Raw genomic sequence first — 57,671 nt, forward strand, 5'->3', positions numbered from 1 at the left:
GTAAATATGTGGGTCATTACAGGCAAATCAGATAGTCTATGCTAGCAGAAAAAGTGTAAAGTATGAAATACTATTTTAAAATAGGAAATTTAAGCAACTTTACCTCTCAGCGAACGATCCTTAGTACTAGGCCTAAATAAATGTAACTTATGCTACTTGTCTAGTTTGATAACCAATCCTGCAATTAAAATACTCACAGCTGCTAGATAAAGGGGTAGTAGTAAGTAGAATGTTGTAAATAAACCAAGAGTAAAAGCATTAATCGCCCAAGCAATACCAAAAACAGAAGTGGTGCCGCCCATGATGGCACCCTGCTCATGGCTCTCAACTTTGCTGGCAATCACTGATAATAAAGCGGTATAGAAGATGATCTCTAATAACGCGCCAATAAATGCGCTGATAACCATCGAGCTTGGACTTAAGAAAAATGTACAAAGTGCAATTAATATCGCAATAATGACACCACTTAATAGCATCGCAAGGTGATTATTAAGGCGCTTAAGCACAACGTTTTGAAAGTAAAGTGTTGAAAATGCAAAGCCTAAACTCATCACTATAAAAACAAAGCCAATACTTGCTGGTTCAAACTGGAATGCTTGTGCTAACACCAATGGCAATCCTTGGGCGTAATAGCCCCAACCGATTTGCAACATCAAAAAGGCCAATGCAAGTATCTTGACGCGCTTGTCGCTAAACATCACTTTAAAACTAAAGATAAGGCTTATCAACTTAAGTTTTTGCTCTTTGATACGATTGGTGTAGGTTTCAGGTAGCAAGAAACAAACACTTAATAGATTGATTACGGAAAGTCCTGCACCGAACCAAAATGGTAGTGTGATTGCTTGGTATTCCGTTTGCGATAATAGGCCAACAGCTGTTGTTATAAGTGGTCCAAAGACAAAGCCAATAGAGGCAGAAAGCGTGATTAAACTTAGGTTTTTAACGCGGTTTTGCTCGTTAGAAATATCTAAAATAACTGCTTGCGCAATACTAAAACTGCCACCAAAAAATCCGCAAACAAAGCGGCTTAACATGAAAATGCTTAATGAGCCTAATGCTAAGGAGGTCACGGATAATAGATAGGCAATAATCGTGCCTGCTAGTGAGGCGATAATCATCAGTTTACGCCCATATTTATCAGAGAGTCTGCCGATAATCGCGCTACCAATGAAGATCCCCAAAGGCCATACTGCCATGGATAGACCATAATAAAAATTGCGTAGCGAATCAGTTGTGCCAAGCCCAAAAAATGGGCTTTGTTTTGACATCATGATTTCAGGAATGACGGGGAAAACAAGTCCCACACCCATGACATCAATAACAATCGTCAACATCAAAATGGCGACTAATAGGCGGTTATTAACCGGTTTCATTGGTAACTCCAAATATTCAAAGATTTATTCAAGCGGCGAAGTGTATCACTTCTTATATAATTAGCGAGCCACTTTAGAGTGTTGGCAGATAAACTACAATTAAAATGATCGATTTTTTAAGCCTTCATGTGTTTTCTGGCAACCGTTAAGGCAATCAAAGAAATAATGGCGGCAAAGGAAATATAAACACCAGGAATCCATGTAATTGTCGTTGTGTTAATGAGATAGATGACAAACAATGCTGCACTACCACCAAAAATTCCAAAGCCTATATTGTAACTGATCGATAACGCGGTATAACGCGCATTGACTGTGAATAAGTGACTAAGCATACCCATTACAGGACCAATAAAAGCAGCCCCTACAATGGCAAAGATAATTTGTGCCAGAATGAAAATCGAAGTGTGTAGTGACATTAGCCAGTAGAGTAACGGTGAGAGAAAAAACAAAATAACTGCAGCTGTTGCCATGACCTTATAAAAGCCAACTTGATCAGCAACATAGCCCCAAAAAACGGTGAAAACAGATAGGATGATCATGCCAATGGCATTGATTTCAAGTGCGTGACTTAGCTCAATATTAAGGTAAGTATGCGCATAGGTTGGCATAAAGATAAATAGCTGATAGACGATTAATGGCGTTAGCCAACAAATAAAAATACCAAGTAGCATGCCAAATTTTTGTGTTTTAAATGCTTCAATAATTGGGTTCTTTGGTAGGGCATTGTGTGCTTTGAGCTTTTTAAACTGTGGGGTTTCGCTGGTATGCGTTTTAAGATAATAGCCTAAGATGGCAACAAAGATGCCTAAGATAAAAGGGATGCGCCATCCCCAGCTCGCAAGTTGTTTATCACTTAAAATAGCCGTTAATAATGCGCCAACTGCTGATGCCAGTAGCATGCCAACAAATGCGCCAGTAAAGGTAATGCCAGCACCTAGGTAACGGCGGTTACTGCCTATATGCTCATTGATAAAAACGGCAGATCCCGTGAATTGCCCGCCAACACTTAAGCCTTGGAGCATACGCACAAGAATAAGCACAATGGGTGCGATAACGCCAATGTGCTCATAGGTTGGCATGATGCCCATGATGACAGTCGGTAAGCCAATTAAAATAACAGCAATAGAGACAGTCTTTTGTCGTCCATATTTATCGCCAAAGTAACCAAAAACAAGTGCACCTAATGGCCGCATCAAAAAGCCTGCAGCAAAGGCACCATAAACAGCTAAAACGGAAACAAGCTGATTGTCAGAAGGGAAAAACAAGGGTGCTAAAAAAGGGGCGCAAAAGGCATAAACAACAAATTCATACCATTCTGAAACGCTTCCACAGAAGCTGGCAACAATATTTTTCGTGCGCGAAATTTCTTTTTCTTTGGGTGAGGCTTGAGAAAGAGGTTGTGATGACATGATGGCAATCTCCTTTGCTTGCGATGCATTTAGATACAATAAAATACACTTTTTTACGTTATTATAGAACAAAATAGCAATTGAGCTACGCTTAAACTGTGCAAAGGGAAAAACAATTCGCAGCTGAGTCAGGCTTGTGTTAGAATATCGACTACTTTAACGCCAATCAAATAAAATTTTCTGTAATGGAAGTAAATAGCTATAAAACACAATTAAAAGAGATGTCATTGCGCTTGGATACACTTCGGGGGTATCTTTGACTTTGCCCATAAGAAAGAGCGTTTAGACGAAGTATTAATGGAGTTGGAAAATCCAGAGATTTGGAATGATCCAGAGAATGCGCAAACGTTAGGTAAAGAAAAAACAGCCCTTGAGGTGGTTGTTAATAATGTCATAACCCTAGATAAGGGAATTACTGATGCGCTAGAGATGATTGAGTTTGCGCAAGAAGCTGATGATGAGAGTATCTTACAAGAGGTTATCACTGAAATTGATCATTTGGAATCTGCGTTAGCCAAGCTTGAGTTTATGCGTATGTTTAATAATCCAATGGATCCAAATGATGCGTTCTTGGATGTGCAATCCGGCTCAGGAGGCACTGAAGCGCAAGATTGGGCGCAAATGCTTATGCGTATGTATCTACGTTGGGGCGAGGCGCATGGCTTGAAAACTGAGCTTATTGAAGTGTCAGATGGTGATGTTGCGGGTATTAAGAGCTGCACGATTCGTTTTGAAGGTGAGTATGCCTATGGTTGGCTTCGGACTGAGACGGGTGTGCATCGTTTGGTGCGTAAGTCACCGTTTGACTCCGGTAACCGACGTCATACGTCATTTGCATCGGTTTTTGTATCCCCCGAGGTGAGTGATGATATTGAGATCAAGATTAACCCTGCAGATTTGCGCATTGATACGTATCGCGCATCAGGCGCTGGTGGGCAGCATGTCAACCGTACAGATTCAGCAGTAAGAATTACGCATGAACCATCAGGTATTGTCGTGCAATGTCAGAATGATCGCTCTCAACATAAAAACAAAGATCAAGCAATGAAGCAGCTAAAATCAAAGCTGTATGAACTAGAGATGCACAAACGCAATGCTGAAAAACAAGCGCTTGAGGAGTCTAAATCAGATATCGGTTGGGGCAGCCAAATTCGTTCTTATGTACTTGATCAATCAAGAATTAAGGACCTAAGAACCTCTGTAGAGAATACCAATACACAGGCAGTGCTTGACGGTGATTTGGATAAATTTATCGAAGCTAGCTTGAAAATGGGTTTGTGAGTGGTATATACCGTAGGGGTGTACTGCATATAATATAGCGCAGGGGCATATTGAAAATTATGTAGCGTAGGGGCGTATCGAATACGCCCTTAAATAAAAGATTAAAATAAAAATAAAAAATTGGAATAACAGCCATGACAGAACAAGTTCAAGATCAAGTGATGACAAAAGAAGAAGCGCAAATCGAAGAAAATAATCAGATTCAAGTGCGCAAAGAAAAGCTTAAAGAACATACCGAATCAAATAATGGTATTGCTTTTGCTAATGATTTCAAACCCAATGCCGCAGCAGCATGTTTGCAAGCACGATATGGCAAGATCGAAAAAGCAGAGTTAGAAGCGTTGGCAGATAAGCCAACGGTAAAAATTGCCGGACGCATTATGCTCAAGCGTGTTATGGGTAAAGCATCTTTTATCACGCTTCAGGATATGTCAGGTCGTATTCAAGCGTATATTCGCAAAAATGATTTAGCTGAAGGCGAGTATGATCGCTTTAACGCACATTGGGATTTGGGTGATATCGTTGGTGTTGAAGGGACATTATTTAAGACCAATACCGGTGAGTTATCGGTGCATGCAACGAGCATTAAGTTATTAACTAAGTCGATCCGCCCATTGCCTGATAAGTTTCATGGGTTGTCTGATCAAGAAACGCGTTATCGCCAACGCTATGTTGATCTGATGACTAACAGTGAGAGTCGTAAAGTTTTCCAGACGCGCTCTAAAATGATTCAATTTATTCGTCGTTATTTTGATGAACATCGTTTTATGGAAGTCGAAACGCCAATGATGCATGTGATTCCAGGAGGTGCCTCAGCAAAACCTTTTGCAACGCATCACAATGCGCTAGATATGCCGCTTTATTTGCGTATTGCGCCTGAGCTTTACTTAAAGCGTTTGGTTGTTGGTGGTTTTGATCGCGTCTATGAGATTAATCGTAACTTCAGAAATGAAGGTTTATCAACGCGTCACAATCCTGAATTTACCATGATTGAGTTTTATCAAGCTTATGCTGACTATAAAGATTTGATGGATTTAACCGAAGATTTATTGCGTAAGATGGCTGAAGATGTGCTAGGTACTACCGACATTCATTATCAAGGTCAAGACTATGATTTAGCACAACCTTTTGTGCGTATGAGTATGTTTGATTCGATTTTACATTTTAATCAAGAGATCACTAAAGAGCAGTTGGCAGACTTTGACCAAGCGATAGCAATCGCTAAAAAGCTAGGCATTAAAGTGGAATCACACTATGGCTTAGGCAAGCTACAAACAGAGATTTTTGAAGAAACTGTTGAGCATCGTTTGATTCAACCAACCTTTATTACCGAATATCCGGCCGAGGTATCACCATTGGCGCGTCGCAATGATAATAATCCTTTTATTACTGATCGTTTTGAGTTCTTTATCGGCGGGCGTGAAATTGCCAATGGTTTCTCTGAGTTAAATGATGCAGAAGATCAGGCTGAGCGCTTTAAAGCACAAGTAGCCGCGAAAGATGCAGGGGACGATGAAGCGATGTTTTATGATGCGGATTATATCCGTGCTTTAGAGTATGGCTTAGCACCAACTGCAGGGGAAGGTATTGGCATCGATAGATTGGTTATGTTTTTCACCAATAGCGCATCGATTCGTGATGTGATCTTATTCCCGCATATGCGCCCTGAATAGCACCAAGTTTAAGAGGTGATGTTATGACGGTAGCAGAAAAATGGGAAACACAAGGGATTGCAAAGGGTGTGCAACAAGGTATGCAGCAAGGAGCGCGTTTGAAAGCAGAAGAAACTGCATGCAAAATGTTGCGTAAAGGCTATGCGATTGATGATGTTTGTGAAATAACAGACCTTGATCAAAAAGATGTTATTGAACTAAAGGAGCGCATCAAAAATACACGTCATTGATCTGTTCGTGAGCCGTTTCCATTTGCTGCCAGCTTCTTATTTCCCACTTATTATCACGAGCTAATAATGCTAATTTAGGATCTGGATTCACGCAAACTGCTTTATCAACAAGCTTTAATAATGGCGCATCATTAATTGAATCAGAGTAGAAAATGCTTTGCTCAAATGTCGTGGGTTTTTTTTGCAGCCATTGTTGATAGTAGTGAACTTTGCCGATACCAAAACTTAATGGTTCGATAACGCCACCCGTGAGTTTGCCATTTTCTTTGACACTTTGTACACCGATAATATTTTCTTGATCAAATCCAAGCAAAAGACCAATGGGGTGCACTAAATCAATCAAGCTTGCGGATATTAATAAAATCTGATCGCCCTTTGCTACATGCTTCTTAATTGCTTGGTGAGCTTCAGGGTAAGTGAAGTTCTTGACAATAAAGTGGGCAAAGTCTTTTAATGTGCTTTGTAATGAGCTTTCACTGTGTCCAATCAGAGGTTGTAAGACAAAGTGACAAAACCCGAGCATATCGACTTCACCGGCATGATAGGCGCGATCATAGGCTTCTTTGGTTGCCATAAAGGTTTTAGGGTTGTTTACAAGCTTGTGATTACATAGATACTTAGCCCATTCGTTGGAGCAGTCAACAGAAATAAGTGTGTGATCAAGATCAAAAATAGCGATATTAGGCATTGTATTTGGCATAGTATTATGGTGAGTTTGTGGATATGATGATAAGCGTTGTAAGCTTTGTCAATTGAAAATCAATGAGGGGTATTATGAAGTTAATAAATAAATGTACAGTGGCTATAACCTTGCCGTTAGTTGCACTGATGAGCTTTGCAAATACTGATAATTTTAAGGCGCTTGAACAACAATATGGTGGGCAATTGGCAATTAGTGCCATTGACACATCGAATGATCAAGCTGTTGATTATCATGCGGATAAACACATGCCAATGTGCAGTACATTTAAGCTGATGCTTGTTGCGGCAATATTAAAAAAGAGTGCTAATGAGCCTAAATTGCTTGAAAAGAAGATTGAGTATACACAAAAAGATATGGTCAATGCATACTCCCCATATACCCAAAAAAATCTGGGTAAAGGCATGACCGTTAGTGCATTATGTCATGCAGCAATGTTAAGCGATAACACAGCGGCAAACCTACTATTAAAGCAATTGGGCGGTCTGGATAAATTAAACCAATTTGCGCGAAGCATTGGTGATACAACCTTCAGGTTAGATCGCCATGAGCCTTATTTAAATACTGCCATCCCAGGAGATAAAAGAGATACAACAACAGCAAAAGCCATGTCAAAAAGTCTGGATAAAATTGTATTGGGTAATATTCTTCCTGCTATGCAGCGTGATTTATTGATCAAATGGATGCAAACAAATACCACGGGGGATAAGCGCATAAAAGCAGGTGTTAATAAATCTTGGATCGTTGGTGATAAGACCGGCACGGGTGATTATGGTACAACGAATGATATTGGTGTGATATGGCCAAACAAATGCAAACCGATTGTAATTAGTGTTTTCTATACACAGGATAAGCAAGATGCCAAAGCACAAGATGTTGTGATCCAAAAAGCAACTAACCTTGCTATGGCTGAGCTTGGTAAAACTAATTCCTGCTTAGATCAGACTGTTTAATGAGAACGCAGTATCACTTTAGAGAGTCCGCTAAAGGACAGCTTTTAATTTGGGATGTTAAAAAGCTTGTTAAAGAATCACAGCACCTAAAAGCAATATCGATTAAAGTGGATCAAGTTAAAGAGCTAGCTCAGTGTTATTGGTATGAATTTGGTGAAGAAAAACCAACGTGCTTGAGTATTATTGAGCATATGAAGCTTATTCAAGATGCTGATTTGAGTTATCCTATTTTGCTGTGTGCCGATGGGCAAATTATGGATGGCATGCATCGGGTATGCAAAGCCAAGTTAGAAAATAGGAAGACCATTGATGCTATTCAATTTGAAGTGACACCTGAACCGGATTTTATCGATATAGACCCAAAGGACTTGGTTTATTAACAGGGGATAGGCCAAAAAGATATGGAAATCCTTGGCTGAATCAGTGGTTTCGCGCATAATAAGTGCCAATATTTTGCAGGAACAAAGGATCGATATGTCTCATACTATAAAATCTAAAGCAGCCGTTGCTTGGCAAGCCAATAAACCCCTCTCAATCGAAACTATTGATGTATTACCACCACAAAAAGGGGAAGTACGCATTAAGATAAATGCCTCTGGTGTTTGTCACACGGATAAATTCACATTATCTGGCGAGGATCCTGAAGCTGTGTTTCCATGTGTTTTAGGGCATGAAGGTGCGGGGGTTGTTGAATCAATCGGTGAGGGAGTAACCTCTGTTGCCGTGGGTGATCATGTGATCCCTTTATATACACCTGAATGCGGTACGTGTAAGTTTTGCCTTTCAGGCAAGACCAACCTATGTCAGAAAATTCGTATAACACAAGGCCAAGGTTTAATGCCTGATGGCACAACACGTTTTTTTAAAGACGGCCAACCCATTTATCACTATATGGGGTGTTCTACTTTTTCTGAGTATACTGTGTTGCCTGAGATATCCGTTGCTAAAATTGATAAACAAGCACCTTTGGAAAAGGTATGTTTACTTGGTTGTGGCGTAACAACGGGAATGGGGGCGGTCAAAAATACTGCCAAAGTTGAAAAAGGTGCAACTGTCGCTGTCTTTGGCTTAGGTGGTATTGGGTTAGCTGTGATTATTGGTGCAAAGATGGCTCAAGCAAAACGTATTATTGCCATCGATATTAATGAAGATAAATTTCCTTTAGCGCAAAAGCTTGGTGCAACTGAGTGTATTAATCCTAAGCATCATAAGCGCCCAATCCAAGAGGTGATTGTGGAGATGACCGAAGGTGGTGTTGACTACTCATTTGAATGCATCGGTAATGTTGATGTTATGCGAAGTGCGCTAGAATGCGCACATAAAGGATGGGGTGAGTCAATTATTATCGGTGTTGCCGGTCAAGGCAAAGAGATTACTACTCGTCCTTTTCAGTTGGTTACTGGTCGTGTGTGGAAAGGCAGCGCATTTGGTGGTGTCAAAGGGCGCTCGGAATTACCACAATATGTAAATGATTATCTAAAGGGAAAATTTGCGCTAGAAGACTTTATTACCCATACCATGCCAATTGAAGAGATTAATCAAGCCTTTGAATTAATGGCGAAAGGTGAAAGCATTCGTAGCGTGGTTGAGTTCTAGAATGGCAGGTGTTCAACATATCGAAGTAGATGCTGATCGCGAAGGTCAACGTATTGATAATTTTCTGATTGGACAGTTTAGCAAACTACCTAAATCCTTGATATATCGCTGGATTCGTAAAGGAGATTTACGTGTCAATAAGAAGCGCATTAAACAAACTTATCGTGTTAAGCCAGGTGATATCGTGCGTGTTCCACCCTTTATCCTTGAGGAAGAAGCGCCCGCTAAGGTAAGTGATGATCATTTAGTCTTTCTTGAATCACTCATTTTATTTGAGAATGCGGATTATATGATTATTAATAAGCCTTCTGGTATTGCCGTTCATGGTGGCTCAGGCGTTAACTCAGGGTTAATAGAGCGCTTGCGTCAACTGCGTCCTCAAGCTAAAAAACTTGAGTTGGCACATCGCTTAGATAAAGAGACCTCGGGGTGTATGATCATTGCCAAAAAATACAGCATCTTGACCTATTTTCATGAAGCGTTGAAAAAACGCGAAGTGCAAAAGACTTATCACGCCCTAGTGCACGGCAGTTGGTCAAATAAAGTCAAACAGATTGATTTGCCATTAAAGCGCCACTTACTGCCACATGGTGAACGCATGGTGCGTGTTGATAAAAAAGAAGGCAAAGACGCATTAACCAGTGTTAGAATCTTGCAAAAATTGGATCAATACACTTTGGTCGAAGCAATGCCACACACTGGTAGAACACATCAGATTCGCGTGCATCTTGCGGCATATAATTGCCCAATTGTATGTGATAAAAAATACGGTATTGCCGATAAAGATCAAGTATTGATAAAGAAAGGCTTTAATCGCCTATTTTTACATTCTGCCAATTTATCGTTTAAGGATCCCAAAACGGGTGAAGATATGCATTTTGAGGCGCCATATGATCGTGATTGCATAACAATGCTCACATCATTTTTAAAATAATTATAATATAAAACTAAAGCCCCCAAAGCCTTCTGATTTTGTTGTTTTTTTAAATGCTTAGGTCGACAGCTATTATAAATGATCTATTCTTACCTTGAGCGACGTAGACTTTAGTTGCACTGAGATCACATTTAACAGGAACAAACGATAAGATATAAATAAGGTCTCCGGCGATATCGCTCGTGAATTATTTTGCGCGTTATAGTAATGGCGTTTCAGCTTACAAGATTCAACCTGCTTGATGATTGTGTTACAATCTGTTCATTCTTTTTTGCGGTATGACAGCATGGATAAAATCACAATTAAAGGTGCGAAAACGCATAATCTTAAAAATATCGATTTAGAGATTCCTCGCGATAAATTAACGGTTATTACAGGTTTAAGTGGCTCAGGTAAATCATCATTGGCATTTGACACACTTTATGCTGAAGGGCAGCGGCGTTATGTGGAGTCATTATCAAGTTATGCTAGACAGTTTTTATCCTTGATGGATAAACCCGAGGTTGAACATATTGAAGGCTTGTCCCCTGCGATTTCCATTGAGCAGAAAACTACCTCGCATAACCCCCGCTCAACAGTAGGGACAGTCACTGAAATCTATGATTACTTGCGTGTGTTATTTGCACGTATTGGTGAGCCGATGTGCCCTGTGCATAAGGTTGAGCTAAAGGCGCAAACGATTAGTCAGATGGTCGATCATACGTTGAGCTTTGATGATGAGGAAAAACTTATGATTGTCGCTCCCGTGATTGTTGATAAAAAGGGTGAGCACATCCAGTTGATGGAAAAGCTCTATGCTGAAGGATATTTGCGTGCGCGTATTAATGGTGAACTATATGAGTTAAGCGATCCGCCTAAATTGGATCGTTATAAAAAGCATACGATTGAAGTGGTAGTTGATCGTTTTAAACCACAAAAGAAAAACCAGCAGCGTTTAGCAGAGTCTTTTGAAACAGCATTAGATTTATCAGCAGGTATTGCTAAGCTCGTATTTTTAGATGGTGAGCAAGATGATATTATCTTTTCATCGAAACATGCCTGTCCACATTGCAATTACTCGCTTAAGGAATTGGCACCGAGAATTTTTTCATTCAATAGCCCAATTGGTGCTTGCCCAAGCTGTGATGGTTTGGGGACCAAAGCATACTTTGATGCGGATAAGATTATTATTGATGATAACTTAAGTTTAAACCAAGGAGCGCTACATGGCTGGGATAAGCGTAATGGCTATTACTTTGCGCAATTAGAGGCGTTGGCTCGGCATTTTAATTTTTCATTGGATACCCCGTTTAATAAGCTCACCGATGCGCAAAAAGAATTAGTGCTTAATGGTTCAGGAAAAACTGAGATTAATATTTACTTTAAAAGCTCAGGTGGTAGAGAATATCGAGCACAGAAACCATTTGAGGGCGTATTGGCAAATTTTGAGCGTCGTTATAAAGAAACTGACTCAAACATGATTCGTGAAGAATTAAGTAAACTGATGAGTAATTTACCATGCCCAAGTTGCAATGAAACGCGTTTAAATGAAGGGGCACGTAATGTGTTTATTGCCGGCAAAAATATCGCGCAATTAACGGCTCTGTCGATAAAAGATAGTGTTAAATGGTTAGATAATTTGAGTCTTACAGGTCAAAAGCACGTGATTGCTGAGCGCTTGCTCAAAGAAATTCTCGCGCGTTTGGGCTTCTTAGTTAATGTTGGCTTGGATTATTTAAATCTATCGCGTCAAGCCGACACACTCTCAGGTGGTGAGGCGCAACGTATTCGCTTAGCCAGTCAAATTGGTGCAGGCTTGGTTGGCGTGATGTATATTCTCGATGAACCATCGATTGGACTACATCAACGTGATAATCAAAAGCTATTAGACACCTTGCATCATTTACGTGATTTAGGTAATACGGTGATTGTGGTCGAGCATGATGAGGACGCGATTAAACAAGCCGATCATATTATTGATATAGGGCCTGGTGCTGGCATTCATGGCGGGCAAATCGTTGCTGAAGGGCGATTGAGTGAAATCATTGATAATGAAAAATCATTAACGGCAGATTATCTCTCCAAGCGCAAACAGATTACCATTAATGGCAAGAAGTTAAAGCCAAAAAAAGGGCAATATGTTGAGATCTATGGTGCTAAAGGCAATAACCTGCAAAATGTTAATTTAAAAATTCCTTTGGGCTTATTAACTTGTGTCACCGGTGTGTCTGGCTCAGGTAAGTCAACCTTGATTAATCGCACACTTTATCCCTTAGCGGCAAAGCTTCTTAATAAAAACAATAGCATCACAGCGCAAGCCTATGATAAACACAAAGGTTTTGAGCTACTGGATAAGGTTATCGATATCGATCAAAGCCCGATTGGGCGCACACCGCGCTCAAATCCTGCAACCTATACCGGTGTTTTTACACCCATTCGTGAATTATTTGCAGCAACCGCTGAATCGCGTTCACGTGGCTATCAGGTGGGACGTTTTAGCTTTAATGTCAAAGGTGGGCGTTGTGAAGCATGCCAAGGTGATGGTGTATTAAAAGTTGAGATGCACTTCTTGCCGGATGTTTATGTGCCATGTGATGTCTGTCAGGGCAAACGTTACAATCGTGAAACGTTAGAGATTCAATACAAGGGCAAAAACATTAGCGAAGTGCTTGATATGAGTATTGAGGAAGCTTTAGAGTTTTTCTCGGCGGTACCACAAATAAAACGTCGCTTACAAACCTTAATGGATGTTGGCTTGTCGTATATTACTTTGGGGCAAAATGCGACCACCTTGTCAGGTGGTGAAGCGCAAAGGGTTAAATTAGCTAAAGAGTTATCAAAAACCGCAACCGGTAAGACCTTGTATATTCTTGATGAACCGACGACCGGACTGCATTTTCATGATATTCAGCAATTGCTCAATGTCATTATGCGTTTGCGTGAGCAAGGCAATAGCATTGTTATTATCGAGCATAACTTAGATGTAATTAAAGTGGCAGATTGGATTATTGATCTGGGTCCTGAAGGGGGTGATGGCGGTGGTCAAATTATTGCCGAAGGTGCACCAGCAAGCATTGCTAAAAATGCGCAGTCGCACACGGGTAGATTTTTAAAGATGATGCTGTAATATCCAAAGGGGGGAGGGTATGTTAAGACGTATAATCATTTTATTGGTGACATTAGTGGTTATTTTTTCAGTGTATATTCCGTGGTTTAAGGCAGGTAAACATAACAAAGTAACGCATAAAACTGTGATGTCTAGCATCTATTCAGCTAGTGATTTAAAGCAGTATTTGCATGGTTAATGACAAAAATATCAGGTGAATTTAAAACTCACTAAAATATAGACCTCTAATAGCAATTTATCAAATGACTGTTATACTATGTATAACTTAAATGGTTGGAGTCTATCATGCATACAAACGCAAAAATTCTCAAATGGGGAAATAGTCTTGGGATTAGATTATCAGGCGCGCTTAGAGATTTAACGGACTTTAAGGCTGGAATGATTGTTGATGTTGAAATAAAGGCAGATGGTTTATTCATACGCAAAGCTAAACAAAAAACGATTTTGCCATTTTCTGAGTCATCATTAATTGATGGCTTAGATGAAAGCAGTCACAAAGATTTAATAGTTAAGCCTCAAGGCAATGAATGGCATGACTAAGCAGTATATTCCAGAGCGAAATGATATTGTCTGGCTTGACTTTGAGCCAACAAAAGGCAAGGAAATTGGCAAATATCGCCCTGCTTTTGTCTTATCATCCAAAGAATATAATTCAAAAACAGCGACACTTATTTGCTGCCCAGTGAGCACATCTATTCGTGGCGGAGCTACTGAAGTCTCCATTAATAATATTGATAACCCATCTGTTGTCGCATCATCAATTGTACAAACATTATCATGGAAAGAGCGCAAATGCCGATTCATTGCTAAAGCAGAAAAAGGTGTGTTTAAAGACGTGATTCTTAGATTATTGCCTTTAATTGGTGCCGAAGAAATAATAGATGATCTTTTAAACAGTAGATGAGCCAATCAAAGCTAGCGCAGATTGGCACCAATTGAAGCTAAACGTTTTTTCAAACTTGGGTGGGTGGAAAACATATCATCCATGCCGCCTGCGGCAAACTTACTACTGGCTGGATCATAAAGATAAGAGGCGCGACGCATACGTTCATTACTATTGTGCGCATAGCTTTGTGCAGTTTGCGGTTCATTATGATTTTGACTGATTTTAATCAGCGCATTCGCCATCGGCTTGTTATCACGCATCAGCTCAACGGCACCAGCGTCTGCCATATACTCACGTGTGCGACTTAAGAATAGCACCATCATACTGGTAATAATTGGCAATATGAAACGTAATAACATAATCACCATAAAGATAATTGCCATCGCATTGCCGCCATTGTTGTTATCGCGACGATTGCGATTGCCACCAAAAAGTGTTGAATAGAATAAAAACTCAATCATAAACATCAGCATATTCGATAGCACGACGGTAAATAGATTAAGCTTAATATCTTGATTACGAATATGGGTTAACTCGTGTGCCATTACCGCTTGCAGCTCATCGCGATTTAAACGATTAGCAAGTGCGCGTGTGACCGCAACCATAGAGGATTTTTCAGAGAAGCCTGAAGCAAAGGCATTCATATAATCGGCTTCAATCAAATATACTTTTGGCATATAGGGCATATTTGCAGCAATTTTCATCTCTTCAGTAACATTATAAATGCGCTGACAAAGTGGATCAGGATCATTTGCGCTAATCTCGCGATACTGGGTTCCTGCGAGCATGATTTTGTCATAGTAACTAAAGGTTGCCATTAGCCAAATAAATGCAATTATAGTGGATATGATCGTTGCCCATGGTGTGAGTTTTAAGGTCGCCACAAGGTAAGCAATATCACCAAAACTTAAACGATATCCAGCATAAGTCATCATGCCGCCATATTGACCATAGCGCCAAACAAGATCGATTAAAAAACCAAGGGCAAAAAAGATAATTAAAAATAAGGCGATAACGGTATACGATTTACGCGTGTTTTTCTTAACGACTTCACGCCAATCAACACCGTTGATATCAATTGCTGCCATGGCTTATAACTCAACGCGACTATCTTCAAGCACTTGACGTTTTTCATCACTGACTTGCCAGTAGATAAAGTCCTCATCAAGCTTGCTTTTAAACATATTAACCACAACACCTGCGATCATTGATTTTTTATGAGCATTGTATTTTTCAATGCTATCGTTAAAAGCTTGCTTTGAAAACGCCAGTTTATTTTCGGTAGAGGTGATTTCTTCTTGCAATTGCATGACATTTTGATTGGCTTTTAAATCAGGATAATTTTCAAACTGAACATTCAAACCACCGGCGATTTTTGAGATTTCATTTTCAGCCGCCATACGCGTTTCAGAGTCCCCTTTTTCCTTGGCATGTATTGCCTGATTTCTTAAGGCGGTGACATCTTTTAATGTCGTTTGCTCATAATCCATATATTTTTTAACAACACTAATGAGTGAGTCAAAGACTTTAGCGCGACGATCCAATTGGACGTCAATTTGGCGTTCAGAGTTTTTAACGGCCTCAATTTCAGCAATAAGACTGTTGTAAGTCATCAAGACATAGCCAAAAATCAAAGCGAGAATAACAACGATAATAATGAGGGTAACCATGGTTTTAGCTCCTAAATTTATTGATTACTAAATTATCAAACAGTATTAATTTGCCACGTATGTTGCTGGCATTCAAGCGTATTGTGTTTCATAATGACAGCATTTTTAAGCTTAAGTGTAATATAGATTGGGAAAAATGCTTGATTTAGTGATTGTTGAACCAAAACAAAAAGCGACACATACGGTGATATGGTTGCATGGTTTAGGTGCCGATGGACATGATTTTGAGGCGATTGTGCCAGAATTGAATTTGCCAGTTGATGCAGGTGTGCGTTTTATTTTCCCGCATGCGCCTGTGCAGCCAGTGACGATTAATATGGGCATGGAAATGCGTGCTTGGTATGACATAAAACGCATTGATGATATAAAACGTGATGTGGACTGTAAAGGAATTGAAGATTCGTTAAATGCGCTAGATGAGATCATTAAATCACAGCTTAGTGACGGCATTGCTACTGAGAATATTATTATTGCAGGTTTTTCTCAAGGTGGAGCGATTGCTGCCTTAACAGGACTTACGATGCCTTACTCATTTGCCGGCATTGTGCTGTTATCAACTTATTTGCCAGATTGGGATCATTTTAAAACAAAGCTTAATAATGCTAATCAGCAAACACCGTTTTTTATAGGGCATGGCAGTCATGACCCAGTGGTACCATTTGTAGCTGGTCAAATGCTTAAAACTAAGCTTGAGGAATTAGGTATAAAACACGAGTTCCATGACTATCCAATGGAGCATAGCGTATGTATGCCAGAGATTCATGATATTAGCCATTTTATTCAATTATGTTATGGGCTGATCAATGATACAGCCAGATAAATTAGATAAATTAGATAAATTAGATAAATTGATTATTGCTTCGCGTGATAGCCAGCTAGCATTATGGCAGAGCCGTTACGTCAAGAAATTGTTAGAGCAAACACACCCTGGATTGATCTGTGAGATTATCACGATGAAAACACAAGGCGATAAGATCCTTGATTGTCCATTGAATCAAATTGGTGGTAAAGCGCTTTTCATGAAAGAGCTTGAAGTGGCAATGACGAAGGGACGTGCAGATATCGCCGTTCATTCGTTGAAAGATGTTCCGTATGAGTTGCCTGAGGGTTTTGCCTTGGATGCTTTCTGCCAACGTGAGAACCCACAAGATGCTTTTGTATCAAATACTTTTTCTAGTATTGATGATTTGCCACAAGGTGCGATTGTTGGCACATCAAGTTTAAGACGCAAAGCGCAGCTATTAGCCTATCGATCAGATTTAGATATTCGTGATTTGCGTGGCAATGTGCAAACACGGCTCAAAAAACTCGATGAAGGTTTGTATGGTGCCATCATTTTGGCAGCAGCTGGATTAATTCGCTTAGATCTAAGCGCTCGTATCAAAAGTTTGATTGATACTGAGATCTCATTGCCTGCGGTTGGGCAGGGGATTGTAGTCGTTGAATATCTAGCACAAAATAATAGGATCAAAGCGCTATTAAATGCTATTGATAACGAAGATGCTAGAGTATGCGCCTTGGCAGAACGTAGTTTTAATGAGGCATTACAGGGCGGGTGTCATGTGCCAATTGCCGCATTCTGTGAGAAAGGGATGGAAGGTTTGCAGTTAACGGCAATGGTTGCCAGCAGTGACGGTAAAGAGATCATGCGCGAGACTTTAAATGGCAATGATGCAGTTGATCTTGGTAAGGCATTAGCGCGAAAGATGGTTGAAAAGGGTGCAAAAGTTATATTGCAACAGTGATTTGATAAATCGCTTCTTTTGAATGATGTCAAGCATTCTCACAATTGCCTCGCACCCTGAGCTAAGTCGAAGGGCGACGTAGAGATAATAAATGGCTTCGACTGAAGCTCAGCCAACGTTATATAATGATGGCAATGATGAAAAATAAGTTGTATCAGTTATTGCCTGCCCCTTCGGGGGAGAGGTTGTGCAGCTTACGTTGTGCGGAGGTGAGGGGGATCACAACGCAAATTTTTTCTTATGCATTAGATAGCAATTTAAAGAAAAATTGACTTCTCAATAAAACGTAGTAATCCAAAAAAGCTCTCTTGAAAAGGTCGTCTTTTATAGTTGCTATAGGGGCTCATAACTAGAATTGGAAAGCTGCCAGCCAAAATGCAGGCAAGGCATCCAGTAAGTAGTCGATCATCAACAAGGGCAAGTTCATGCGCTTTGCATTGTGCGAGTTCTTGAATTTTTAATAAGCCATCGGGATAAGGCTTTTTAGCAACACCATCGATAAAGCGGATATTAGGGAAATGTGTAGCAAAATACTGGGCGCGCTCAGCAGTTGGCATATTGGAAAGAATAAAAATATTATGCTCACTATATTTGTCGGTTAGCGAGTTAAGCCAATTGAGAATTTTTTCATCTGGTAAGGGTTGGCCATGTGGCGCAAGTACGCCATCAAAATCAAGCGCAATATAACGAATACCTGATTTCTTAAGTTTTTCAGGATTCAACTGTGTGACCTTTTCTACTTGATGTTTGCGCTGGGCAATCGCTTTTATTTTTTTACGTTGATACCAGCTCATTTTAATCGTAAAACTAAATCGTCCCATTAAACCTATATTCCTGATGTGTTATTGGTGTTGTTTTGTTTATCTTCTTGTATTGCAAGCGCTTGCTTATATAGGGCATTTTTTTTGCCTTGGGTAAGCTCTACTGCGATGCTGACGGCTTTTTTAATTGGCAGTTCCTCAAGCAATAGGCTAAGCAGTTTATGTTCATCAACAATAGTATCTTCTTTTTCATCTGCCTTAATGCCTTCGATTAAGATAACAAATTCACCCTTTGTTAATGAAGAATCTTTTGCAAAATCAGCCAAAATATCACAAGCGGTCCCATGAAAGAAACGCTCAAATTGTTTGGTGAGTTCTTTAGCAACAACCAATGTGTGACTTGGTAATGTAGCTTGAATATCCGTGAGTGTGGCAATAATTCGATGTGTTGACTCATAAAAGGCTGTTGTGATCGTTGATTTTTCAATACTTTGTAAAATCTTTTTGCGAGCTGACGACTTAGCAGGTAAGAAACCTTTAAATTGAAAACCATCGGTCGCGATGCCTGCTGCGGATAAGGCGGTAATCAGAGCGCTAGCGCCAGGTAATGGTACTACGGGATAACCTTGTTCACGCAGCATTTTCACCAAATAAAAACCAGGATCACTAATCAATGGCGTGCCGGCGTCACTAACTAAAGCCACTATTTTTTGATCGTTTAAATGCTCGATTAATAAATCAATACGTGCCTGCTCGTTATGCTCATGACAGGAGATAATTACCGGTGGCTTAATCGCATATTGCTCTAACAATTTGCGCGTGACACGCGTATCTTCAGCAAAGATGACCTCAGCTTGTTTTAACGCATCTAAAGCACGCAACGTAATATCCTGTAAATTGCCAATTGGTGTTGCCACAACATATAACACGCCGCGTTCAATCTGATTTTTCATCGCAACATACTCACTAAATGGGCGATATCACCTGCCCCTTGCACAAGTACCACATCATGCGCTGTGGCAAGTTCATTAATAAGGGTTTTAGCTTCTTTATTATTATCAACATAAAAGCATTGCGGATGTTTGTTTGTTAATGCATTAAATAAATCCAATGCATGCGCACCATCAATCGGGTCTTCACTGGCGGCATAACTGCGCATTAGAATCACAATATTCGCATTGTTTAAACAATCGATAAATTCATGAAATAAATCGCGCGTCCGTGTATAGCGGTGTGGCTGATAGATGTGGATAAGGCGCTGATGTGGAAACTGTTGGGCAATGGCATCCAGTGTACTTTGAATCTCAACCGGATGATGACCATAGTCATCAATGAGTTCGATCGAATGATTGTTAATAGAGGTTTGATAATGATTAAAGCGACGATAAATACCTTTAAAGCTTAATAGTGCTTGTTTAATCGTATTCTCGGCAATGCCAAACTTAAGACAAAGTGCAATCGCAGCAAGCGCATTTTCAGCATTGTGCTTACCAGGCAGTGTGCTTATAAAGTCGTTATAGCTCTTATCTGTGATGGTAATATCAAACTTTGCGTGTCGCTTTGTTTGTTGGAAGTGCGTAATTTGAATATCCATATCATCGTTTAAACCATAATGTAGAACACTTAGCTTCTGTGTTTTTATCTTCTCTGTGAGTTGATAAGCGCTGCCACTATCACTACCAATAAGAATCTCGCCGCACACAACATCAGCTAAAGCAAAATCAGCAAAGCTTTGAATAAGTGCTGTAATCTCATGCTGATAGGTTTGCATGTGATCAAGATCAACATTACTGATAATCATATGCTTAGGGTGTATCTTAACAAATGAAGCATCACTTTCATCGGCCTCAATAATCATATAAGGTGAGTCACTAGCATGTGCGTGATGTGTGAAGTTATTAGCAAGACCACCATTAATAAAACTTGGATCAAGTCCTGCTTCATGCATGATATGTGCCAAAAGACTAGTGATCGTTGTTTTGCCATGCGTGCCAGTAATGGCAATAAGCTCAGCATAGTCCTTGCTTAAAAAGGCTAAGAATTCAGCACGATGATAAATTTGTATGTTTTGGCTTAATGCTTTTTGATATTCAGGATTATCTTCACGCATGGCTGAGGTATAAATCACTGCATCAGCATCGGTTAAGTTCTTAGCATCATGCCCAAATGTGATACGCGCACCCATTGTAGTGAGCTTTGATGTGAGCTCTGATGATTGCAAATCAGAGCCAGATACACGATAGCCTTTTTGTAAGCAAAATATCGCAAGCGCTGACATACCCATGCCGCCAATGCCGATAAAGTGATAATGTGCTGTTTTTTGTGTTGTTGTCACGATGATTATTTGTTATGGCAAATCAATACTGCTAAGTAGTTTAATATAACTGGAGATAAAAATATTGAGGAATTTGGTTTTATTGTGCATCTGGTTTTTCGGTGTAGCGTTGAGCCAACACGACGGGTAACAAAAAGCAGAAGATAAATCCAGGACCAATATCTAAAATCCACGAGTTAACCAAGCAGCCAATGGCAAAGGCAATGATAAGAATACGTGTGTTATTGCGCATCATCATTGGCATGTCTTTTGCGTAGTAAAAAGAAGCAAGTAATAAAAGGATGAACGCAGTAACTGCCCAGATACCCGACTGCATCGCAAAGTAGACATATTGGTTGTGTGGGTTATTGATCACACGATAATATTTCTTGTCATGTGATGGTATCTCACTATTAATAAAATGTGCACTGCACTGTGTTTGTGCACCTGTGCCACAACCATAGAAAATACGCTGTGGCTTATGTTCAAAAATTCCCAAAGCAGTGTGATAGAAACCTAGACGAATACCAGCGGAAGTGTTAGTGTTTGTACCATTATAATAGCTAATGGTGCTGTTGTAGGCTTCATCAATACGCATCTTGAAGTTTGGCGAGAAATGGTAAAATGCGGCAAAAACACTTGGGACAATGACAATAGCAGCAATTAAACCTTTCCAGCGGAATTTCATAAAAAAGCCAACTGCCAATACGGAAAACTCGATTAAATAACCAGTACGACTCGTGTTTAAGCCAAGCTCAGCACAAATAATAATAATGCCGAGAATCAGAAAAAGAATCCGTTGCTTTTTGCTGTGAGTTGTTAACGCCATTGAAAAGAGCATAAATGCAGAAATGGCAAAGATAAAGCCGGTCACAAAGTGTGACTGTGCTGCCGGAAAAGTCGGTCCACTAAAGACAATGGCATTTTCAGGACTTAAGAAGTAATAATTCACGAAAATAGCAATGACATTGAGTATCACACCAATAAAAAATGCCAATAAGAGCTTATTAATAATCTCAGGGTTTTTATAGCAGACATAGGCGATAATCCAAATAATTAGGAGTTTGTAAAATTTGCCAACCCAACCAATGGACTCATTAAATGGCAGCGTTGAATACAAGCAACTAATCAAAGCCAATAAAATTAATGCAATTGCTGGCCATATATAAAAGCGCTTTATTAGCGCCAGTTTGGCGCGATAGTCACCGCTGATGATAAATAATAGTAGTAAACATACAGCAAAGATGCTGGTGAGTGCTGTAGAGACTGTCATGACGAGCCCTAGTCCAAAGGCGAAAAAAAGATAAGCTTTATTCAGAAAGTCGTAGTTTTGATGTGACGGGGTTTGCATGTTAAGTTAAACTACCTCAAATAAGATTTTTGCTAGTATAAAGTCCTTAGCATTTGACATCAACTAAAGTAGAATCAATTTTATCCTAATGTGTCCAATTTGATCTTAATATGTTAAAGGCTAAATATGTTAAAGGCTAATGACAAAGTTTTACTAATTTCTCAAGGATTAAAATGTGGTGGTGCTGATGTTGTGCTTCTTAATCTTGCGCGACTTTTGTTAGAGCAAGGACTGCAAGTTTATTTGATTGTCTTTGAGAAGGTTGATATTGATATTGATGTTGATGAACGAATTATTTTATTTGCAGAGGCAGCAAAAAACGCTCGTGGCATTAAAGTCATTCAAGAAACTTTGGTGTCTAGGTTAATTACCAAGTTAGATAAGCTCCATGGTTTTAAAATGATTTTTTCCAATAAAACGACTTCAAGGCAATGGCTAAAAACTTCTGTTGAGAATAAAACATTTTATTATCGACATTTTTGTTCAAGTTTTGTTCTAGATAAAAAGTTGAAGGAAAGTGAAAAATCCTATCAAAAAATGCGTAAAAAAGAATTTAGGCATTTTAATAAAAGACGAATTATATGTGTGTCTCATGGTGTGAAAGAGACCCTTCTTAATAGGTTTGAAGTTAAACCAAAATCTATTCATGTGTTATATAATTTTTTTGATTTTGATCTGATCCGCAGCAAAGCACAGGCATTTCAGGTTGATGAGAATCCCTATATTTTACATGTTGGCAGGTATAGCTTAGATCATAAGCGTCAGGATTTGCTATTAGCAGCATTTGAACAAGTTGCAGCGCATGTGAATTTGGTTTTTATTACTGATAATGTTCCGGCATTAGAAAGTCTTATAGCACTCTCAAAAAAGAGAAAGCAAGTTAAGGTCATTAATTTTATGAGTAATCCATTTCCATATATGAAAAATGCCAAAATCATGGTGTTATGCTCTGATCATGAAGCATTTGGTAACGTGATTGTTGAAGCGATGATCTGTGGAACACCTGTGGTTAGTACGAATTGTAAGTCGGGACCAAAAGAAATATTAGTTGAAAATATGGCTAAATACTTAGTACCTTGCAATGATCCGTTGGCGTTAGCTAAAAGTATAGAGGAAGCTTTAATCTCTCCTATTACTGCAACACAGCAGCAGTTAGAAAAGTTTAGCTTTGAAAGTGCATTTAACACTGTCAACAAGATATATCAGAAGGACTTGTTATAGTTCAGAGTTTGCGGGGTGAATACGTTTTGTTTGCAATAGTTGTTGTAGGTAATCAAAGTTTTTACTCTCATTTGATCTATCTGCTTCTTTGTGCCACAAATGAAAGACTTCTGTGGCGAACTTACCAGATTTACGTCTTTTCCCATAATTAAGTATGCGAATAACTAAGTCTGAGTCTTCAAATCCCCAGCCTTCAAAACTTTCGTCAAAGCCTCTTACGGCAAGTAAATCATTTTTCCAAAAGGCGAGATTGCAAGTTTTGGCGCCTTGCCATTTATTTGGTTTTTTATAACGATTTAAAAAAGGAACATAAAGTTTTGGCAAGAGTTTATTTGAATTTTTGCGCAAGGCACTAATCAGCCACTCAAAGCCACTTTTTTTCCATAATGGCAGCTGTTGTTGTAAAACTTTTTGTGTATAGCTTTTGGATAAAATGATACGGTGACCAACGACAAAATAGTTTGTCTCAGCTATTTTGCGGTGGTTTCCGACGAAGTGTATGTTTGGCACACAATCGCCATCAAGAAAGATAATGTAATCTCCAGAGGCATGCTTAATGCCAAGGTTACGTGCTCTTGCAGCGCGAAACCCTTTATCCTCCTGCCATAAATGTTTTAAAGGAAAGCGAGCTATTGTTTTAAATTGCTCAATCATTTCTTTGGTTGCAGAAGTTGAGCCATCATCGACAACAATAACCTCAAAATTACTATCGGTTTGGTTGTTTAACGCCGTTAAAACAAGTTGAAGTGCGTGAGACCAGTTATAGGTGGAAACAATAACTGAGATCAGTCCTTGGTAGGTGCTATTGTTCATTTTGCTGTTTCTCCCATAATTTAACATATTTAAAATATGAGCCGTAAGCCGAGAGTTTAGCAATTAAATAGCCACGTTTACCATCTAGAAATCCTAAGCGCATAATAAAGCCACGTAAGAAAGTCCAATGTTTATGAAAACTTGCCTTTAGCAAGGAAGTTCTTTTGCCTTTTTGCCACAGAATCGTGGAGGTGCCATCACTATAATCGTTCATTTTCTTTAATGAGCTGGTGACACTGTCCTGAGAGTGATGAATAAGTTTGCCTTGTAATATACCAGCTTGCTTTTTTGAAACATCAAGTTTGGCATGAACTATATCTTGTGTCCATTGATGTTTTTTGCAATCAAATAAACGGACAATCCAGTCTTTACCCCAGTCGCCATGGTGAATGATTTTGCCCAAAAAAAATGATCGACGATGCATTTTATAAAAGCTGTATTGTGGGGTTTTCAAAGTTGCTTTAATCGAGTGTGCAAGTTCGATTGTGACCTCTTCATCGGCATCTAATACAAGTCCCCAGTTAGTGGTTAATTGTGAAATGCCAAAATGCTTTTGTGGACCATCCCCAGGCCAATGACGTTCAATCGTCTTGGTACCATAAGATTGAGCAATTTCAAGTGTCTTATCAGTGCTACCTGAATCAACAACAATAATCTCGTCTGCCCATTTGACAGATTCTAAGCAGCGCGCGATATTTTTTTCTTCGTTTTTAGTAATAATTACTACGCCAAGCGTGTTTTTCTTTTCAGTCATAAGTGCAAGGTTGACCGGATTTGATTGCTGCGTATCATAACATAAGTTAAGCAATGACAAGAATGCGTTGTGATAATAATTTGTTAGAATGTTTTTGTTGGATGTTGGATGTTGGATGTTGGATGTTGGATGTTGGATGTTGGATGTTGGATGTTGGATGTTGGATGTTGGATGTTGGATGTTGGATAAATAAGTTATGTTAGGAAAAATTGGGTTAACGTTATTAATCGCTCTATGTGCGGGCATACATATTATCGATAAATATCGCACTATGGGTGTTTTAAGTTATTTGTTTAAGCCATTAACAACCTTGTTGATTTTGCTATATGCATTTTGCTTTAGTGCTGAGCTTAACTCGTTTGTAGTATTGATTTTATTGGGATTAATACTGTCATTGATAGGTGATATTTTTCTGCTATCGACAAAGGAGAAATGCTTTACTGGTGGGCTTACGAGTTTCTTGTTGGCACATATTGCTTATATTGTGGCTTTCTCGTTGCAGCTGACATTATTTCAATTTCATTGGTGGGTGATTATTGTGATGTTGCTATATGCGATAGTGTTTTACTCTTTGCTATATTCAAAACTGGGCTCAGACCGCATTGCCGTTGCTGTTTATATTGTGATTATTGTGGTAATGGGTGCCGTGGCTGTTAATGTTTATATTGCCGATAAGTCATTACCAAGCTTTTATATGATGCTAGGAGCGTTGTGCTTTATGTTCTCAGATTCCGTATTGGCATGGGATAAGTTTAAATGCAGGTTAAAGCACGAACCAAGTCTAGTGATGATTAGTTATTATTTGGCACAATATTTAATCGCCAGTGCGGCGATAGCCTTTTATTGAAGGTGACTGCACACTTTAGCAAGCACACTTAGTTTGCGTTTGGCATCCGTGACGTAATCATTGGTTTCATCCCAAGCATAACCGGCAAGAATTGAACAGATCTTGGCTTTGATTTCAGGTGGTTGAGTGTGGCTAAAAATAATTTGTTGTAATTCACCGGTGTACCAAGCGCGGACATAAGCTTTAAAGGTATTAACGCCTTTTTGTAACGGAATAGCGAAGTCTTGTTGCCAGTTAACACTCTCACCTTTTAGGGATTTATCTAATGTTTCAGCAGCAAGAACGGCTGACTTTAAAGCAATCGTGACCCCTGATGAGAATATAGGGTCTAAAAACTCGCCAGCATTGCCAAGAAGTGCATAGCCGGTGCCATACAGTGTGTTCACATCTTGGGCATAGCCAACAATCTTGCGCACTGGCATATCAAAGTTAGCTTCTTTTAAAATATTAGATAGATTAGGTGTTTCATTGATAAGTTGCATTAATATTTTTTCGGGTTCATCTTCACTTTGTTGTAGTAAATGCGGCTCACCAACCACACCAAGTGAGTATTTGGTTGGGCTTAAGGGAATCAGCCAAAACCAAATGTCGCTATGCATTGGGTGTACAGTGATCAAGATTTTATTTTGGTCAAATAATCTTTTATCAAGTGTGCGATTGATATGGGTGAAGACAGACATGCGTGGTGGGAATTCACTTGGTAGATTGAGCTTTAGTAAATTAGGCAACACGCGCGCAAAGCCGCTAGCATCAAGCACAAAGCGTGCGTGATATTGATGTGTTTTGCCACTTTTATCCATTGTGCTGATCATCTGACTATTGCTACTTAGTTGAATATCAGTAACTTGTTGCTCATAGATAATTGTCGTACCAAATTGTACAGCTTGATCAGCTAACAGCTTATCAAAAACACTACGCTCGACTTGAAATGTACTATCAAATCCAGCGCTAAATTTTTGACTAAAGTCAAATTCTGTATAATGCTCTTGATGGGAAAATGCAGCGCCATCTTTAAATTGAAAGTGTGCGTATTTAATGCAGGGCAGTAAATTAGCGTGTTCTAGAAATTCCATTGCTTGCGGCAGCAGGCTCTCGCCAATAGAAAAACGCGGGAACTTGGAGGATTCAATGATAGTGACTTGATAGCCTTTTTGTACAAGGATTGACGCGGCAACAGTGCCTGAAGGACCTGCGCCAATAATTAAAACATCAGCGTTAAAATCATTAGGTTTAGTGTTCATTGGAAGTTATGGAGTGATAATATTAAAGTTAGTGCGCTCACTGTAATCAAAAATCAAGCGTTACTCTATAATAATTTCATAAAAAGCAGGTTTTTGTACTTTTCTTTTTTTTTGTCATCAGTTATCTTGTTATCGAGCATTTTTTGCTCGTAGGTAAAATTACCCGTAAAGAAAACAGGAAGGGGAAGACAAATGTTAAAAAAAATCACATTGGCGATGCTTGCCGCATCTGCTGCCACGGCAGTGTATGCGCAAGATGCTAACAATAGCAATGCAGATAATCAAACAGTACAAGCGCAGATTGCTGAGCTGAAAAAAGAGATTGCCGCATTGCAAGCAAGTCAAGAAGCAATGGCAAAATCAGCACCTGCACAAACGCAACATGGCAGTGTTGAAAGTGTTGGTACTGGTTCAGATAGTTCTGATCACGTGACAGTGCCAACGAATATGGGGCAGATTCAGAATTTCTTATTCTCAGATATTCACGAAGGTGTGGTCCCTATGGGCATGTTAAGCTCATCACAGTTTGCACTAGGCTTATTGAAGCAGCGTAATATGTATAGTGATCGTGCGCTAGTTTTCGGTGGGTATTTAGAAGCAGATCCACAGGTTTGGCATGGTAGCCCAATCAAATATGGCAAAGGTACGCCAGAAGAAACATATCAGTCAGGCAAAGGCTTGCCAATTACTACAGCTAACTTGTATATTGCTGCGAATTTAGGGCGTTATGTTACAGCGGAAACAACGCTAGCAGCAGATCCATCTGATGGCTATAAAGTTAATGCACAAGACGCTTTTGTGATGTTTGGTAATTTAGATGACTTCCCACTGTATGCAACGGTTGGTAAAAACCGTCTGGCATTAGGTTCATTCTCAGGTGGTGGTCCATGGACTGGTTCATTAACGCAGATGTTATTTAGACCAAGTCGTGTCAATAATGTCTCGCTTGCTTACTATAAAGATGGCTTAAGCAGTAACGTAACACTTTTCCAAACAGATGATCATACCAGCAACTTTATTTATGCAGCGTTTTATGGTGGCGAGTCTGGCAAGTGGGCATATGGCGTTAACGGTGGTTATGTTTATAATGTTGATGGCACTGGTAATAGCTCATTTAAGGAAGCAACTCATTCTGGTACAGCTGATAAAACGCGTATCGGTGCAGTTAACTTTGATGCAAGCTTAAATTATGATATCTATGGTGTTGGTGCCGGTTGGGCGCAAACGACGAATAAATCAGACAAAACAAATAGTGGTTATGCCGGTGCTTGGTATGTTCAAGCAGGTTTCTCACCAGAGATCTATGGTCGTTCAACTAACTTCAATATCGCCTACAATGGTGCTTATAATACCAATGACTTGCCTATTACCTTAAGTGGTAATGCGGATAAAAGTTATTCAACTTATGGAGCAGCTACTGGCGTGAATAAGATGATTGTGGCTTCAGCGCAACGTCCATTCTTTACTGAGAATGTGTTGATCGGTCTGGAATATGCTTATATGCATATGTATAATAACCAACATACGAATGCGTATACCTTAGATATCTCAGTATATTTCTAAAAATAAAAACTGTAAAAATCGTAAAAAGTAGAAGGAACTCCTCAACCTTCTATTTTTGCCATTTCAAGCCTGCAATCGCAGGCTTTTTTGTTTGATCTTTCTGAAGTGCTCGAAGATGTTTATGGTGATGCGATTTTGACAGCGCAAAAAGAAACAGGGTTAGCTGAAAGTAAATTTCCAGCCTATTTTATTTGCCTTACACATTAGTGCAACTATTAGATGATGAATTTTATCCTTAAGCTTTATAGGTGATTGATAGAGGTGCGTGATCTGAAAACCATGAATCAGTATAGACATTATCGGCAATGACTTTATCTTTTAACTCAGGTGTAACCCACTGATAATCAATCCGCCAACCAACATTTTTAGCACGGGCCTGACCGCGATTTGACCACCAAGTATATTGTTCAGATTTTTGGTTAATTACGCGAAAGGCATCAACCCAACCAATATCATCAAAGACATGATCAAGCCAGGCACGTTCCTCAGGTAAAACGCCCGATGTTTTCTGGTTTTGTTTCCAGTTTTTAATATCGATTTCTTTGTGCACGATATTGACATCACCACAGATGATAAAGCGCTTGTTATGGTTAATTTGATCTTTGAGTATATCTTTATACTTATCTAAGAAATCCATTTTATATGCCTGACGTTCGTCACCACTGGAGCCTGAGGGGATATAGATAGAGGCAATACTTAAATCATCATAATCAAATTGAATATAGCGACCTTCATCATCTGCCCAGTCTATGCCTAGGGTGTGGATGATACGCTTAGGTTTGCGTTTGGCATAGATTGCAACGCCACTGTAGCCTTTTTTTTTGGCATCAGTATAGGCGTAGTGATACCCCTCAGGAAAATAAATAGCATTGTCTTTGAGTTGCTCAAATTGTGCTTTAGTTTCTTGGATGCATAAAAAATCAGCATCTTGCTGCATAAACCAGTCAAAAAAACCCTTGCGTGTGGCAGCCCGAATGCCGTTAGCATTAAATGAAATAATCTTCATATCATCCTTCTTGTCATAAAAAAGCCCGCAACAGCGGGCTTAAGATTTTAATGTCAGAGTGAATTATTTAGCAGCTGTTGTTGCATCTGCTTTAGTATCAGTTGCAGAAGCGTCATTGGCTGCAGGTTTCTCTGCTTTTTCTGCTTTGATCAATTCTACTTTGAAGCTTAATACTTGATTAGGTCCGATTTGTGGTGGAGCCATCTCGCCATAGGCTTGCTTAGGCGCGCAGTAAAGAATAACTGTTGAACCTACTGGGATTTGACTTAAAGCATCAGTCCAGCAAGGAATCACTTGGTTTAATGGGAAAGTTGCTGGTTTGCCAGTTTTTTCAGAACTATCAAACACTTTACCAAGAAGCTCGCCTTTGGCTAGTTGTGCCGCACCCGCTTTAGCGTCTTTGTTGAAATCAGCAGCAGGTGTTGTACCCGTGTAGTTGACAGTTACTGTATCAGTTTTAGCAGGAATGTCACCTTTACCTTCTGTGATTACTTGGTAGTAGATACCATCAGCTGCTTTTTTAACATTAGGCATTTTAGCAACGTCAGCCATAAATGCATCGGCTGCTTTTTGATTTGCTTCACCTTCAGCTTTCATTTTTGTTTGAGCTTTTTGGATCATTTCCATTTGGAAGGCTTGCATGATTTCTTTGCTTTTAGCTTCAGAAATCTTAGATTCTTTGCCAGAAAGTCCAGCTTCTAAGCCTGCATTTAATTGTTTGACATCAAGCTCGATATCTTGTGATTTGAAGCCTTTGCCCATCTCTTGACCGATGATGTAGCTTACTTCTTTCATATCAACTTTAGCAGGCTTTGCCGCAGCAGGCTTGGCATCAACTGCGGTTGCAGTTGCTTGCGCATCAGCGGCATAAGCTGTGATTGAACCAGCAAGTAGCATGGCAGTGGTTAGTGCAATAATCTTTTTCATGTGTTCTCCTTAGATTGAGATTATCTGTTTAAAGTTCAAATACGCATCACATCGTAGAAATTGATTTGGCATAAGTCAATATGTGTATGCGGCAAAAAAATGCTATATTCTTTGGATTGACATTATGGTTAATGCATTTTGGATGGATTGCGTTTATGCTAAGAGCATCGGTGTTAAGGATAAATAATGCGAAAGAGGAGTGCGATGTGAGGGGATTAAAGTTTAGTGTTATTTTGCTGAGTATGAGCATGAGCTATGCCAGTGCGCAAACTCAATATACAGTGGATTATGCCTTAGGTGATTATTATTACCCATATGTTAATCAGCATGAAGATAACAAAGGTTGTTTGACTGAATTTGTGACAAAAGTTTTTAACAGTCAAGGCGTGAAGCTTGGTGAGATTAAATGGTTACCCTGGAGTGTGGCAATAAAAAGTTTAGCCTATGGTGCATCACCTAGTGTGTCATTTCCATGGAGCTATACCAAGAAGCGCGCACAAAAATATCTTTACAGTGATGCGCTTTACACTAAATCAGCTTACATTTGGATGTTGACTGATAATAAGCAAAGCCATACTGATTTCAAATCATTACAAGGGGCGAAAGTCTGTGTGCCGCAAGGATATGGTGCTTATGGCAAGTTGGCAGAAATGTTTGCGCAAAAGACAGCAACGCGTATTACTGCATTAACAATGCAAGATTGTTTTAGTCAATTGAAGGCTAAGCGTGTGACTGCTGTCTACGCAGGTAACGATGCGCTTGAAAATATTGCGCATATCAAAGATGGAATAAGCCTTTTCACTAAGGCATTTGTTGCGGATCAGCAGACGCATTACCTAATTGCTGCAAAAGATCAAACAGGTTCAGCTAAGCTGATTAGTTTATTTAATAACGGGCTAAAAACCATGAAGTTTAATCCAGATCTATATTGCGGATTTGATGAACAATAATTGTTTAATTTATTTCAAAACATTTGTTACGTAATGAATAAATGAGAAGTTGCGTTTCAACTCCCCCTCACCCGCGCAGCGTAAGCTGCACGACCTCTCCCGCAAGGGGAGAGGTAATAGTTGGTGTAACTTGTTTTTTCACCATTGCCATGCTTACGCCACTAAATATTGGAATGGCGAAACAGAAGAGTTAGCGCATTCGCTAAATATCTGCTGAATTACAATTGTGAAGCGATATTTTTTTGTGCTAAGGTTGAGTCTAATAAGTGTTTGCAAAATTTTGTTGTGAAGCCATCGCGACAAGGTCAGCGATATACTATAATGTCCAACCAATAAATTGGCTTTTAGGTTTGAGCTTGGAAGTTAAATAATTAAGCAAAATCAATAGGATTACACTTGCATGAAGAAAAATGAGTTCTTGCGAAATGCACTATTCTGGGGCTTGATTGCCGTAGGTCTAGTGTTTATTTTTAGCAACATGAGTACAAAGACAGATCCATCAACAACGATGAAGTACTCAAGTTTTGTGCAACAATTAAAGAGCGGCAGCATCCAATCAATTAATGTTGATGGCCGAACCTTCACAGGGACAACTGATACGGGTGAGAAGTTTACTACCTATGCGCCATTGTTGGATCAAAGCATTGTTGATCAGATGCTAACTAAAAACGCTGAAGTATCTGCGAAAGCACCTGAAAAGCCAAGTTTGCTATTGGCATTTTTGTTTAACTGGTTGCCGTTATTATTAATTGCCGGCTTTTTTATTTTCCTAATGATGCGTGCTGGAGGTGGCAAAAGTGGTGCTTTCTCATTTGGTAAAAGTAAAGCAAAGCTTTTAGGTGAAGATCAGATCAAAGTCACATTAGCAGATGTTGCCGGTGTCGATGAAGCCAAGGAAGAAGTCGCTGAAATCGTTGATTTTCTAAAGAATCCTGCCAAATACGAGAAGATTGGCGGTAAGATCCCTAAAGGCGTCTTGATGGTTGGTCCGCCTGGAACTGGTAAGACTCTATTAGCACGCGCCATTGCCGGTGAAGCAAAGGTGCCTTTCTTTTCAATCTCAGGTTCTGATTTCGTTGAAATGTTTGTTGGTGTTGGTGCGTCACGTGTGCGAGATATGTTTGAGCAAGCTAAGCGTCGAGCGCCTTGTATTATCTTTATCGATGAGATTGATGCGGTGGGTCGCCATCGAGGGGCTGGCCTAGGTGGTGGTCATGATGAGCGTGAGCAGACATTAAACCAGATGTTGGTTGAGATGGATGGATTCGCTGATAATGAAGGTGTTATTGTGATTGCTGCAACTAACCGACCGGATGTGTTGGATCCTGCATTGTTGCGTCCTGGTCGTTTTGATAGACAAGTAACGGTTGGTTTGCCAAGTGTTAAAGGTCGTGAGCAAATTCTAAAAGTTCATATGCGTAAGATTGCGGTAGCCGATGAGGTGCGTGTTGACTGGATTGCGCGTGGTACACCAGGCTTCTCAGGTGCTGAGCTTGCTAACTTGGTCAATGAAGCAGCGTTATTTGCGGCACGCGTTAACAAAGAAATCGTTGGCATGGAAGAGTTTGAAAAAGCCAAAGATAAGATCTTGATGGGAACTGAGCGTCGTTCGATGGCAATGAGTGATGAGCAGAAGCGCTTAACGGCTTATCATGAAGCTGGACATGCGATTGTTGGGCGTTTGGTGCCTGATCACGATCCTGTATATAAGGTTAGTATTATCCCAAGAGGACGTGCGTTAGGTGTAACAATGTACTTGCCAGATGGTGACCAAGTCAGTCAATCTCGCGAGCAGTTATTAAGTCGTTTATCAAGTATCTTTGGTGGGCGTATCGCTGAAGAGCTCATTTTTGGTTATGACAAAGTTACTACGGGTGCTTCTAATGATATCCAAGTAGCAACTAATATCGCTCGCAGCATGGTGACCAAGTGGGGCTTGTCCGACAAGATGGGACCAATTTTGTTTGATGAAGACGATCAGCAGCCGTTTTTAGGTCAAAGCATGGGTAAAAACTCGAAGCATTTTGCAGATAAAACAGCGCTTGATATTGATGGTGAAGTTCGTCGCTTAATCGATGAAAACTATTCAAGAGCGGAGACTATTCTTAAGGAAAATACCGATATCTTGCACGCCATGGCGGATGCATTAATGAAGTATGAAACCATCGATTCAATGCAGGTCGATGATTTAATGGCGCGTCGCGAGGTCAGAGAACCAGGTGATTGGGGCGATAGCTATATTCCCAAAGATGAGAAAGAAAAATCAGCTCCAGAAGTAGCTAAAGAAGCACTAACTGCAACACCATCTGAAGCAACTAAACCGCAAAAAGCGGATGACCAATCTGAAAAATAAGCGCTTAAACGCGTGGATATTATTGCAAATATAATTTGATTCATCACACTTTATCCACGTTGGCTGAGCGTCAGTCGAAGCGATCATTATTCGTATCCTTTAACTACGCTCAGAGAACGAGTGAATCTCAATAATTACCTCTGTAATGTGCCTAAGTTATGATAGATTTTTTTACGATGGGAAAATGCTTTTCTTGCTCGAGCACCCAGAGTCTCATTAATATCTTCTACAGTTGTGGCATGCTCAATGATTTTATGATCTTTGATTCTTCCTTGCTGATAGAACCATTCAGCTACGGCTGTCCATCGCCATAAAGGACTTTTATTGCTAATTTTCAAAATTGGTTTGGGGAAAGTGTTATTGCCCCTTTTGCCCAGAATGTATAGCGATAGCGCTTGCTTACTTAATGCAACTCGACTTGCAATATCAGTTGAGTTGACAAGGTGTTCTGGCGCAACACTACTTACAGAAGCATTGATTCGTGCTGACTCAATATCTTTAATTGCGGAAAGGATTGCTTGTTCAAAGCTCACATCTTCTCTGTCAAAATCAAGATACACGGTGCCATTTTTAAAATTAATAATAGCGTCATCACAACCCGCTTCAAATAAGGCGTCTTCCAAGTCCGGTGTATTTTCATCGACTCCCTGAAGGATAAGTGTAAATTCATAAGTTTCAGCCATTTTATTCTCCTTGATGCTCACAGTTGTCAACGACTCTTCTAATTTGTTTTGCATGATTCTCAGCACTACGAGGTGTTGACCATACGCTGATTGAGTGCCCGTCTCGGTTTTCAAGTGGACATAATAGCCGACCCCAAGCATGTGCAGAGTTGCCGCTAGATTGATAACGCCATCCCTTCATTTCAGCATATTTGATGGCTTTCTCAATTTCTTTATTAGGGTGCTTGGTTCTCATGCATTTGTGTAGTTAATCAGGATGTTTTGAATTATAGACCAATGTTGACATATGTCAACAAATGAAGAGGCGCTTATAATGTGACTCATCACACTTTATCAGCGTTGGCTGAGCGTCAGTCGAAGCCATTGTTACTCGTACCCTTTAACTATGCTCAGGGAAAGAGTGAAGTCCAATAGTTATCTCTGTAATGCGCCTTGATATTGAGGTGTATTCTCTAATTCACAATGATCGTTCATTCTGCTGCGGGTATAGATCTCAGCAAGTGGCGTATGTTTGAAATTTTCACTATCAATAGTACCGGCATATAGAATATACAAGTGATCAAAGGCGGTGCACTTATTGATAATTGATCCACAGCAGTTGGCGCATGAACCACGTGAGACAACGCTTCCGCTATCAGACGTTTTGTCAAAAAAGTTGACTTGACCTTGAAGTTGAATGTCACTTTTGTTAAAAGCAACGGCTGGCTCATAAGCGCAACCTGTCCATTTTTGGCAATCTTTACAGTGGCAATTAAGCATTGCTACTGGTTCAGCAGTAATATTTATTTTGACACCCCCGCAAAGGCAACTAGCAGTGTAGATGGTGTTGTTCATTATCTGTTATATCCAAAGATTGGTGTGGGTAGACAGTACTATTTATGAGCTTCACCTGTCAATGACAACATTTTATAAATTTCGCCTTGAAATATCTTTTTTAACGCCCATTTGTTTGCGGTCAAGTTTTAAATAAAGCAAATCAAAATAGGAGTAAGCATGTCTGAAAAGCAAGTTTTTGACTTTCAAACGGAAGTAAAACAATTATTACATTTGGTGATTCATTCCCTCTATTCAAATCGTGAAATTTTCTTAAGAGAGCTTATTTCTAACGCATCAGATGCAGCAGAGAAGCTACGCTTTGAAGCATTAAGCAATGCGGATATTTTTGAAAATGATGCTGATTTAAAGGTGCGTGTTTCTTTTGATAAAGATGCTAAAACGATTACAATCTCAGATAATGGTATCGGCATGACGCGTGATGAGGTGATTGAGCATTTGGGCACAATTGCAAAATCAGGCACTAAGAAATTCTTAGAAGCATTAAGTGGTGATCAAAGTAAAGATTCGCAATTGATTGGTCAGTTTGGTGTTGGCTTTTATTCTGCCTATATCGTTGCTGATAAGGTTACTGTAAATACACGTAAAGCTGGCGTTGAAGCTTCAGAAGGTGTGCGTTGGGAGTCTAAGGCCGACGGTTCATTTAGCGTTGAAGATATTACTAAAGAGGCGCGTGGTACTGAGATTGTGCTGCACCTTAAAGATGAGGAGCATGATTTGCTTGATGACTTTAAATTGCGCCAAATTGTTAAGAAATACTCAGATCATATCTCATTACCTATTCAAATGCTAAAAACTGAGCATGATGAAGAAGGTAAAGAAAAAGAAACCAAAGAATGGGAAACAATTAATAAGGCAAAAGCCTTGTGGACACGTTCTAAATCTGAAATTACCGATGAAGAGTACAAAGAGTTTTATAAGCATATTTCACATGATTTTACCGATCCATTGACTTGGTCGCACAATAAGGTTGAAGGTAATCTCGAATATACAAGTCTCCTGTATCTACCAGAGCGCGCGCCATTTGATCTATGGGATCGCGAGCGTAAATCTGGTTTACAGCTTTACGTACAACGTGTATTTATCATGGAAAATGAGCACTTATTGCCATCATACTTACGTTTTGTTAAAGGTGTTATTGATTCAAATGATTTGCCATTGAATATTTCACGTGAGATTTTGCAGCATAACAAAGTAATTGATAAGATCAAAAAAGCAGCGGCTAAAAAAGTCTTAGACATGCTTGATAAAATGGCTAAAGATGATAAAGAACAGTATGAAAAATTCTGGAAGGCATTTGGGCAAGTATTAAAAGAAGCACCTGCTGAAGATCATGAAAACAAAGATAAGATCGCTAAGTTATTGCGCTTTGCCTCAACGCACAAAGATACTGCCGAGCAGGACGTATCATTAGCTGATTACGTGTCACGTATGAAGGAAGATCAGAAGTTTATCTACTATGTGACCGCTGAGAGCTTTAATGCAGCAAAGAATAATCCACAGCTGGAAGTATTCCGTAAGAAAGGCATTGAAGTATTGCTGTTAAGCGATCGCGTTGATGAGTGGATGACGTCACACTTATCTGAGTTTGATGGTAAGACTTTGAAGTCTGTTGCAAAAGGTGATTTAGATCTTGGTGATTTGGATTCCGAAGAAGATAAAAAGCAGCAAGAAGAAACTCAAAAAGAGTTTGAAAGCATTATTAAGCAAATGAAAGAAGTGCTTCAAGATAAAGTCGAAGATGTACGTCTTTCTAAGCGTTTGACTAATTCGCCAAGCTGTATTGTTGTTAATGATTATGGCATGAGTATGCATTTGCAAAAAATGATGGCAGATGCCGGACAAATGATGATGCCTGGCATGGGTGGCAAGCCAATTCTTGAGATCAATGCCGATCATAAATTAGTGAAGCATTTGCAGCAAGAGCAAGACGATGCACAATTTGCTGATTGGACAGATCTTTTATATCAACAAGCCTTGTTGGTTGAAGGGGCTCAATTAGAGGATCCAGCGAACTTTGTCGGTTTGGTTAATAAATATTTAGCGGTGTAATCGTATATCCCCATCACAAACCACTTTGCAACTAAGCACTGCAAAAGATTTATGATGGGTGTACTTTTGATAAGGAATTTTGTGCCTCGAATGGCTGCCATCTTTAATGTTTCTATAAAGCTGTTTAGTTTTTATCATTAGCAATTTAGTATTATTTTGAATTAAACTAAGTGGCGTTGAGTTGTTATAACACGTAAGCTTATTAATATGAACGTTAGCTAAGCGGAGTCGAAGCTTATCACTCGTTGTTAGACTAATATTTTGAGAAAGCTGAATATGCGCTATTACTCACTAGATCTAAATAAAATACCATAAAACTTAAGGAGTTTATTATGCAGAATACATTGGTCTTAGTTGCGGACTTTATTAATGAAATCGTCGATCCAAAAGGTGCTTTTGGTGCGCATAATGCGGCACGTATTATCGAAGATAAAACAATGGAAAAGGCGAATGAAGTGATTGCTTGGGCACGAAAGCATAACGTGTTAGTTGCGCATGTTAAAGTAGGTTTTGAAGCAAATTATCAAGAATGTCCCAAGCATTCACCGATGTTTGGTAAGGCGCCAGAGTACGGCGTATTGAAACTCGGGACATGGGGAACGGAATTTCACGAAAAAATGAATGTTGAACCTCAAGATGTTATTGTTACTAAACATCGCGTGAGTGCATTATATGGCACGAATTTGGAACCTGTACTAAGAGCCAATAAAATTGAACGCGTAATCATTTGTGGCGTATCAACGACTTATGTAGTTGAAGCCACAGCGCGCGAATTGCATGATCGTGATTATCAGGTGGTTATTGTTGCTGATGCCTGTAATGGAGCAACTAAAGAGTCGCATGAAGCAAGTTTAAGCGCCTTATCACGTTTGGCACAAATTACTACAGCCGCTGAGTTCACCAAAGAAAATTAAGTGGTGTGCGTCTAAATTTGGAGTATTATTATTTGATATGTAGTACTGTTCTTTCTAAATCTAAATTTGGATCAATACTAACTATTTTATTTACAGTTAATTTTTTAACATCAATTGTTGACATACTATCAGGATGAAGTAAATTTCCTTTTGTAATAACAAGTTGGTAATTACCTTCTTTATCTGGGAATACTTCACATAAAGCTTGGATTGCGTTATCTTGATAGCCCTCGATGGAAGCAATCTCAGGTAACTCAAGGTGCGGTTTGAAGAGGGGGAAAGGACCATTAACGCAGAAAAGAAGATTATCTGGTTTTTTAGTTATTATCTGATTGTTTTTTGATTTATAAAGTGCTGATTGTAAGTCATAACTTTGGTTAGTGTTTTTGAGCATTAAAACGACTGGAATTGAGTTTGTATCATAGAAATTCATTGATGAGATTTTTGTTGCTAGTCTTTCTGCCTGTTTTGGTTTTTTGGGTGTGTTTGGTTGACTTGCATGACATGTTAGAAAACTGGATGACGCTCTATCATCATTCTTATACATAGTCTGAAATATAGAATTATCACTATAGTTAGGCATAAGGTAAAGCTTATATGTGAATCGAACATCTAATGTGAAAAGTTGCAAGTAGGCAGATACTGAACAGTTGCGTAGCTTAGCTATAGTACTGTCACTGGAATGGCTATTATCATCTTTGTGAATACGCATTGAAGTATAGAGTTCAAAATTAAATAATTTGATGCCTGATAGGCTATCTGCTTCTAATTCTTCTTGCGTATTGTTCATACCGTTTAGTACAATTGAGTGATGTGCAAAAATTGTCACGCCAGTGCCTGAGTGTAAATTATCTTGAGAGGTTGAAGTATCAATTGAGCGAAGGACAATCGGATATGAAAAGTCATTATAGATAATTGCTCCCTTGTACGTATCACCTGTGTTTCTTGAAGTATTGTCTTGATGCATTTGATACAAATTTGCTATACCACAGTTATCAAATAAAACAGCATGATCGTGCTGTGCTTGATCACTATAATGATAATCGCCTGTTAAGGGATTTGAGTAATCATATTGATCACTTAGTAGAAGGTATTTTGCCCACAATTGGTTATTTATATGCGTTATAGGCGGAACGGTGCCATTGCTAACATCTTCTAAGTAAAAGCGGTATAATGTGCTACTGTTTTCTGTGCCTCGGGTGCCGTCTGTACAAAATAAACCATGTGATAAGGTGCAAGCGGACATGCCAGGCAACAAGTAGTAGGCTCCATTAGGGATTGCATCTGCTGTATTTGGTAAAGCCCAGTGACTCATAATATAGTTAAGTGCTGGCGTGTTTGGGTTTTCAAGATTACCACACTCAGGTGCCAGAGATTGTGATTCTTTATTTAGGGATAGGTGACGCAATACGGCAGGGTTAGTCTCGTTGTTTGTGGAGATAGTATTTTTGTCATCTGACAATGGCTTAACCAAGAAACTTGTACCTGCTAATTCAGATAGATTACTGATGCAGGCTGTATGACCATTAAGTGCTTCGCACATATCAGCAGCTATATTTAGGTTAGTAGGACTGGAGGTATAGATGTAGTAAAGTTTGCCGTTATTGAGACGACGCATAATTGAATTACTTGTGTATTTTGCTGCATAATTGTCTGTCCCAAAAAGACCTTGTAACCAGGCGATATCTGCTGGGATAATTGCAATTGCGTTAGTATTGAACACATTGTTGTTAATAATTGCTTTATTTATAGTATCTACAAAAAACAGGTGATTATAAGCACTATCTGTAGTCGGTAAAGGAGTGTTGTTATTATCATAAATCGTAACTGCTACAGGAAGTGCATAACTGCCATTATTGTAAAGGCTTTCTTGTGCATTTAATGGTGTAATTCTAATATTGTCTCCATTTTTGTACTGCCAAGGATGTGTATTTTGTGGTAAAGGAATGACTTTTGACCAGAGTGAATGATGACAAATAGGTATATCAGGACTTTTGGAGTCAGAGATAAAGTCACTAGTGCATGCAGAGACCTGATATGATTTATCAGTAGAGGGTAGGCGTAAATAAAAGTCAAAGCTATTTGGTGAGATCGTTCCATCCTGATTGTAAAGAAGTCCTGTGGTAGGGTAAAAATAATCGATTTTTCCGGAGGCTTCCTTGACTTGATAGAAAAAACCGTTCAATGGTGGTGTTACACCATGTTGCGATTCATAGTTAATGTTCACATCGTATAAATTCTCACTTTGTGCAAACCCACCACTTTCAAGCGCTTTATCAGGTGCAACTAGAGTGGTTTTGATTGTTGGTGTTTTACTGTTTTCAGTGAGTATGCGAGGAGTGTTTATATTTATATCAAAATTACAAAGTGAATCTGATGTATTAGTACCATAGGTGACTGCCATGCCAGCATCAACATTCTTCGATTGATCAGCTGTACAATTGTAGCCATAAGTCATCGTATAATTTGAATCAGCGTTATTAAAACCAATTGCTGTCATCGTGTCTTCACCATCCCCTGCTGGAGTATCTCCTTGAAAGCGAATTGTCATTGGATTTTCTTTAATGTCATTGTTTTGCTTGGTAAGGTTTGGGTAGATATCAATGATAAAGCTTGAGCAGTTTGTCCTATCGCCTGACTTATGTAGAGCACAAAACACGCCATTTAGCTCTGGATCACGGTTATCTCCCCAATAAAAATCATATTTAAGATGGATGCTTTGTGAGCTATGTGCCTGAATCACATGATGGTCTGGATTATCTTCATAAACCTCATGGTATATATCCAGATTATAGGTCAGGGCTTGATTGGTATTGTTACTAATGAGAATAGTTTGTGTTGGTTCATGATTCCCTGCAATTGCTAAAAAAGGTATTGCAGATAATAAGAAAGTAAAATGTTTTATAAGTTTGATCATATTATACGAATTAGTCATTAAGGATATCTGAGTTTTTCATGTTAAATACTTGGCGTGACAATTCTATAGAAAAATTCGTCAAAAATTACTATTGCTCCATCATAAATACGGGGTTGAAACGTGAGTGTTTAAGCCAGTAGAATAGGCTAAACTAGTATTAATAACCATGTCCTATTAGATAAAGCATCTCTTGAATAGCTGCATAGAGCGTTAAGCTTAGCTAAGTTCTAATTGTGCAACAGTAAACTGCTCGCCCCAGCCATAGTTAAAGGCATTATAGTACAGATGCGGCAGGGAGATCTCATCATTTATGTTCTTAAAAGCATCAATTTTAACATGTGTTGCTGCCATGCCTGCATACTGAAAGCCACCAGCAAATGCTGCCATAGACATATTTTGCCATAGAGGTAATTCTGGTTTTTCAATAGCTTTCCCCATTTTATTCATGATTGAGAAATAACTCAGTCGAACTACTTCAGAGATGCCGCCACGCAGTGCGCCAAGCGCAAATGAGCTTAGATAGTCTGATAGGTATGCATCATTACTACCTTGCTGATGCCCTTCTAACAAAGCATCAGGATAAGTTAGGCATGTAAATGCATTCTTTTCTGCGTTGTCTATTTCTTGATTTCTAGTCAAGTAGGTAGCGCTTGCTGCCATGAATAATGCAAAGGGCAGCGAGGCTGCTGCTGATATCAATGCCTTGTTGGCAGATATTTTGTTGTTAGCGTTAGAAATAAAGGGCATGGAGCTTCCTTGGGCTAGATGTTCAAAAAATTCAGCACCAAAAATTAATTTGCCACTCCCAGACATAAGTGCAGCAGTACTTGCTAGTGAACCAATCATAGCGCCTGAGTCAGCTGCAATACGGCTAACATTGCCATTCCAAAGGGGAATACTCGTGGTAATGACATTGGTTATTCCTCCCAATGCAAAAAGTGATGCAGAGCTAAGAGTCGGAGCTAGTATGCCGATGCCTAATGCGGCAATGCTTAATCCTGCAGCTATTGAAAAGTGCCCCGAAGGATCAAAGTTATTTATTGGATCATCATTAGCAAATTTATAATGATTTAATAGATGATATGTATCGCGCTGCATAAAGCGCATAAGATTTGGGTTATAAAATCGTGCCCGCAAATAGATAAGTTGACTATTGGGATCGGTATATTCGCCATTATAATCAATTTGTTGCAGTAATTTAGATGGTGAAGTTTGCGTTGCTGAGAAATGACGATGATAGCCATATGGCATGTAGTTTGTTGAGCTTGCCAATGATTGATTTTGTTCTAGCCAGAGGTTGGTTGTGTTTTTTTGTTCAAATAAGCGATAGTAGCATTGATGAGTAGTAGGGCAAAGTAGTTGTGCTTGTGGTAAAGTAGCTAGCTTTTCGTTATTTAAGACAATGCTGGAGAGGTGCTTTTGGTCATATATAAAAGCCTCTAGATTATTAGTGGCTTTTATCCCGCTAAGTTCATGTTCGGCATTGTAGTGGTAAACTGTTATTATTCTTTTTTTTGTGGTACTAAAGCTTATAAGTTGTCCTTGTGCATTATAACGATATTGATTGCCTTGAGCATCATTTTGTAAATTGCCATTTTGATCATATTGAAAGGCGATTGCTATATTCATATATAAAAGGCAGACAAGAGTAGTTAATATATTTTTTATCATGATTATCGTTGGTCAATCTAATTGATAATAATTATCATATGCTGAATTGTTGTGCTTAAAAATAGAAAAAAATCGAAATATATTCAATATTATCACTTTTTAAGGTTAATCATAATAGTTATTAGGCATATTGATATCGATGATTTATGTTTAGTAAACGCGGCTAATTCGTTATGTAAATTACACATCCATCGTAAATCATTTTAATGGTGAATATATCATTATAAGTCGTATTAAACTTAATATTATAGGGAAAGCGAAAGCATGCAAGTATTGATTTTTTTGTTAAGCTCTGTTTTGTTTGTTACTAACATCTTTGCTGCTCAGTATCACTACGATGCCAATGGCAATATGATTGAAGATAATTATGGGAATTTATATGCTTATAGTGCGGAAAATCAACTGATTGGTACGCTAAATACTAATAAAAAAATCAACGATAGTAACCACTACAATGCTGAAGGGTTTAGAGATGCACGGAATGTTGATGGTCATACTATCGGTTTGATCTATAGTGATGGACAACTAATAAATGGACTAAACAATCAGCTAAAGAGCAGTTATCTTGAGCATGATGTGCGTTATTTGGAGGGAGAGTCAGAGCTTCGTCAGTATCGTATGTTTGCAAATAATAATAGTACCACTTTGCTCTTATCAGACAATTTGAATATTGAAAGCAGCTATAACTACAATGCTTATGGTGGCTACACGAGATATAGTGATAATAAACCTAAAGTTTCTAGTATAAGTACTAATTTGATATCGCATAATCCATTAACATATGATGGTGAGTATCAAGATAATGATAGCGGTTTAATTTACTTGCGTGCTCGTTTTTATAATCCAAATCTTATGCATTTTATACAGCGTGATAGTTATAATTTGTTAAATCGCTATGCTTTTGCTAATAGCGACCCTGTTAATCATGCGGATCCTACTGGGCATAGCGTATCTGCTTTAAATATTGTAGGAGGTTTTTTACGAGGATTGGGTGATGGGCTTCTCTCTGGTGCAACGATCGGCTTTTGCAGTCATTCTGGTTGCTCGGTAGATAATTATCGCCAGTTGTTAACTGGAAACCTTAGCAGTTTTGGTGAGCTGTTTAACCCATTAGCAGCCATGGTACCACTAATGCAACATAGTGGTAGTGCTGAAGCATGGGCAAATGCAGTAGGCATGAGTGTACCTAATATCGCTATTATGCTTAAAGATTTGTATGATTTTTCTTATGCTAGAAAAAAAATAAAAGACAGTTTTGAGAAGCCTCATGCTGTCATGGTTGAGAGCCTTGAAAGACTCAGAGAGTCAAATAAGCAATTTTCTGGATTAGGTGATTTGACTCATCAGCAGAAAAATAATCAGTTATTAGAGGTGAAACTAGATTCTTATGTCAAAAAGATAGAAGGATTTAACGTTAATAAAATTATAGCTGATGCAGCAATCTCAAGACGGTCAGGCATCAATTATGGGGTTTCCCCAGTTGTTGAACTGTATAGCCGTTATTATAAGAGATTTAAATCTGAGGATATAGCGAAGTTGATATATGCAAGTGCTGCATGGCATGCAAGTTTTAAACTGCCTCAATCAGTATCTACAGCTATAAATAGAGTGAACATATTGTTGTATACTATAAATAGCAACGACTTAAACCAATATAATTTGATAAATAGTTAGTTGAGTTGACTAAAAAATTTAAGCTTCGTCTGATTTCTCGCTGTGGCATAATTTGAGCAGTTCTATTAGTGCTAGGTTGAACATGCTCGTGCTAAAGCAAGCTCTTAATTTGCTCATTAGATTGTATTTGTACATGTAAGCAGATTTCTGACTAATCTCTAAAGTGCGAGCAACTTCTTGTGTTTTAACATTTTTAAATTGAGACAGCAGAAGTAATAGTTTAATATCTGTGGGGCTAAATTTTTCTCCACGGTAATTTATGGTTGTCAGGCTTTGCAGGTATGAATGCCGTTTAAATTGCTCAAGGGATAAATCAAGCTTATAGACATAACCTATTGTGATTTCATGGGATTTTAATGGGGTTATGTTAATTGTTACCAAGACGGCACTATCATCTAGCAAGCAAATCCCTTGATTAAATTGATTAGTTGTTTTTTTTGGTAATTTATTTTGGGTTGGTTTGAAAACAGATAGAAATATATCATCGGCAAATAGAATATCGTTATCGGTATTAACTATTACACAGCCTTTACTATTTTTCATATCACTCATAGTGTGCATTTTCTCCATTTTTTGATTTTTGTAATACAAAATATCACACAGTAAAATCATTCTTTTTGTTAGCTGCTAAGGTGTGTAATATGATCGGACAAACGCAGTGTTTAAAATAGGGTAATGAACCCCCTATTTTTTATTTCAGCTAATACTGACATTCTTAAAGCAATGCTTTGTATAGTTAGCATGTCTAGCAATAGAAACTTCATGTAAAGATTTCTATTTTCAAGATGATTTAAATCATCAATCATTAAAAAATGACAAATATTATACAAATTTGAGATGAAGTTTATGTATAAGTGTAAATTAATGCTTTCGATTTCACTGTTATTAATAAGTGCTGGGAATGCTTTTAGTGACGTTTATCACTATGATGAAAATGGAAATTTAATAAGTGATATGAGTGGCAATCGTTATTACTATAACGCAAAAAATCAGTTGATACAGTTTATTCAAGGCAATACCCAAATAAAAAGTACATTTCACTACAATGCAAATGGATTATTAGATAACCAGAAAAATGCACTGAAAGTTTACTACTTTATCTATCAACAAAACCAGTTAAGTAATTTGATGTTAGGTAGTCAGAAAACCATAAGTACACTGCAGAAAGATGTTATTTATTTGACTGTTCAGGATCATGGCATAGCCTATTATCGGGCAGCTATGCATAACAATACTCAAAGCTTATTGTTATCACAAAATACTAATCTATTTGATACTAACAGCTTTATGCCTTTTGGTGCAAAAAGATCATTAAGGCAAGGTTATACTAGTACAGCGCAAGATCTGGCTATGGTTAAATCACTTTTTGCTTATGATGGTGAATGTCAAGATCAAGCGAGTCAACTGATTTATCTGCATGCACGTTTTTATAATCCAGAGTTAATGCGTTTTGTACAAAGAGATAGTTATGACCTGTTCAATCGTTATTCATTTGCAAACGATGATCCTATTAACAAAATAGATCCATCAGGTCATAACGCCATTTCAAATGGCTTTTCTTCATTTTTTCATGGACTTGGCGAAGGTTTGGTTTCAGGGATGAGTATTGGATTTTGCAGTATAGAGGGTTGTAGTACTAATAGCTACAAGCAACTTTACCATGGTAATAAAAGCGCTTGGGCTGAATTTTTTAATCCCATAGCAGCGCTGGTACCACTTATTCATTATGGAGGTACTACAGACCAGTGGATGAATGCTATTGGTATGAGTTTACCTAATATAGCGATTATCGCACGAGATATGGTAACAACCTACTATGGTTATAGATTAAGGGAGCAGCTACGCAAAGTTGGGGAACGAGTAAAGGCTTCATCTGGGGTAGAGGGAATGCAATACAACAAACTTGCTTCTAAAGTCATTGGAAGGGATATAATGTCAAGACGCAATGGCTTTAACTACATTTTCAACCCATTAGCCGATCTTTATTATCATTTTATAGGCGAAAAAACTCCAAGGGCTGGCTTTACCTATCTAATTAATAAAACAGTGCCTTGGGATCATTACTTGGCAAGAAATCTTTTGGGGGAGGAGGATTCTAAGGGAGCACTAGTGCTAGCGAAACCATATCAGCATGCGCTTATAACTGCAGATTTTCTACTCTACAGTATTAACACGAATAGCTTAAATCAATATAACCAAACTGCAAATACTAACTAAAAGCATTTAGCATCCCTGTGAGCAAAGCATCTATAAGCGGTGTTGTCATTCAATACTGAAAATGATTAGTGCTGGATATAGAAAGTATCTTGCCTTTTTTCAATAGTAGATTGCATTATTTTTGATTAGCATCTCCACAGAGATAAACACTCTAACTTCAACTCATTAGATAAGGAAACTCTCATTATGAAGAACTGGAAAAAATTATCCTTATTCATAAGCTCAATCCTGGGAGCGCATGCGTTATATGCAAACCAGACAACAAAGCTTAGTGTAACGACACTCAAGCAAGATAAGCCAATAAGTAAACAGGCTGAAACTAGACATAAAAAGTTGAGTCTTGATATGAAAAATACTAAGTCTGCTGTTTTAGATGCAAGTGGTCAGAATGAACAAAACCACTCTCAAGCAAAAAATTATAAAGACCCATTGGCGTTTAGTATAGATAACAGAACAGGCAATGTTTCTATTAATGAAAACATTATAAAGTTGCCTGGAAAGGTAAGTGATTTAGATCTAACTTTAAGCTTGCAATATGATCAATCAAGCGCTGAATTTCAACAAGAAAATGATCAAAAGAGACACCTGTTAGGCTTGCCAGCAGGTTGGAATTATGGGTTAAGCTATATTGATCATGACCAAAGTGGTAAACAGGTTTTACATGTTAATGGTAGCGCCAGTTACCAAGTGGAAAGTGATTGGAAAACAAAAGATGGTATTAATACAAGCTTGCGCTATTATGATGTTGGCAACATGAAATTCTATGATGGTTTTGATAACGAAACACCATGTGGTAATGCAACAAAATATGTGAGCAAGCTTGTTTACCTTAATGGTCTTACTCAATATTTTAGTGCTGGGGGGTTGCTTTTATGTCAACGAGATAACTTCAACAATAAAATTAGCTATGCTTATCATCTTGCACAGGGAGCTATTGGTGAACCAACACCGTATAATGCAGCGCTTGTTTCTGTTATGGGCTCTTATGGACAAAAAGTTGCCATTAAAAATGATGGCATGGGATCAATTAATATTATTCTTCCTGATAAGCGTCAATACACACTGAAGTATGACAATATCTCTTTACAGAGCATTAAAGCACCAGATGGCGCAATAAGCACTATTAAATACATGACCGTATCACCGAGTCAAGGAACTGGTCAGAATTATGTTTTGCCGCATCAGATTGCGACAGCAACTGGACTTGTGGTTGATTTGACATATGGTAGTATTTTAGCCTGTCCTAACTCAAGTCTTAATGGTTCTTGTATCGGGAGTCAAACGATTGCCTTGCCTGTTGTCACAAAAGAAGTCTCCTACCCTGAAGGAGAGAATGGCAATATTACACTTGAGACGGATTATAATTTCAATGTTAACACCGGGCATGGTGGATATAGTAATAATTATACAGGTTATCCGTACTATTCACCTTATGGCATTAACTCTGCTAATAATGGACTAGATGGCTTGATGGAAAACAGCAGCATTGCAAATCCATATCAAGTAAGAGTGACCAAAGTAAATAATCAGAATGGGAAGCGAATTAGCACTCTATATACTTATAATCCTTTACATCTACTAGCTGAGCAAAAGCAATACGACAGTCAAAACAATATTATTTCGGATACAGTTTATCGTTACCCTGCCAATGTTTCAGGCAGTAGCATTAAAGTATTACCTATTTCGCAACTACCAAGCAATTATCAAACACCTGACTGGGTTGCTAGCTGTAAATATAATTCTGGAGAGAGTTCGGGGCGCTATCATCTAGTAACAACTGAATTTAATCCCCAAGGTCTGCCGGTAACAGTAAAAACTTATGATGGCGTTGAAAATGCTGGGAATCAACAATCATGTGACCCTCATGTCACTTTATCATCGGAAACACTGTCAAGCCTGCTGCAAACAGTACAAACGACCATCTATGATGTGCCTGCCAAAGCACCTCAAGAAGATGATGGTTTGTATGGATTGCCTGTTACTCAAGAGGTCGTCAACTACCAGCATGATGGTGCAACTTCATCACATGTAAATATATTGAAATTAAATACGTTAAGTCCTGATGGCAAAGTCATACAGTCAAGTATTACCGGCGCAGTTAAAGACACTCCTGCGCTCAACAGTTTACTCGGCAAAATTAAGCGCCGAGCTCAGCTATCATCGATGTTAGCAGAAGACATCTCTAGTTCTATTGATTGGGATACTAGTAAAGGTTTGCCTAAACAAACCAACTATAAATATGACAGTACTGGGCGTAATACTTTTAGCGGTCTTTCTTGGTATCAATCACCTACACTTATGATGGCTTTAGATAATAAACTTCCTTCAGGACCTGCTAGCACACATAGTGCAACAAGCTACAAGCAATTACCTGCGGATCATTTTAGCTGTGCTAGCAATATCTCAGACCCTGTATTACAAGTTACATCAACAGATGCGCTTGGTCATAATAAAACTAAATTGATATGTTTATCAAATGGAGAACTTTTGTCTCAGACCGACGCTAATGGCAACACAACGCAGTATAGATACAATGTGGCTGGACAAAAAATAGCAGAGATACAACCAAATGGTGTTTGTACTGCAACACAAATATTCTATGCAAATAACCAACAGGTAGAGCAAACAGATGTTTGTATTAATAGCAAAGTCACACGACCTAAATTACCTGATGGATTTACAGGAAATATTAGTATACAAGTGATGCATGACTTGTCAAAAAACAGTATTAAAAGTGCATTAGATGGTGATCAAAATATCAAGGTTTTCGATGGAGCAGGAAATACATCAGCGGTACTTGACAACTTGGGGAATAATGGCAGTTTACGAGTGCTCGAGAAAGATCAATATAATGATTTTGGGCAGCTAGAAAGTAAAATTAAGTGGCCTGATAGCTTGGCTCTTAAGTCCACTTATGCCTATGATGATCAAGGACGCCAAATAAGTGTGACTGATGCTCAAGGTAATACGAACACCAAGCTTTATGACGATTTAAACCAAAGGTATATGACCTGTTTTAATGGTTATAAGCAAAGTATTGTATTCTTAAATAATAAAGGCAAGCCAAAGTCAAGTTTCTCAATTCCATTGCCTACTCAAAGAAGCATGGATTTAAGCGCACAATCATTAGGTGTTGCTGGAGGAGACTGTTCTTGGAGTAGTACCAACGCTAGTTTAACAAGCTTGATAGCAACAACAGTATCAAATAGTGATGACACTTTATCGGCACAACAATTTTATGATGGCTTAGGAAATCCGGTTAATACGATCGTGGGCAATTATCAACTAGACAATACACTAAGCTTTGGAACGATGTCTACTGATATGATGCAACGCTTAGATGCTAATTCTGGACAATATCAATGTAAATCTGGGCAATCGGATTGCACGAATGCACATTCACAATATGATTTCTCAAATAAGCTTACTCAATATCTTGTTACTGGTAACTATCAAAGTAATGGTCAAACGACTCAGCAAATAGCTAAAAGTAATTGGACACGTGATTTATTTGGCAACACTGCGAGCAAGACACTTGTTATTCAAAATGGTAGCTCACTACAAACAGCTGCACTTGGTTTAGCAAGCGAGGATATTGCTGATTCAGATAGCTATATTTATAATAAAACCAATCAGCTGATCTCCGAGTCAACACCAGAGCCTGTGTCAGAAGGCTCGAGCTTATATGATCCTAATTATAAACAGCATACCGAATACTGGATGTATGATAGCGTTGGTAATATGATCACACATACCAGTTTTGCTGGTGTTAAATTCTATTCTCAGTATGATAATATGAACCGTAATACACAAATTTGCTATTATGACCCGCAAGATCCATCCGATCCAAGCAAACCTTATTATGTGACTCAGTTCAAATATGACACCATTAGCGGTCAACCATTGGTGGCTTATAAGTTTGATATAGCTGATACGAAAAATTGCACGCCTGGTGAGTTTAATCCCGTGATAAAACCAGACAATGCTTCTGCGATTAGTTATCGTTATGACAGTGCTGGCAATACCATTAGTAAAACAGTATTTGACCCTGTTGTAGGACTTGTCGGCAAAACGCAAGATCAAGGCATTCAGCTTACTAATGGCTATGATCACCAAAATCGATTAACGTGCACTTCTGATGCTGTTGCATTTGATCATGATCAAAATTGTCCTACTTACTTTGAAGTAGGTGATGTGGCAAGTCCCGGACAATATGTGACAACATATCAATATTACAATGCAGCAGAACCGCAAAAGCAAGGTGAGCTTCACGCTGTTTGCCGCGGCAGTGACTGTATCGTTTATGACTATTATACCAGGGGTATGGATAACGGCGCCTATCAGGCCTATGCAGGCAAGATGATGAGCAAAGCGATTATTCATAATCCTATAAATAGTTTTGATCCAGCAAAATTACCCAGTACGAGTAGCCTAAGTTCATGTTCAGTTGCTAGTAATAAGCCATGCATTATTTCAGATACGTTTTATAACTATGATGATCAAAAACGTCCATTGAGTATTACGACGTGCAAAGATGCGCAATGTAGCCCATTAAGCCCTACAGCAGATGATGTAATACTGAGTATTAGTTACCGTTATGATCATCTAAATCGAATTACTCAGACAGTACATCAATCTGGAGAATATCCAGATAACCTTGATTTAAACTATGATGAAACCTATGGGTATGACTCATTGAGCCGCTTAATCATGGACACTGTTTACAAAATTGCACAAGCGAGGGTTGGAGTGTCTGCATTGGGCGTCAGTGATGGTGCGCAGATTCAAAAAACGCAATACAGTTATGATTCTGCAGGAAACGTGATGTGTAAAGCTGTTAATAATAGTTTTGCTGGTATGGATAATACTGGTCTTAAAACTTACCGACAAACATTTAGTTACAACGTTGACAATCAGCTGATTAATCAAATTACTCAGGATACCAGTAGCACACTTGCACAAACGACTTGCTAGGAAAATTTAAGATGCGCCCTGATTGCCTTTTCTTTTTAACATTGTCTTTAATATTCCTTATGCCATTGAAGCTTTATGCATGTCATGTGGATTATGATAGTAATGGCAACCTTACGGTAGATACGTCATGTAATCTTTATTTCTATAACGCTCAAAATGAGTTAATTTCTTTTAAAAATATGACAACACACAAGAGAGCTTTTTTCAGCTATAACTCAGAAGGCTTATTAGAAGAAAAGGCAATATTATCTAAGCACCGTTTATATATTTACAACTCAAATGGAAAGTTGATAAACAGCCTTATTAAGGCACAATCGTTAGCAACAGCCTATTTGACAAGAGGTGAGCGTATTGTTGTAGATAATCATATAGCAAGCGAACAATATTTGATTTCTGATGCGTTGGGAACAAATTATCTACAGCTGAATTCTCACAGTGAAATATCACAGCATTTTAACTATCAAAGCTTTGGCGCATTAGTCAACTTCGCGGGGGGCGATGCCAAGGATGGCACAACAAGTTTTGATGCATTGCCTTTGTTATATCATGGTCAATATCTTGATAGACTAAGTGATTTAATTTACTTACATTCGCGGTTTTACAATCCAAAATTAATAAGATTTATACAGCGTGACAATTATTCTTTATTGAATCGATATAACTATGTCAATAGCAATCCAATTAATAACACTGATCCAAGTGGACACATGAGTTTTGGTTTGATGGATATGATAGCAGGCACTGGTTTTGCCTTGGCAACCTCCGTTGTAACGGCACTTTCACCAGAGTTCTCTTATATGGCTGCGTCTTTTTTTGTGGCTAGTAATTCAGCACCTGCTGGCATGGATATGACTCTTGATTTATTACATCATAAGTTTCTTTCTGGCGTTTCTAATGCTTTACTGATGCTATCTGGTGTTGCAGGCTCGATATCAGCGCAACCTGAAATGATGCTTCCATCTGTAAGAAAACTTGCCGCTGGTGAGATAGAAAGAGACTCAGCAGATGGCATAGCCGCACTTGATTTAAAAGATCGCTATCAAACCTTTTCATCAACCATTTCTAGCATTTTAGGTGGCGCTGCATCAGGCTTAGCTAACCCATATATCTCTAGTCATAATGGCGGCATATATAACTCTGCAGCCATCAGTGCCATCACAGGTTTTGCTAGTGGTCAATTTTATGGTTATCTAAGTAATAAGTTAGGTAAAAATGAAAATGTATGGAAAAATGCACTGCTTGGCAGTATCAGGTCTGGCATTAGCGGTATCATAAATGCATCACCTGTTCTCATCAGTCAAGAGTTAGCAGGGAAGAAATTCACACTAACTGAAGGTCTGTCTCAGGGTATTCCTTTTCTTTTTGGTGGTATATCAGGTCTAAGCCAAAACTATCTTAGAGATGCCTATCAAAATTCAAGTCCGATGCGTTTGGCAGTCGCAAGCATGTTTCGCACAGGCTACCTTTCTATTAGGGCACCTATTGGCAATGCCGTGTCTTCGGGAACACTTAATACACTTTTCAGCAATTAATATTTAGGGAAAATCTATGAACTTAAAACAACTAAAAGTAGCTACTATAGGTATCTTAACAAGTCTTACTGTTTTTAATATGGGCATTGCACATTGTCAATTTAGCTATGATAGTAATGGTAATTTAGTCAGTGACAATCAATGCAATCACTATCAATACAACGATGCAAATCAACTAACTGGTTATTTCAACGCACAATCAAATATGCAGTATCATTATTATTTCAACCCTGCTGGCTTGCGTGATGGTAAAATATATAATCAGGTGAAAATTGGCTTTATCTATAGTGGGCATCAACAAATCAGTAACAGCATTGAACAAGAAAACAAAACCATTTCTGGCTATCTACAGCATCAAGTGCGTTATATTGAGCAACAAAATCAGAAGACTAGCCAGTATTTTGTGCAATCGCATCATAATCAGACTGATTTGATTGTAAATAATAAACTAAATATTACAAGTCAATACAATTACACAGCTTACGGTCAGGCACGTTTCTTGACTAAGTCAAAGGTGATAAGTAGTGATCCATTATTTAATAACCCATTGGGTTATGACGGCGAATATAAAGATTCTGAGAGCGGACTTATTTATCTTCGTGCACGCTTTTATAGCCCGAATTTTATGCACTTTGTGCAGCGTGATAGTTATCAATTAAGCAATCGCTACAACTTTAGCAATGACAATCCTATTAATATGATTGATCCAACAGGTCACTATTCATTTGGTGACTTTATTGACGATGCTGGTAAGTATGCATTTAGTGGTTTTAATATTAAAAAGGCATTTAAAAATTTTGGGACTTTTGCTGCAGGGTTTGGCACGATGATTGCTGGAGGTCTTGTAATGTATGCCACAGGGGGGGCTGGATTAGTCGGTGAAGGTGGTTGGTTGGCAAGTGGTTCGGAAGATGGCTTTTTTGCCAATATTGGAAATTGGTTTGGAAAAGGGGGATTTAAATCAGCAACTAATGGCCTTTTACACGCAGGTGGCGCTGCTGCTTTTTCTACCGGGTTGAATATGGATATTCTTGCGGGCCATGGGATTAGTCTATATAAAGGCAATAAAATTCTAAGAGATTTTGCTTGGAAACAATTAAGTGTTGCTGCAATTGTCGGTGCAGGCACAGGGCTAGCGGGTTTTATGACTTCAGGAATTGGTAGTGCCATTTCAGAAAGCGCAAGCTCAAAGATGGCAGGTTATCTTGCTGATTTTACGATTCAAGGTGGGCTTGGTGCATCTGCTGGTATTGCGTATACCGAGGCGATGACAAAATATGTCTATGGTGTTGATATCCCAACTAGCATGCTATTAAAGCCAGCACTTGCCGGCGGTTTAATTGGTGCACTCGCTGGCATTTCTGTACGTTTTGCCAATCGCAATGTAGTCGACTCTTCTGATGGAGTCGATGCCTCCCGTCTTTTAAAATCCAGTGATACTCTAACTAAAGATCAGATTCTAACAAATGATTATTATCAGTCTAAGTCTTCAGCTGACATGAGTGAAACCTCTAATACAGCAGTATCATATCCAGAGAAGCTCCTGGAATAATTAAATAATCGCATGATAAGTAGGCAGAATAAAGAGCGCGTTTTAAAGTCAAAAATGTTCACTATTAGACCTGTTTAGCCGTTGCTATGATTATTTTATTTAACGTCAAAAAGGATTAACCATGAATAATACAACAAAGAAAAGTTTTTTATATACGCTACTATTGTCTGCCTCGATTGCAGGTTTTGCTAATAGGCAGCCAATTAAAATAAATAATAATACAGATATGCCACTGGCATATAATGTGATTTTATATCATGATATTAGCATGGCGGACGGTGCTCAAAACGGCGTCATAAATGCTAATAGTAGTAAAGTCTTATTCGTAAATAAAGACTTTTGGAAAGGTTCAGATGATGGTTTATCTACCGTGTTTTGCGGTGGAGCTACTCCTGATCATGATAATGGTGTGAGTAATACGGATTGCTCTATATTTTCCTTGGATTTATTCCCTAATCTGGTTGATACAAGTGATAGCTTAAAAGAAACACCGTTGACCGTTAACTTCACTGGAGTAGAAAACCTTGATGGAAGTAACTCTATCGCAGTAAATGGCTTCAGTAATACTGATAGTCAGTATACTGTAAACTATGGCTATAATTGTACGTCAAGCAACCAAGGCGTCCCCGTGCTGGACACCATTGCTTTTTCCGGTGACTGTTATGTTGATATTAACGTCAATAAGACCATAAATTCAAATTTGCCTAAAATCAATACAACTCTTGTGAGTTCTGGTAGCAGCATTGCTGGATTCATTCTGGATGATCATAATTTATATCACATTGAGGTTGATCGTTCTAAAAATAACCAATTTGCTGTGGCGCCACCACTTAATGGTGTTTTTTATCAAGTACAAACACAAGACAAGAAAACTTATGATTTTTACCCTACCACAGGACTTATCTATAATCAAAATGGGACAGTATCTCCAAATAATTTTTCATTTTATCTAAGCCTGCCGAAGACAGATAAAATGGCTAATATCACTGAGTGCACCAGTGACTTTATTGCAGAAAATAGCAGCAATAAACCTATCTGTCATCATGCAATCTGGCATCAATCAGTACAGCTGAGTAATGATAGTAATAAGGGGGAGTTTAATATTAATGATACTGTTAGTTTAAATTTCATTAATCCACAAGAATCATCAGTATACGATGATGGTAGCTTTGCTTTGCCGGTGCTCGTGACTATTAAAGATCAGAATAACAATATCATCCCAATCACTGACCCTGTTTACCAGCATTTGTTTTTTGTTGATACTGAGCGTAAGCAGATTATTACAAATGATATTTCTAATACAAGTGGCGTGGCAATTGTGTCAGCTGAAAATGCATGGCTGCATGGACTTATGGGCAATAGTAACTATGCAGCAAAGTATACGTATGCTGATAATATTTCTAATCCAAATAATGGAAAAATGTTCTATATATACTCCACAAACCCAACAAACCTTAGTATTGCTCCAGCTTTATGTGTAAACAATGGTACATCGGTTTCTTGTTTATCTGGTATGTCGAGCCTCTCGCCAACCAATATCAGTACTTTGCATATCACAGATGATAATAATAATAATAGTATTTATAGCTCTTCTAATGATCCATCAGCATCTCGTAACTTAATGTTGCGACATCAAAGTACTACTGCTGGGGATGCGTGTGGTAAACTTGAAAATCCAAATACACCGGCATTAAATTATATTCTAAATAGTCGCCCGTTACCTGACCCAAATGATAATCTTCCTTATGGTGCCTATTATGTTTTGCCTGGGCTATCTGATTGTAGCCTGAATCATGGTGTTTTTTGCAACAATACGGCAAGAAAAAACTCAGGATATTCAGGGAATATTCGCTATTACCTACAAGACGACAATAATGTATCCCTACAGTTTCTAAATTTCAGTTATTTGGGTGATAGTGAAAGCTGTAACAATAGCAACAGCTGTACACATATCAGTAATATGCTATGGACCAAACAGCTTAATTTAAGTGATGCTAATGATTACACAGATACTTGGCAAGGCAGTTATCAGCATAAGGATAGTCCTAAAGGGGATCATGCTATATTGTTTGATAACTGTGGTGATGCAATTAAATATACAATGCCTGATAACTCTCCTAATAGAAATAATCCCGGCTCTGGTTCTAGTCAGTATCAAGGAGATGTTGTATTTTACAATGATTTCCCATATTCAATCGTGCTTCGTTTAATTTCTTTATCAGATAATGGAATTAATCACATTCACCTTGGTGATGGTATAGTGATTGGCGCACATAATTCGATACGCATGAATTTAGCAACCAAAGATATTCATGAAGAAACAAGTGGTATTGAAATAGATAATATCGCTGGCATGAAGTTATTTAGCTACCAGCTCACAAATGCTGTTTTTAAGCAGGCAGATGGTAATCCTTATAGCTCACATGGGTTATTAGGAAGTGTTGGCATTTCATCAATGGGTGACCCTGCTTGCCGTATTCCAGTTTATATTCAGGCTTTTTATAAGAAAAATGGTGGTGATGAATATGGTGCTGGTGGTGATGCCGCCGGACAAGCGGTAGGAATGGTCGTTATGATGCCATACACCAAAGACAACTCTAAGTTCAACCAAGTTGAAAATTATAGTAATGACATGTTATCAGGCAATAGAGATATAATTAGGGTGAATCCATATACGTGTTCACCATCCGGGTTAAATAGTATTTTGTAGGTTACAAATGAGAAAATATAAATATTATTTGCTGTCAGCGACTATTTTACTCAGCAGTTTTGCATCTGCCGCATGTAATCTAAGCTATAATGCCAATGGCAGTTTAATAATGGATATGCAATGCAATCGTTATCAGTACAATGCAAAAGAGCAACTGATTAAAATAGTATCATCTCAAAAGGATGTGCAGTGCGACTATACCTATAACCCAGAAGGCTTAAGAGATGTCAAAACATGTAATTCATCTGGTGATCAGCAAATGCAACTTGATTTTATTTATCAAA

Annotated in this window: 46 protein-coding genes (1 of these 46 running past the window's edge); 27 read left to right on the forward strand and 19 right to left on the reverse strand. The window is 38.6% G+C overall.

What is annotated here, in order from left to right; translation table 11 throughout:
• Positions 1-152: 152 nt before the first annotated feature.
• Positions 153-1,373, reverse strand: coding sequence for an MFS transporter (locus IE867_RS04795; protein WP_192483644.1), 1,221 nt, complete (start codon positions 1,371-1,373; stop codon positions 153-155).
• A 116-nt stretch (positions 1,374-1,489) separates the two neighbouring features.
• On the reverse strand, positions 1,490-2,782 hold the full coding sequence (locus IE867_RS04800) for an MFS transporter (protein ID WP_192483645.1): 1,293 nt from the start codon (positions 2,780-2,782) through the stop codon (positions 1,490-1,492).
• A 185-nt stretch (positions 2,783-2,967) separates the two neighbouring features.
• Here IE867_RS04800 and prfB point away from each other — a divergent pair.
• From prfB to IE867_RS04815, 3 genes are all read left to right on the forward strand, one after another.
• Positions 2,968-4,063, forward strand: a protein-coding gene (prfB, locus tag IE867_RS04805) for a peptide chain release factor 2 (RefSeq protein WP_192483646.1) whose coding sequence is annotated in 2 segments (ribosomal slippage) — positions 2,968-3,039 and positions 3,041-4,063 — 1,095 coding nt in all. Because the reading frame shifts where the segments join, the coding sequence is not laid out codon by codon here.
• A gap of 134 nt (positions 4,064-4,197) precedes the next feature.
• On the forward strand, positions 4,198-5,736 hold the full coding sequence (lysS, locus tag IE867_RS04810; protein WP_192483647.1) for a lysine--tRNA ligase: 1,539 nt from the start codon (positions 4,198-4,200) through the stop codon (positions 5,734-5,736).
• Positions 5,737-5,759: 23 nt separating this feature from the next.
• The gene (locus IE867_RS04815; protein WP_192483648.1) at positions 5,760-5,966 is read left to right on the forward strand and encodes an RpnC/YadD family protein; all 207 of its coding nucleotides are present in this window, start codon (positions 5,760-5,762) and stop codon (positions 5,964-5,966) included.
• Here IE867_RS04815 and IE867_RS04820 read toward each other — a convergent pair.
• The gene (locus IE867_RS04820) at positions 5,947-6,666 is read right to left on the reverse strand and encodes an HAD family hydrolase (RefSeq protein ID WP_192483649.1); all 720 of its coding nucleotides are present in this window, start codon (positions 6,664-6,666) and stop codon (positions 5,947-5,949) included. The two genes, IE867_RS04815 and IE867_RS04820, sit on opposite strands and share 20 nt — an antisense overlap.
• Before the next feature lie 74 nt (positions 6,667-6,740).
• Here IE867_RS04820 and bla point away from each other — a divergent pair, with 74 nt between their 5' ends.
• The 8 genes from bla (at position 6,741) to IE867_RS04860 (ending at position 14,159) form a co-directional block, all read left to right on the forward strand.
• The gene (gene bla / locus IE867_RS04825; protein WP_203249886.1) at positions 6,741-7,619 is read left to right on the forward strand and encodes a class A beta-lactamase; all 879 of its coding nucleotides are present in this window, start codon (positions 6,741-6,743) and stop codon (positions 7,617-7,619) included.
• On the forward strand, positions 7,619-7,999 hold the full coding sequence (locus tag IE867_RS04830; RefSeq protein ID WP_192483651.1) for a hypothetical protein: 381 nt from the start codon (positions 7,619-7,621) through the stop codon (positions 7,997-7,999). Before bla ends, IE867_RS04830 begins: the two co-directional genes overlap by 1 nt.
• Positions 8,000-8,093: 94 nt before the next feature.
• Positions 8,094-9,215, forward strand: coding sequence for an S-(hydroxymethyl)glutathione dehydrogenase/class III alcohol dehydrogenase (locus IE867_RS04835; protein ID WP_203249887.1), 1,122 nt, complete (start codon positions 8,094-8,096; stop codon positions 9,213-9,215).
• Between the two features lies 1 nt (position 9,216).
• Positions 9,217-10,149 (forward strand): RluA family pseudouridine synthase, encoded by a 933-nt coding sequence (locus tag IE867_RS04840; protein ID WP_192483652.1) that lies wholly within the window; start codon positions 9,217-9,219, stop codon positions 10,147-10,149.
• Positions 10,150-10,435: 286 nt separating this feature from the next.
• Positions 10,436-13,255 (forward strand): excinuclease ABC subunit UvrA, encoded by a 2,820-nt coding sequence (gene uvrA, locus IE867_RS04845; protein ID WP_192483653.1) that lies wholly within the window; start codon positions 10,436-10,438, stop codon positions 13,253-13,255.
• Positions 13,256-13,274: 19 nt separating this feature from the next.
• Positions 13,275-13,433 carry a hypothetical protein gene (locus IE867_RS04850; protein WP_192483654.1) on the forward strand — a complete coding sequence of 53 codons (159 nt, stop codon included), beginning with the start codon at positions 13,275-13,277 and terminating at the stop codon, positions 13,431-13,433.
• Between the two features lie 107 nt (positions 13,434-13,540).
• Positions 13,541-13,795, forward strand: coding sequence for an AbrB/MazE/SpoVT family DNA-binding domain-containing protein (locus IE867_RS04855; RefSeq protein WP_192483655.1), 255 nt, complete (start codon positions 13,541-13,543; stop codon positions 13,793-13,795).
• On the forward strand, positions 13,788-14,159 hold the full coding sequence (locus tag IE867_RS04860) for a type II toxin-antitoxin system PemK/MazF family toxin (RefSeq protein WP_192483656.1): 372 nt from the start codon (positions 13,788-13,790) through the stop codon (positions 14,157-14,159). Before IE867_RS04855 ends, IE867_RS04860 begins: the two co-directional genes overlap by 8 nt.
• Before the next feature lie 11 nt (positions 14,160-14,170).
• On the opposite strand, the gene htpX is transcribed toward IE867_RS04860, so the two are convergent.
• Both htpX and IE867_RS04870 read right to left on the reverse strand, forming a co-directional pair.
• Positions 14,171-15,229 (reverse strand): zinc metalloprotease HtpX, encoded by a 1,059-nt coding sequence (gene htpX / locus IE867_RS04865; RefSeq protein WP_192483657.1) that lies wholly within the window; start codon positions 15,227-15,229, stop codon positions 14,171-14,173.
• Between the two features lie 3 nt (positions 15,230-15,232).
• Positions 15,233-15,811 carry a LemA family protein gene (locus IE867_RS04870; protein WP_192483658.1) on the reverse strand — a complete coding sequence of 193 codons (579 nt, stop codon included), beginning with the start codon at positions 15,809-15,811 and terminating at the stop codon, positions 15,233-15,235.
• A gap of 136 nt (positions 15,812-15,947) precedes the next feature.
• On the opposite strand from IE867_RS04870, the gene IE867_RS04875 reads away from it, so the two are divergent.
• Entirely contained in the window at positions 15,948-16,631 is a 684-nt protein-coding gene (locus IE867_RS04875) for an alpha/beta hydrolase (RefSeq protein WP_192483659.1), read from the forward strand.
• A complete protein-coding gene (hemC, locus tag IE867_RS04880) occupies positions 16,615-17,556 on the forward strand; it encodes a hydroxymethylbilane synthase (protein WP_192483660.1) in 942 nt (313 codons plus the stop codon). Before IE867_RS04875 ends, hemC begins: the two co-directional genes overlap by 17 nt.
• 257 nt (positions 17,557-17,813) lie before the next feature.
• Here hemC and IE867_RS04885 read toward each other — a convergent pair whose 3' ends face one another.
• From IE867_RS04885 to IE867_RS04900, 4 genes are all read right to left on the reverse strand, one after another.
• Positions 17,814-18,377, reverse strand: coding sequence for a YqeG family HAD IIIA-type phosphatase (locus tag IE867_RS04885; protein WP_192483661.1), 564 nt, complete (start codon positions 18,375-18,377; stop codon positions 17,814-17,816).
• A 5-nt stretch (positions 18,378-18,382) separates the two neighbouring features.
• Positions 18,383-19,270: a 16S rRNA (cytidine(1402)-2'-O)-methyltransferase gene (gene rsmI, locus IE867_RS04890; RefSeq protein ID WP_192483662.1), complete on the reverse strand. Its 888-nt coding sequence runs from the start codon at positions 19,268-19,270 to the stop codon at positions 18,383-18,385.
• Positions 19,267-20,652: a UDP-N-acetylmuramate--L-alanine ligase gene (murC, locus tag IE867_RS04895; RefSeq protein WP_192483663.1), complete on the reverse strand. Its 1,386-nt coding sequence runs from the start codon at positions 20,650-20,652 to the stop codon at positions 19,267-19,269. The genes rsmI and murC overlap by 4 nt, the downstream gene beginning before the upstream one ends.
• A gap of 79 nt (positions 20,653-20,731) precedes the next feature.
• Positions 20,732-21,904: an O-antigen ligase family protein gene (locus IE867_RS04900; RefSeq protein ID WP_192483664.1), complete on the reverse strand. Its 1,173-nt coding sequence runs from the start codon at positions 21,902-21,904 to the stop codon at positions 20,732-20,734.
• Positions 21,905-22,108: 204 nt separating this feature from the next.
• Between IE867_RS04900 and IE867_RS04905 the strand changes: the two genes are divergently transcribed.
• On the forward strand, positions 22,109-23,203 hold the full coding sequence (locus tag IE867_RS04905) for a glycosyltransferase (protein WP_192483665.1): 1,095 nt from the start codon (positions 22,109-22,111) through the stop codon (positions 23,201-23,203).
• Here IE867_RS04905 and IE867_RS04910 read toward each other — a convergent pair.
• Both IE867_RS04910 and IE867_RS04915 read right to left on the reverse strand, forming a co-directional pair.
• Entirely contained in the window at positions 23,198-24,016 is an 819-nt protein-coding gene (locus IE867_RS04910) for a glycosyltransferase family 2 protein (RefSeq protein WP_192483666.1), read from the reverse strand. The two genes, IE867_RS04905 and IE867_RS04910, sit on opposite strands and share 6 nt — an antisense overlap.
• Entirely contained in the window at positions 24,006-24,770 is a 765-nt protein-coding gene (locus IE867_RS04915) for a glycosyltransferase family 2 protein (protein WP_192483667.1), read from the reverse strand. The genes IE867_RS04910 and IE867_RS04915 overlap by 11 nt, the downstream gene beginning before the upstream one ends.
• A gap of 196 nt (positions 24,771-24,966) precedes the next feature.
• On the opposite strand from IE867_RS04915, the gene IE867_RS04920 reads away from it, so the two are divergent.
• Positions 24,967-25,617 carry a lysoplasmalogenase gene (locus IE867_RS04920; RefSeq protein ID WP_192483668.1) on the forward strand — a complete coding sequence of 217 codons (651 nt, stop codon included), beginning with the start codon at positions 24,967-24,969 and terminating at the stop codon, positions 25,615-25,617.
• Here IE867_RS04920 and IE867_RS04925 read toward each other — a convergent pair.
• Positions 25,611-26,858, reverse strand: coding sequence for an NAD(P)/FAD-dependent oxidoreductase (locus IE867_RS04925; RefSeq protein ID WP_192483669.1), 1,248 nt, complete (start codon positions 26,856-26,858; stop codon positions 25,611-25,613). The genes IE867_RS04920 and IE867_RS04925 overlap by 7 nt on opposite strands.
• 192 nt (positions 26,859-27,050) lie before the next feature.
• Here IE867_RS04925 and IE867_RS04930 point away from each other — a divergent pair, with 192 nt between their 5' ends.
• Positions 27,051-28,421: an LbtU family siderophore porin gene (locus IE867_RS04930; RefSeq protein WP_192483670.1), complete on the forward strand. Its 1,371-nt coding sequence runs from the start codon at positions 27,051-27,053 to the stop codon at positions 28,419-28,421.
• Between the two features lie 235 nt (positions 28,422-28,656).
• On the opposite strand, the gene IE867_RS04935 is transcribed toward IE867_RS04930, so the two are convergent.
• Positions 28,657-29,427, reverse strand: coding sequence for an exodeoxyribonuclease III (locus IE867_RS04935; protein ID WP_192483671.1), 771 nt, complete (start codon positions 29,425-29,427; stop codon positions 28,657-28,659).
• 63 nt (positions 29,428-29,490) lie between these two features.
• A complete protein-coding gene (locus IE867_RS04940; RefSeq protein WP_192483672.1) occupies positions 29,491-30,354 on the reverse strand; it encodes an FKBP-type peptidyl-prolyl cis-trans isomerase N-terminal domain-containing protein in 864 nt (287 codons plus the stop codon).
• 155 nt (positions 30,355-30,509) lie between these two features.
• On the opposite strand from IE867_RS04940, the gene IE867_RS04945 reads away from it, so the two are divergent.
• Both IE867_RS04945 and ftsH read left to right on the forward strand, forming a co-directional pair.
• Complete coding sequence (locus tag IE867_RS04945; RefSeq protein ID WP_192483673.1) at positions 30,510-31,304, forward strand: substrate-binding periplasmic protein; 795 nt, start codon at positions 30,510-30,512, stop codon at positions 31,302-31,304.
• A gap of 400 nt (positions 31,305-31,704) precedes the next feature.
• Positions 31,705-33,657: an ATP-dependent zinc metalloprotease FtsH gene (gene ftsH / locus IE867_RS04950; protein WP_192483674.1), complete on the forward strand. Its 1,953-nt coding sequence runs from the start codon at positions 31,705-31,707 to the stop codon at positions 33,655-33,657.
• 134 nt (positions 33,658-33,791) lie between these two features.
• On the opposite strand, the gene IE867_RS04955 is transcribed toward ftsH, so the two are convergent.
• On the reverse strand, positions 33,792-34,340 hold the full coding sequence (locus IE867_RS04955) for a helix-turn-helix transcriptional regulator (protein WP_192483675.1): 549 nt from the start codon (positions 34,338-34,340) through the stop codon (positions 33,792-33,794).
• Positions 34,341-34,754: 414 nt separating this feature from the next.
• Positions 34,755-35,174: a GFA family protein gene (locus tag IE867_RS04960; RefSeq protein WP_192483676.1), complete on the reverse strand. Its 420-nt coding sequence runs from the start codon at positions 35,172-35,174 to the stop codon at positions 34,755-34,757.
• Positions 35,175-35,333: 159 nt separating this feature from the next.
• On the opposite strand from IE867_RS04960, the gene htpG reads away from it, so the two are divergent.
• Positions 35,334-37,226: a molecular chaperone HtpG gene (gene htpG, locus IE867_RS04965; RefSeq protein WP_192483677.1), complete on the forward strand. Its 1,893-nt coding sequence runs from the start codon at positions 35,334-35,336 to the stop codon at positions 37,224-37,226.
• Positions 37,227-37,558: 332 nt separating this feature from the next.
• Positions 37,559-38,140 carry a cysteine hydrolase family protein gene (locus IE867_RS04970; protein ID WP_192483678.1) on the forward strand — a complete coding sequence of 194 codons (582 nt, stop codon included), beginning with the start codon at positions 37,559-37,561 and terminating at the stop codon, positions 38,138-38,140.
• Between the two features lie 28 nt (positions 38,141-38,168).
• Here the strand turns inward: IE867_RS04970 and IE867_RS04975 are convergent, their stop codons facing one another.
• Positions 38,169-41,057 carry a hypothetical protein gene (locus IE867_RS04975; protein WP_192483679.1) on the reverse strand — a complete coding sequence of 963 codons (2,889 nt, stop codon included), beginning with the start codon at positions 41,055-41,057 and terminating at the stop codon, positions 38,169-38,171.
• Between the two features lie 216 nt (positions 41,058-41,273).
• Positions 41,274-42,686 carry an RHS repeat domain-containing protein gene (locus IE867_RS04980; protein WP_192483680.1) on the reverse strand — a complete coding sequence of 471 codons (1,413 nt, stop codon included), beginning with the start codon at positions 42,684-42,686 and terminating at the stop codon, positions 41,274-41,276.
• A 306-nt stretch (positions 42,687-42,992) separates the two neighbouring features.
• Here IE867_RS04980 and IE867_RS04985 point away from each other — a divergent pair, with 306 nt between their 5' ends.
• Positions 42,993-44,402 carry an RHS repeat domain-containing protein gene (locus IE867_RS04985; RefSeq protein WP_192483681.1) on the forward strand — a complete coding sequence of 470 codons (1,410 nt, stop codon included), beginning with the start codon at positions 42,993-42,995 and terminating at the stop codon, positions 44,400-44,402.
• A gap of 18 nt (positions 44,403-44,420) precedes the next feature.
• Here the strand turns inward: IE867_RS04985 and IE867_RS04990 are convergent, their stop codons facing one another.
• Entirely contained in the window at positions 44,421-44,954 is a 534-nt protein-coding gene (locus IE867_RS04990; RefSeq protein ID WP_192483682.1) for a helix-turn-helix transcriptional regulator, read from the reverse strand.
• A 294-nt stretch (positions 44,955-45,248) separates the two neighbouring features.
• On the opposite strand from IE867_RS04990, the gene IE867_RS04995 reads away from it, so the two are divergent.
• From IE867_RS04995 to IE867_RS05020, 6 genes are all read left to right on the forward strand, one after another.
• Positions 45,249-46,619, forward strand: coding sequence for an RHS repeat domain-containing protein (locus IE867_RS04995; protein WP_192483683.1), 1,371 nt, complete (start codon positions 45,249-45,251; stop codon positions 46,617-46,619).
• A gap of 186 nt (positions 46,620-46,805) precedes the next feature.
• Positions 46,806-51,593, forward strand: coding sequence for an RHS repeat domain-containing protein (locus IE867_RS05000; protein ID WP_192483684.1), 4,788 nt, complete (start codon positions 46,806-46,808; stop codon positions 51,591-51,593).
• A gap of 11 nt (positions 51,594-51,604) precedes the next feature.
• A complete protein-coding gene (locus tag IE867_RS05005; RefSeq protein WP_192483685.1) occupies positions 51,605-53,125 on the forward strand; it encodes an RHS repeat domain-containing protein in 1,521 nt (506 codons plus the stop codon).
• 16 nt (positions 53,126-53,141) lie between these two features.
• Positions 53,142-54,677, forward strand: coding sequence for an RHS repeat domain-containing protein (locus IE867_RS05010; RefSeq protein ID WP_192483686.1), 1,536 nt, complete (start codon positions 53,142-53,144; stop codon positions 54,675-54,677).
• 121 nt (positions 54,678-54,798) lie between these two features.
• Positions 54,799-57,387, forward strand: a complete 2,589-nt coding sequence (locus tag IE867_RS05015) for a hypothetical protein (RefSeq protein WP_192483687.1) — start codon at positions 54,799-54,801, stop codon at positions 57,385-57,387.
• Positions 57,388-57,394: 7 nt separating this feature from the next.
• Positions 57,395-57,671: the beginning of an RHS repeat domain-containing protein gene (locus tag IE867_RS05020; protein WP_192483688.1), read on the forward strand. It continues 1,259 nt past the right edge of the window; the window shows 277 of its 1,536 coding nt (coding positions 1-277); it begins with the start codon at positions 57,395-57,397; its stop codon lies beyond the right edge, outside the window.

Source organism: Cysteiniphilum marinum (assembly GCF_014857925.1).
GTDB lineage: Bacteria > Pseudomonadota > Gammaproteobacteria > Francisellales > Francisellaceae > Caedibacter > Caedibacter marinus.

Bases quoted from the DNA above. Each gene is read 5' to 3' on its own strand.
- IE867_RS04795 (WP_192483644.1), bottom strand. From the start codon at position 1,373: ATGAAACCGGTTAATAACCGCCTATTAGTCGCCATTTTGATGTTGACG.
- IE867_RS04800 (WP_192483645.1), bottom strand. From the start codon at position 2,782: ATGTCATCACAACCTCTTTCTCAAGCCTCACCCAAAGAAAAAGAAATT.
- lysS (WP_192483647.1), top strand. From the start codon at position 4,198: ATGACAGAACAAGTTCAAGATCAAGTGATGACAAAAGAAGAAGCGCAA.
- IE867_RS04815 (WP_192483648.1), top strand. From the start codon at position 5,760: ATGACGGTAGCAGAAAAATGGGAAACACAAGGGATTGCAAAGGGTGTG.
- IE867_RS04820 (WP_192483649.1), bottom strand. From the start codon at position 6,666: ATGCCAAATACAATGCCTAATATCGCTATTTTTGATCTTGATCACACA.
- bla (WP_203249886.1), top strand. From the start codon at position 6,741: ATGAAGTTAATAAATAAATGTACAGTGGCTATAACCTTGCCGTTAGTT.
- IE867_RS04830 (WP_192483651.1), top strand. From the start codon at position 7,619: ATGAGAACGCAGTATCACTTTAGAGAGTCCGCTAAAGGACAGCTTTTA.
- IE867_RS04835 (WP_203249887.1), top strand. From the start codon at position 8,094: ATGTCTCATACTATAAAATCTAAAGCAGCCGTTGCTTGGCAAGCCAAT.
- IE867_RS04840 (WP_192483652.1), top strand. From the start codon at position 9,217: ATGGCAGGTGTTCAACATATCGAAGTAGATGCTGATCGCGAAGGTCAA.
- uvrA (WP_192483653.1), top strand. From the start codon at position 10,436: ATGGATAAAATCACAATTAAAGGTGCGAAAACGCATAATCTTAAAAAT.
- IE867_RS04850 (WP_192483654.1), top strand. From the start codon at position 13,275: ATGTTAAGACGTATAATCATTTTATTGGTGACATTAGTGGTTATTTTT.
- IE867_RS04855 (WP_192483655.1), top strand. From the start codon at position 13,541: ATGCATACAAACGCAAAAATTCTCAAATGGGGAAATAGTCTTGGGATT.
- IE867_RS04860 (WP_192483656.1), top strand. From the start codon at position 13,788: ATGACTAAGCAGTATATTCCAGAGCGAAATGATATTGTCTGGCTTGAC.
- htpX (WP_192483657.1), bottom strand. From the start codon at position 15,229: ATGGCAGCAATTGATATCAACGGTGTTGATTGGCGTGAAGTCGTTAAG.
- IE867_RS04870 (WP_192483658.1), bottom strand. From the start codon at position 15,811: ATGGTTACCCTCATTATTATCGTTGTTATTCTCGCTTTGATTTTTGGC.
- IE867_RS04875 (WP_192483659.1), top strand. From the start codon at position 15,948: ATGCTTGATTTAGTGATTGTTGAACCAAAACAAAAAGCGACACATACG.
- hemC (WP_192483660.1), top strand. From the start codon at position 16,615: ATGATACAGCCAGATAAATTAGATAAATTAGATAAATTAGATAAATTG.
- IE867_RS04885 (WP_192483661.1), bottom strand. From the start codon at position 18,377: ATGGGACGATTTAGTTTTACGATTAAAATGAGCTGGTATCAACGTAAA.
- rsmI (WP_192483662.1), bottom strand. From the start codon at position 19,270: ATGAAAAATCAGATTGAACGCGGCGTGTTATATGTTGTGGCAACACCA.
- IE867_RS04900 (WP_192483664.1), bottom strand. From the start codon at position 21,904: ATGACAGTCTCTACAGCACTCACCAGCATCTTTGCTGTATGTTTACTA.
- IE867_RS04905 (WP_192483665.1), top strand. From the start codon at position 22,109: ATGTTAAAGGCTAATGACAAAGTTTTACTAATTTCTCAAGGATTAAAA.
- IE867_RS04910 (WP_192483666.1), bottom strand. From the start codon at position 24,016: ATGAACAATAGCACCTACCAAGGACTGATCTCAGTTATTGTTTCCACC.
- IE867_RS04915 (WP_192483667.1), bottom strand. From the start codon at position 24,770: ATGACTGAAAAGAAAAACACGCTTGGCGTAGTAATTATTACTAAAAAC.
- IE867_RS04920 (WP_192483668.1), top strand. From the start codon at position 24,967: ATGTTAGGAAAAATTGGGTTAACGTTATTAATCGCTCTATGTGCGGGC.
- IE867_RS04925 (WP_192483669.1), bottom strand. From the start codon at position 26,858: ATGAACACTAAACCTAATGATTTTAACGCTGATGTTTTAATTATTGGC.
- IE867_RS04930 (WP_192483670.1), top strand. From the start codon at position 27,051: ATGTTAAAAAAAATCACATTGGCGATGCTTGCCGCATCTGCTGCCACG.
- IE867_RS04935 (WP_192483671.1), bottom strand. From the start codon at position 29,427: ATGAAGATTATTTCATTTAATGCTAACGGCATTCGGGCTGCCACACGC.
- IE867_RS04940 (WP_192483672.1), bottom strand. From the start codon at position 30,354: ATGAAAAAGATTATTGCACTAACCACTGCCATGCTACTTGCTGGTTCA.
- IE867_RS04945 (WP_192483673.1), top strand. From the start codon at position 30,510: ATGCTAAGAGCATCGGTGTTAAGGATAAATAATGCGAAAGAGGAGTGC.
- ftsH (WP_192483674.1), top strand. From the start codon at position 31,705: ATGAAGAAAAATGAGTTCTTGCGAAATGCACTATTCTGGGGCTTGATT.
- IE867_RS04955 (WP_192483675.1), bottom strand. From the start codon at position 34,340: ATGGCTGAAACTTATGAATTTACACTTATCCTTCAGGGAGTCGATGAA.
- IE867_RS04960 (WP_192483676.1), bottom strand. From the start codon at position 35,174: ATGAACAACACCATCTACACTGCTAGTTGCCTTTGCGGGGGTGTCAAA.
- htpG (WP_192483677.1), top strand. From the start codon at position 35,334: ATGTCTGAAAAGCAAGTTTTTGACTTTCAAACGGAAGTAAAACAATTA.
- IE867_RS04970 (WP_192483678.1), top strand. From the start codon at position 37,559: ATGCAGAATACATTGGTCTTAGTTGCGGACTTTATTAATGAAATCGTC.
- IE867_RS04975 (WP_192483679.1), bottom strand. From the start codon at position 41,057: ATGATCAAACTTATAAAACATTTTACTTTCTTATTATCTGCAATACCT.
- IE867_RS04980 (WP_192483680.1), bottom strand. From the start codon at position 42,686: ATGAATATAGCAATCGCCTTTCAATATGATCAAAATGGCAATTTACAA.
- IE867_RS04985 (WP_192483681.1), top strand. From the start codon at position 42,993: ATGCAAGTATTGATTTTTTTGTTAAGCTCTGTTTTGTTTGTTACTAAC.
- IE867_RS04990 (WP_192483682.1), bottom strand. From the start codon at position 44,954: ATGAGTGATATGAAAAATAGTAAAGGCTGTGTAATAGTTAATACCGAT.
- IE867_RS04995 (WP_192483683.1), top strand. From the start codon at position 45,249: ATGTATAAGTGTAAATTAATGCTTTCGATTTCACTGTTATTAATAAGT.
- IE867_RS05000 (WP_192483684.1), top strand. From the start codon at position 46,806: ATGAAGAACTGGAAAAAATTATCCTTATTCATAAGCTCAATCCTGGGA.
- IE867_RS05005 (WP_192483685.1), top strand. From the start codon at position 51,605: ATGCGCCCTGATTGCCTTTTCTTTTTAACATTGTCTTTAATATTCCTT.
- IE867_RS05010 (WP_192483686.1), top strand. From the start codon at position 53,142: ATGAACTTAAAACAACTAAAAGTAGCTACTATAGGTATCTTAACAAGT.
- IE867_RS05015 (WP_192483687.1), top strand. From the start codon at position 54,799: ATGAATAATACAACAAAGAAAAGTTTTTTATATACGCTACTATTGTCT.